This is a genomic window from Nocardia carnea, assembly GCF_029869215.1.
Taxonomy (GTDB): domain Bacteria; phylum Actinomycetota; class Actinomycetes; order Mycobacteriales; family Mycobacteriaceae; genus Nocardia; species Nocardia carnea_B.
Genome location: NZ_JARWPM010000164.1, coordinates 1 through 40,614 on the forward strand (window position 1 = coordinate 1; position 40,614 = coordinate 40,614).

Genomic DNA, 40,614 nt, shown 5'->3' on the forward strand with positions numbered 1-40,614 from the left:
CCGGGGCTGGTGGGGTGTGGGCCGGGCCCTGGGGGCCCGGGCGCGCGCCCCGGGGGGCCCGGGGGGTGGGGCGGGGGCCAACCGCTGGGACCAAGGGGGCCGAACCCCGCGGCGCGGCAGGCGCCGCCTAAAATACACACCGTGGTCCTCTTCTTCGAGATCTTGCTGATCGCCGTGTCGATCCTCATCGGATGGTTCGGCCTGTACGTCTTCTACCGACTGTTCACCGAATCATGAGTGGTCTCGCGAGCGAGGGTCCGGATCCGGCCGAGCGAGCGAGCGACACCACCAACGGAGATCCGGCGGCCGGCGCGTCCGCCCGTAACGGTAACGGCCGGTCGGCCGGCGATCAGCCGCAGCTGAGTGGAGATCGGGCGGTGGCCGATGCGGCCGAGCGGGCCAAATCGACCGCCGGGCGCAATATTCCCGTTCTGCCGGATCTTCCGCTGCCCGATGATACGGCCAATCTGCGACTCGGCCCGGATCTGAATCCGGCCATGCTGGCGCTGTTGCCGATGGTCGGGGTGTGGCGCGGTGAGGGCGAGGGCAACAATCCCGAGCGCGGCGATTACCGTTTCGGCCAGGAGATCGTGGTCTCTCATGACGGTGGCGACTATCTGAGCTGGGATGCACGGTCGTGGTTCGTCGAACCCGACGGTAGTTACGGCGGCCCGGATCTGCGCGAGCGCGGGTTCTGGCGGGTCGGCGTCGAGGGTGACGACGAGGTGCTCGAACTTCTGCTCACCCACAGCACGGGCATTGTCGAGCTCTTCTACGGCACCGCGCTCACGCAGGCGTCGTGGGAACTGGCGACCGATGTGGTGATCCGCAGCCAGACCGGCGCCGTGGTGGGCGGCGCGAAACGGCTGTACGGGATCGTCGAGGGCGGCGACCTGGCGTATGTGGAAGAGCGCGTGGTGGCAGACGGACCACTCCAGCCCCGGCTCTCCGCACGTCTGCAGCGCTATATCGGCTGAATACCGAGCCCGGCAAAAGAACGACCCCCGAGCCGTATCGGCGCGGCCCCGTTATCGGGGACTCGCGGCCGATCCCGACCGGACAGATCGGGGACTCGGGGGCCGGGTGGCTGCCTGGAATTCGCTCAGCGCACATCGGGTGAACGGAATCCGTGCACAGCCGGCTACAGCGCTAGCTGACAGCCACCTCACGCGTCCTTTGAATTTCCATTCGTCGGATCACCTCCTTCCTTGTGTACCCACGAACCTAGCCGCGAGCGGTGGGGGTCGGCAACGGAATTTCGTCCACGGCGTAACGGGTACCGTTTCCGTCCGGGAAAGCAGCCCGGACCTGGCCTGATTCGTCGACGGTGATCACCAGCCCGGCGCGGTGCCCGGCCGGGAGTTGATGGGTGACGACCACCACATCGCGGTCCGGCGCGACCAGACCGCTGTCGATATCGAGCAACGCACGTAGCAGGTCGGCGCCGGTCACCGCGTCCAGATGTTCGGTGGGTTCGTCGAGGAGCAGCGCACGCGCCGGCGAGACCAGTGCCCGGGCGAGCAGCAGCCGCCGGCGTTGCCCGCCCGAGACGGCGGCGGCACCACCGACGAGCTCGGTGTGTACGCCCGCGGGCAGGCCGTCCAGCCAGTCGCCGAGCCCGACGGTACGCAGCGCTTGCTCGGCGGCCTCCGCGTCCAGGTCGCCGCGGGCCACGCGCAGGTTCTCCAGCACACTGGTGCCGAACAGATGCGCGTCCTCGGCGAAGAATCGCACCTGCTCGTCGGGATGGTCGAAAAGCCCGGCCCAGGCCATCAGCAGGGTGGTTTTCCCGGCTCCGCTGGGCCCGACCACCGCCACGCGCGCGGCCTGTGGCCGGGGCGGGATCTGCCATTGACCGTCGCCGACCCAGCCGATCACCACGCCGTCGGCGCGGCTGTCCGCGTACGGGAACGGGTGGGGGTTGCCGCCGGTACCGAACCGTTTGCGGTTATCGGCCGGCGTGGCGGCCGCGGCGGCGTAATCGGCCGGTTCCGGCGCGGCAGGGCGGTGGTCGGGTGAGACCGCACGGAGCCGGTGCAGCGCCGACCGTGCCACGGTGAGAGCCTGGGCGGCGGCCGGCAGTGCACCGGTCGCTTCGAACGCGGAAAGGGGCAGCAGGACCAGCACGGCCAAGGCCATCGGCGTCATTGCCCCGGGTGTCCCGCCCTCGGGGCCGTACAGGGTGATCCCGATCAGCAGGGCCGCGAGCACGCTGACCCCGGTGGCGAGCGGGGTGGCGGCCGCCGCCCAGGCGGTACGGCCGGCGGCGCTGTCCTCGGCCGCGAGCACCCGGTCATCGGCCGCGGCCGCGGTGGCGAGCGCGGCGTCCAGTTTCCCGGCGACCCGTAGTTCGGCGGCATGGTCGAGAACGGTGACCGCGCGCGCGGTGAATCCGGCGCGGTCGGCGCGCGCCGCGCGTTCGGCACCGGACGCGGCGCGCGCGGACAGCCAGGGCGCGACGACGCCGGAGAAGAACAGCGCTACCGCCAGCACGCCCGCGGCCGTGGGTGAGACGAAGGCCAGCCCGGCGACGGCGGCCAGCGAGAGCACCACGGCCACCGCGATGGGCACGAAGGTACGGACGACCACGGCACCGAGATCGTCGATATCGGTACCCACCCGTACCAGCACGTCACCGCGTCGCAACCGGCCCGGCACGCCGGGACCGCCGGGGGCGGTGGGTAAGGGCGCCGCATCCGGCCCGGCCCGTCCACCGGAGGTCTCGGCCGACCCGGGGAAATCGGCCGCTCCGGAAACTCGCGACCCCCCGGCCGGACCCGGGAAATGCGCCGCCGCGCTGCGGGTGAGCCATAGCGGCGCGCGGGCGAGCGCCCGGTAGACCTCGGTACGCGCCGCGGTCATCGAACGCAGTGCCACATCGTGGGTGGCGAGGCGTTCCAGGTATCGGCACAGTCCGCGCGAAATCCCCAGCGCCCGGACGGCGACCACGGCGACGGTGAGGTCCAGGACCGGCGGCATCTGCCAGGCCCGCGCGATCAGCCAGGCCGCGAGCGCCGCCAGCCCCAGCCCGCTACCCAATGCCAGCACGCCCCAGCCGACCGCGCCCGCCAGCCGCCATCGCGGGATCTCCAGCAGTTCCCACATCTGCCGGGTATCGCGCAGCAGCAACCGGACCCGGGCCCAGCGGCGCCGGGGCCAGGACATGCCGGCGGCTACGTGTGGTCGCGGGCGGCGGGTGATCGAGGTTCGGGATTTCATCGCGCTATCCGGTGGGCGGTCGACGGTACCGCGACGATCTCGTCGGCGGCGGACAGCAGGGCGGGACGGTGCGCGACCACCACCACGGTGACGCCCGTACGCGCGAGGGTGGTGAGCGCCGCCGCCACCGCGACCTCACTGTCGGGGTCCAGGTGGGCGGTCGGTTCGTCCAGCAGCAGGATCGGACGGTCGGTGGCCAGTACCCGGGTGAGCGCCAGGCGCTGGCGTTGCCCCAGGGAGAGCCCGACCCCGCCGGACCCGACCACGGTATCCCATCCGGCGGGTAGCGTTTCGAGCACGGCGTCGAAACCGGTTACGGCGCAGGCGGCATCGAGTTCGCTGAGCACCCGGGTGGCGCCGCGGCGCGGGGAGCCGGCCACGGTGGCGCCGAGGAGTTCGAGGTTCTCCCGCAGGGTGCCCGGTACCAGCACCGGACGCTGCGGCAACCAGGCCAGCCGCTGCCACCACTGCTGCGCGGGGATCTGCCGGATATCCACGCCGTCGACCAGCACGGTCCCGCCGGTGGGTTCGATCAGCCCGAGAATCGCCTGCAGGACAGTGGATTTACCGCTGCCGTTGGGTCCGGTGAGCGCGGTGACCGCGCCGGGCCGCAGGTAAGCGGACAAACCATCCGGTGCCGCGCCGTCCCTGGATTCGACCGTCAGATCACGTAATTCGATCAACTCTCCGCCGGCGGCCGGGACGGACGGCGGGCCGGACGCACTCGGTTCGTCCGGCTCCGATTCGCGGCGCGGGGATGTGACCGACGCCGAGGACACCGGGACACCGGACTTCGGCGGCGGTTCCCCTTCCCGGCCGCTCGCTTCGCGGGGTGCGTGTTGTGCTGCGGACCCCGGTTTCCCGGCGCCGGCCGGGTCGAGAACTGCGAAAGCTTTGTCGGCGGCGGCCATTCCGTCCTGGGCCGCGTGGAAGCGCTCGCCCACGGTGCGCAGTGGCAGGTAGACCTCCGGGGCGAGCACCAGCGCCACCACCCCCGCGTACAAGCCCATATCGCCGTGCACCAGGCGCATTCCGATCGCGACGGCGACCAGCGCCACCGACAGGGTCGCCAGCAGTTCCAGCACCATCGAGGAGAGGAACGCGATCCGCAGCGCGCTCATGGTGCGCCGGTGCAGTGATTCACCGAGTTCCCGCACCCGGCCACTCATACTGCGCCGATTCGGCCGCGGCGCAGGATCTCCGGTGCCCCGCTCCGCAGCCGGCCCACTCGCGTTCCGTCCATGGGGCACGAGCGGGGACCCTCCGTAGCCACGCTCCACAACACTCTCCGGATCCGGCTCGCCCATGCCGGGCTCCGGGGTCCCGGTGCCGGTTTCCCGGCCGAGCGCGCGCAGGGTCGGCATACCGGCGAAGAGGTCGAGCAACTGGTCGGACAGCCGGGTGGTGGCGTCCAGGGTGGCCCGCGCCCGGCCCTCGGTGAGCAGGCCGATGAGCACCATGAAGATCGGGATCAGCGGTAGCGTGATGAGCACGATGACCGCCGAGGTGAGATCGTGGGCGGCGATCACCACCAACACCACCGGGGGCACCAGTACGGCCAGCAGCAGGGCGGGGACGTAGCCGGTCAGGTAGGGACGTAATCCGCTGAGCCCGCTGCTCACCACGACCGCGAGTTCGGTGCGGCGCGATTCGAGTTCGCGGGGCGGCAGTTCCGCGCCCGCGGTGAGTACCGCCTGCTCCAGTTCGGCGACGACCCGCGACCCGGCGCGGTGCGCGATCCGGGCCTGCCACCAGGCCGCCACCGCGCGCACCGCGACCGCGACCGCCAGCAGGACCAGTTCCGTACCCCAGGCCCGCACTGTCCGCTGTCCGGGGTCGGTGATGACACCGGCCAGTACCTGTCCCAGCAGCACCGCGGCGGCCACGATGGCCATCGTGGTCAGTAGCGAGAGGCCGACGCTGAGCAGCAGATAGTTCCGGGCCGAGCGTGCGTACCGCCACAGGCGTGGGTCCACGGGCGGGCGGGCCATCAGAGGTCACTCCTCGGTTGCGACGCGGGGGGAAAGTCCGATTCCGGGTGGGATGTGCTCGACACTAATGCGTTTGCGGAACACCCAGTAAGTCCAGGCCTGATATCCGAGGACCACCGGGGTCACCAGCAACGCCGCCCAGCTCATCACTTTCAACGTGTACGGGGTGGACGAGGCGTTGTCGATGGTGAGGTTGAACGCGGGGTCGATGGTGGAGGGCAGCACATCCGGGAACAGCGCGCCGAACAGCAGCGCGGAGGCGGCGAGCACGGTGAGCGCGGTTCCGGCGAACGCCCAGCCGTCGCGGCCGGCGAACAGGGCGGCGGCGCCGCCGAGGAGCCCGAATACCGCCAGACCGACGAGAATCCAGGTCCAGCCGGTTCCGTAGGCGAGTTGGGTCCAGAGCCCGAAACCACCGACCGCCGCGGCCGTGGGCACCAGCAACCAGCGAGCGATTCGGACCGCGTCCGCGCGTACCTCGCCCGCGGTCTTGAGCGACAGGAACACCGCACCGTGCAAGGCGAACAGCAATCCGGTGGTGGCGGCGCCCAGCAACGCGTACGGCCCGAACAGCTCCGCGACCGCACCGGTGAATTGCTTATCTGCGTCCAGCGGTACGCCGCGCACGATATTGGCGAAAACCCAGCCCCAGGCCAGCGCCGGGACCCAGGAACCGATGCCGATTCCGAGATCGCAGCGCGCCCGCCAGCGCGGATCATCGATCTTGCCGCGGTACTCGATGGCGCAGACCCGCAGGATCAACGCCACCAGCAACAGCAGCAGCGCGAAATAGAATCCCGAGAACATGCTCGCGTACCACTCGGGAAAGGCCGCGAACAGTGCCCCACCGGCGGTGATCAGCCAGACCTCGTTACCGTCCCAGACCGGCCCGATGGTGTTCAGCACCACCCGGCGCCGCGTATCGGAGGCTTTACCGAGGATCGGCATGAGCATGCCGACGCCGAAGTCGAAGCCTTCCAAGACGAAGTACCCGGTGAAGAGCACCCCGATGAGTACGAACCAGAATTCCTGCAGTTCCATCCCCGGCTCCTAGTAGGCGAACGAAAGCTGCTCGGTGGCAGGCTTTTCCGCGGTGGGCTGGCCGTCCGGCGATTTCTCCGCCGGCCGCTCCGGTCCCTCCCGGACATACCGGCGCATCAGATAGAACCAGACGACGGCGAGCAGCCCGTAGACCACCGTGAAGGTGATCAGCGATATCCACACAGTGACGGTCGCGTGATCGGAGACACCCTGCTGCACCATGAGGCGCAGATCCTGGTCACCGGTCGGGTTGGGGACCACGACCCAGGGCTGGCGTCCCATCTCGGTGAACACCCAGCCGGCCGCGTTGGCCAGGAACGGGGTCGGGATGGCGAGCAGGCTCAGCCACGAGTACCAGCGTTGATCGGGGACGCGGCCGCGCCGGGTCATCCAGAAGCCGGCGAACACCAGCAGCGCCGAACCGGCGGCCAGACCGATCATCGCGCGGAACGACCAGTAGGTGACGAACAGGTTCGGCCGGTAATCACCGGGGCCGAACTTCTCGTTGTAGGCCTTCTGGAGGTCGACCACACCCTCCAGCTCGACCCCGGAGAACTTCCCTTCCGCGAGCCAGGGCAGCACAAAGGGTACGTCCAGCACATGGATGACGCTGTCGCAGTTGTTGTGGGTGCCGACGGTGAGGATCGAGAAATCGGGGTCGGTCTGGGTGTGGCACAGCGATTCCGCCGAGGCCATCTTCATCGGCTGTTGCTCGAACATCAGCTTGCCCTGGACATCGCCGGTGTAGACCAGCGCGACCCCGGAGATCACCGCGATCAGCAGCGATACCCGCGCCGCCGGACGCCACATGGTGCGCGCCTCGGCCAGTTTGCCCGCGTCCCCGCTGCGGGCGTTGCGGACCATCCACCAGCCGGCGATCCCGGCCACGAAGGTCGCGGCGGTGAGGAATGAGCCCGCCACCACATGGGGAAACGCGGCCAGCGCGGTGTTGTTGGTGAGTAGTTCGACGATGCTGGTGAGTTCGGCGCGACCCGTCTCCGGGTTGTAGCGAGCACCCACCGGATGCTGCATGAACGAGTTGGCCGCGATGATGAAGTACGCCGAGGCGTTGACGCCGATCGCCACCATCCAAATGGTGGCCAGGTGCACGAGTTTGGGCAGCCGGGACCAGCCGAAGATCCACAGCCCGATGAAGGTGGATTCCATGAAGAACGCCACCAGCCCCTCCAGGGCCAGCGGTGCGCCGAAGACATCGCCGACGAAGCGCGAGTACTCGCTCCAGTTCATCCCGAACTGGAATTCCTGCACGATCCCGGTGGCGACGCCGAGCGCGAAGTTGATCAGGAAGAGTTTCCCGAAGAATTTGGTGAGCCGGTACCAGTGCTCCTTACCGGTGATCACCCATGCGGTCTGCATCCCGGCGACCAGCGGCGCCAGGCCGATCGTCAAAGGGACGAACAAGAAGTGGTAGACGGTCGTGATGCCGAACTGCCATCGCGAGACATCCAGGGCATCCACACGAGCCTCCTGTTACTACAGTGTGTCGTAGTAACAGATTACGCGTTGCCACCTCCCGATCAATGTGTCCACCGACACGGCGGCCCAACGATCCGGCAACAACTATCCCCGGGCATTACCAGTCCGCGATGGTCCCGGTGCGCTCGATGCCCCGGTCCACCATCTCGATGATCTCCGCAGCCGAATCCGAAGCCGACATCCGCACCCCGTCCAGCGAATTCACCCGTGCGGCCAGCGTCACACTGCTCAGCATCCAGATACTGTCGCAATCGAAGAGATCGGCACTGAACAACGGCTCGTACCGGCAGTCGTACCCCTTGCGCTCGGCCTCGTTGTACAGCGCGCGCTGGGTGATCCCCGGCAGCACGCCGTGCTTGGCCGGCGGCGTGATCAACTGCTTGCCGCGGACGATCACCACCGTGGACCGCGGACCCTCCAGCACCCGGTGTTCGGTACTGGTGAAGATCACATCGTCGGCCCCCATCCGGGCGGCGAAGCGTAGCGCGGCCATATTCGTCGCATAGGACAGGGTTTTCGCGCCGAGCAGCTGCCAGGGCGCGGCCTGCGCAAGGTCGACCGAGATGCCTCGGGTGAGTGTCACCACCGAGACACCGTCGGTCCGGGCCGCGGTCACCCGTTCCGGGACCGCCGTAACCATGACGTAGGTCGTCGGGACCGGAACCGCTTCGGACAGCTCGCCCGAACGCACCGCCGACTTCGGACCGCCGAGCGCACCCTCCCGGCCACGGGTCAGCACCAGCCGCATAACCCCTTCTCGCTCGGCGCCCCACTCCTTGGCGGCGGTCTCCATCGCTCCGCGCCAGCGGGACAGATCGGGCTCCGGCAGATCGAGAGCCTCCGCGGAACGGCGCAGCCTGGCGAGATGAAAATCGAGCGAGCATACCCTGCCACCGCGAACCAACACCGTCTCGAAGATTCCGTCACCGCGCAGGACGCCGAGATCATCGGCATACAAAAACGGCTGGTCCGCGTCACGAACCTCGCCGTCGAGTGTTACAAGTACTCGATCCACCATGCGCACGAGCGTAGGCCAAGGCTGTGATATTTGCGCCGCCTCCAGCAGCGCGGGTTCGGTGGTGCCGCCCAGGTCGCCACTCTCGTTAAGGTCGGAAGATGGCTCGACGGACGCAAATCGACCCGGCCGAGGTGCGCTCGGCTGTTCTCGCCGTGCGCGCGTGGCTGTTCGACGACACCGCGGCGGCGCCGGCGCGGGCGGACCTCGCCGCCGCGGTGCGTGGTACCGCCCGGGCGCTGGCGGCCGCGGCGCCGGGGCATTCCGTGGAGGTCCGGGTGCCGCCGTTCGTCGCGGTGCAGTGCATAGCGGGGCCCCGGCACACCCGCGGCACTCCGCCCAATGTCGTCGAAACCGATCCGCGTACCTGGCTACTGCTGGCGACAGGGCTGCGGGACTACGACTCCGCCGTCGCCGCGGGCACGGTCGATGCCTCCGGCAGCCGGGCACCGGAGATCGCCCGCCTGCTCCCGCTGTTGCGCATACGCCCGGACGAACGGTGACCCGGAAACCGCTGGTGGGCACCCCGGCGATGCGCGCCGGCGCCGTCAGCTCCTAGAGTGGAAGCCGTGTCCGTGGTCGTCGCACCCAGCCCTGTCCTCGCTGTATCGGGAGCCGTCGCCGCCGTGCCCGGATCCCCGGACGCCGCAGTGCCCTGGCATTACGGTGATCCACTCGGCGAACAGCGCGCCGCGAGCGAGCGGTTCGCGATCGTGGACCGGTCGCACCGGTTCGTCTTCTCCATCACCGGCGCCGAGCGGCTGACCTGGCTGCACACCGTCACCAGTCAGCACATCGCCGAGCTGGCCGACGGGCACAGCGCGGAAAATCTCGACCTCGATCTCAACGGCCGGGTACAGCATCATTTCGTGCTCACCGAACTCGCGGGCACGGTGTGGATCGACACCGAAGCCGAACGCGGTCCGGCCCTGCTGGACTTCCTCACCAAAATGGTGTTCTGGGCGGACGCAAAGCCCCGTCCGGAACCGGACTACGCGGTGCTGACCCTTCTCGGGCCCCGGTCGGACAGCGCGGCAGCCGCCCTGGGCCTGGACCGGCTGCCCGAAACCTACGAGGCACTCCCCCTGCCGGGCGGCGGGTTCCTGCGCCGGATGCCGTGGCCCACCGCCGACTCCTTCGATCTGGTCATTCCCCGCGACCAGCTGATGTCCCGCTGGAACGAACTCACCGCCGCCGGCGCGCAACCGGCCGGTTCCTGGGCGTACGAGGCGTTGCGGGTCGCCGCCTGCCGCCCCCGGATCGGCGTGGACACCGACGACCGGACCATTCCGCACGAGGTGAACTGGATCGGCAGCCCCGACGAGTACGGCGCCGTCCACCTGAACAAGGGTTGCTACCGCGGCCAGGAAACCGTGGCCCGGGTGCACAATCTCGGCAAGCCACCGCGCCGCCTGGTGCTGCTGCACCTGGACGGCTCCGCCGACGAGCGGCCCGCGCCCGGCGATTCGATCACCGCGGGCGGCCGGGCGGTCGGCGTCCTCGGCACCGTGGTCGACCACTACGAACTCGGACCCATCGCACTCGCGCTGATCAAACGCAATATCCCGGCCGATACCGAACTCACCGCGGGCTCCGCGGCGGCCGCGATCGACCCCGATTCGGTGATCGCCGACGACAGCCCGCAGCCCGGCCGCCAGGCCATCGAACGGCTGCGCGGCCGCTGATCCGCCCGGTATATCGCGAGCACAACGATCCGAGAGGGACGCCGATGCGAGTTGGGGACACCGGCCGGGTGCTGGCCGTGTGCGTCGTACACGCCGAACTGACGGTTCCGGGCCGAGTCGGCCGCAGCGCGATCGACAAACGCCCGGTCACCGGCCGGATCCGGGCCGGGCGGCTCGGCCTGGACGGCGACCACGTCTGCAATACCCGCGACCACGGCGGTGTGCACCAGGCCGTCTACGGTTACGCCGACGAAGACGCGGCCGACTGGGCCGCCGAACTCGGCCGGGAGCTGCCGGTCGGCTGGTTCGGCGAGAACCTGCGGATCACCGGGCTCCCGCTCAGCGATGCCGTCATCGGCGCGCGCTGCACCGTCGGCGAGGCGGAGTTCGAGGTGAGCGCGCCGCGCGTACCGTGTGCGACCTTCGGCCATTGGGCGGGCGAACCGCAGTGGGTGCGCCGGTTCACCCACCGCGCGAATACCGGTTGCTATTTCCGGGTGCTCACCGAGGGCAGCGTGGGCGCCGGTGACCGGGTAGAGGTGGTGTACGTCCCCGAGCACGGCGTCACCGTCCGCGATGTCTTCACCGGAGCCGACCCGGCCCGGCTGGACCTGCTGCTCGCCACCGAGCCCACCGTCTGCGACCAGGTTCGGCTCCAGATCGCCCGGCACGCGAAACGCGGTAGCGCCACCGCGGCGGAGCCGGCGTGAGCGGGCCCGGCCCGGCGGCGGCAACGCAGCCGCACGGTGCGGAGCCTCCACCGCTGTCCCTGAGCATGGGCGTCGATCTCGTGGAAGTGGTGCGTTCCGGTTTCCGGGAGTGCGTGCACCGCGGGTCGGTGGTGATCGTCGGCCCCGACGGCGCACCGACGTACGAGGCAGGGTCCGTCCACGTCCCCATCTACCCGCGGTCCACCAACAAACCGCTGCAGGTACTGACCTTGCTGAAGCTCGGTTTCGACCCGGTCGACGAGGCCGAACTCGCCATTGCCGGCGCCTCGCATTTCGGCGAGCCGGAACATATCCGGCTGGTCGAACGTCTGCTGCACCGCTACGGATTCCGTGAAGACGATCTGGCCTGCCCGCCGGATCTGCCGATGGACGAGAAGACCCGGGCCGGCGTGATCCACCGCGGCGAGGGCCCCGGCAAGCGATATATGAACTGCTCCGGCAAGCACGCCGCGATGCTGGCGACGTGCGCGGTGAACGGCTGGCCCACCGCCGGTTACACCGATCCCGGCCATCCGCTACAGCAGGCCGTCACGGCCCAGGTGACCGCGCTGACCGGCGAGCCGGAAACCGACCTCGGCATCGACGGATGCGGGTTACCCATCGTCCCGGTCGCGCTGGTGAACCTGGCCCGTGCCTTCGCGGCCCTGGCCGGCGCCGAACCGGGCACACCGGAACGCCGGATCGCCGACGCGCTGCGCGCACACCCGTGGGTGATTTCCGGCACCAACGGCCCCGACCTGCTCGCCATGCGCGCCATCCCCGGGCTGCTCTGCAAAATCGGCGCCGACGGTGTGCACGCGGGCGCACTACCCGACGGCCGTGCCTTCGCCTACAAGATCGATGACGGCGCGGATCGCGCCAGAATGCCGCTGACCATGGCAGTTCTGCGGGGTATGGGGGTCGCGTGGTCGGCGGAACTGGCCGAGCTGGCCGCCCCGGCGGTACTCGGCGGAGGCCATCGAGTGGGTGTGATACGCGCCATACCCGGGGCTGTTCCCGCGGGCGATTGAGCGGCCCGATATCGGCAAACCGGGCGGTCGATCAAGCGGATAGGTAACTCGTGGAAGCGCGACGGCCGGACACGCGCTAAAGTGTCTGTCAGGAAGATATTAATTGGAACGGGGCCGCCACCAATCCCCAGGCCGCCCCGCTGTGACGCGAGGGGGTCAGCCATGGGCCGTGGCCGGGCTAAGGCAAAACAGACCAAGGTCGCTCGCGAGCTGAAGTACAGCTCGCCGACGACCGACTTGGCGAGCCTTCAGCGCGAGCTTTCCGGTAGTGACAACGCCCGGCGTGGCGGCGTCCTGTCGGATGAGCACGACGCGGACAACTTGTCCAAATGGGACGAGGATGACGACTACGACAGCTGGCGCCGCTGATCAGATACCGCTCGGGGAGGCCATAAGCCTCCCCTTCGGCCGTAAACGCCGGTTCGCGCCGTTCCCCGCCGGATAGCCGGGCGGTGGATGACGTGAACCGGCGAGGTGGCCAAGCGACATCTGCCGGCAGCACCGGCTCGCTACACGGTGAACAGGCGGCCCGTCCACGGGTCGCCGGTTCACCGCTCATTTCTGCCTCTTTCTTCCCGACTCGTGGGCAAGTTATACCCATCCCCGTCGAATTCGGTGGCATCACTCCCCGGTGTGAAACCTGCTGGCCGGCGCGCGATATGACGCCGTACCGCGTATACGGTCGGCATCCGCCGTTCGGCCCGGGGCCGAGTATGCGGGCACGGTGACCTCCGGAACCGGCAGATCTTCCGGTCGGGTATGAAATCCAGTTCGCCGACCTCGACGTCGGTGCGTCCCGAGAACACGGTCAAGGGCGCAGGTACGCCTTGTCACCGGCGCCCGGCTTCGGGCGGGCAATGGTTGTCGCGTCGGCGGTGGGTACGGCATGTGCTGCCGACCGGCCGTCATGCGCTTCGCACTCCGGCCCGGCATCAATGGTCGAGGCCCGGGGCAGACGCCTCCGAGGGAAAGCCCTGCGGGAGGCCCGCCTGCGAAATGTGGTCTCACCAGCGGGGTGCCTGCGGGCCGGCCCTCTTCCATGATCCGCGCCGCCTCGGCAGGCCGACCAACGCCTGCCGGTCGGCACAGGACCCGGACGCCTACCTCGCGCAGCAACCGAGGAACAGTCCAGCCGCGTGCACCGGCGTCCCGCCCGGTGTCGCGCGGCGATCCGGCGCCGCACGGCGACAACTCGCTGTCCCGAAGGTTCAGAAGCGCGGATGGTCGCCGAGCAGGAGCGCGCGTGGCGAATCGGCGTCCTTCGCTTTCTTCACCGAGCCGAGCGTCCAGCATTCGATATGTCGTGCCGTGAGCACCGCCAGCGCCCGGTCGACATCCTCCGGGGCCACCACCGCGACCATTCCGACGCCCATATTGAACGTCTTCTCCATCTCGGCGCGATCCACGCGGCCACGCTGCGCGATCAGTTTGAATACCGGTGCGGGGCTCCACGATCCGCGGTCCAGCTCGGCCACCAGGCCGGGCGGCAGCACCCGCGCCAGGTTCGCCGCCAGACCGCCGCCGGTGATATGCGCGAAGGTGCGGACGTCGGTTTCGGCGATGAGCGCCAGGCAATCCTTGGCGTAGATCCGGGTCGGCTCCAGCAGTTCCTCACCGAGAGTGCGGCCGAATTCCTCCACATGCCCGGTCAGTGCCATCCGGTCGATTTCCAGCAGCACCTTGCGCGCCAGGCTGTAACCGTTGGAATGCAGCCCCGAGGAACCCATGGCGATCACCACGTCACCCGGCCGCACCCGATCGGGACCGAGCAGTTCATCGGCTTCGACCACACCGACACCGGTGGCCGACAGATCGTAATCCTGGGCACCCATCATCCCGGGATGTTCGGCGGTCTCACCGCCGAGCAGGGCGCACCCGGCGCGCACACAACCCTCGGCGATACCGGAAACCAGTTCCGCGACCCGCTCCGGCACGACTTTGCCGACCGCGATGTAATCCTGCAGGAACAGCGGTTCGGCCCCGCACACCACCAGATCGTCGACGACCATCGCCACCAGATCCAGGCCCACCGTGTCGTGCTTGTCCATGGCCTGCGCCACGGCGATCTTGGTACCGACACCGTCGGTGGAGGAGGCGAGCAGCGGCTCCCGGTAGCTCTTCTTCAGCGCGAACAGTCCGGCGAAACCACCGAGTCCGCCCTGCACCTCGGGGCGGGTGGCCTTCCGCGCCAGCGGGGCGAACAACTCGACGGCCCGATCACCGGCCTCGATATCCACGCCTGCTTCGGCATAGGAGGCACCGGCGCCGGTAGCGTTCTGCTCAGTCATTGTCGGGGGAAGCTCCAAACCGAATCCGCGGATAATTGCCTGGTCTGAGTCTATGGCGCGACTCCGGCGCGCGGGGCCGCGGCCCTCCGTTTGCTTCCGCTCGGCCGGATCCTCCTACGGACGGCTGAGCGCGCTGGCGTTGGCGTTATCGGTGAGCAGGTTCGCGGGGCGGCCACCGAACTCGAGGAGATTCTTACCGATGGACGCTTCGGTGGGCAGCGGAATCGGATAGTGGCCGTCGAAGCAGGCGGCACACAACCGGGAGCTGGGCTGTTCGGTCGCCGCGATCATGCCGTCGAGCGAGATGTAGCCGAGGGTGTCGGCGCCGATGGAGCGGCGGACGCCCTCCACCATCTCGCGCATCGCGGCCGGGTCGACCGGCATACCGGCGGGGCCGTCCGGGTCGGTGCCGGAGTTGTTGGCGATGAGTTCGGCACGCGAGGCGAAGTCGATTCCGTAGAAGCACGGCCATTTCACCGGCGGCGAGGCGATGCGGACATGAATTTCCAGGGCCCCGGCTTCGCGCAGCATCCGGATCAACGCCCGCTGGGTGTTTCCGCGGACGATCGAATCGTCGACCACGATCAGCCGCTTACCGCGGATGACCTCGCGCAGCGGGTTGAGTTTCAGGCGGATGCCGAGTTGGCGGATGGTCTGGCTGGGCTGGATGAAGGTGCGGCCCACATAGGCGTTCTTCATCAGGCCCTGGCCGTAGGGCACGCCGGAACCCTGGGCGTAACCGACGGCGGCCGGCGTACCGGATTCGGGAACCGGGATCACCAGATCGGCATCGACCGGATGCTCGGCGGCCAGCCGGCGGCCGATATCGACCCTGGTCGCATGGACGGACCGGCCGGAGATGGTGCTGTCCGGACGGGCCAGGTACACGTATTCGAAAACGCAGCCCTTGGGTTCGGGGTTGGCGAACCGCAGCGACCGCACGCCGTCGGCGTCGATGGCGAGCAGTTCACCGGGTTCGATTTCGCGGACGAAGGAGGCGCCGACGATATCGAGGGCGGCGGTTTCGCTGGCGACCACCCAACCGCGCTCGAGCCGGCCGAGCACCAGCGGCCGGACGCCGTGCGGGTCGCGGGCGGCGTAGAGGGTGTGCTCGTCCATGAAGGTGAGGCAGAAGGCGCCGCGCACGGTGGGCAGCAGCGCCATGGCCGCCTGTTCGATACTCGTATCCGCGGCCGCATGGGCGAGGAGGGCGGTCATCACATCGGAGTCGGAGGTCGCCGATACGGCACCGGGGCGGCCCGGCCCGCCGACCAGACCCAGATCACGCGCCCGGTCGGCCAATTCGGCGGTGTTCACCAGGTTGCCGTTGTGACCGAGCGCGAGACCCGATCCGACGGCCGTGGTACGGAAGATCGGCTGGGCGTTCTCCCAGGTGGTGGCACCGGTCGTCGAATACCGGCAGTGCCCGATGGCGACGTGGCCGGGCATGGCGGCCAGGGTTTGCTCGTCGAAAACCTGGCTCACCAGGCCGAGATCCTTGAACACCAGTACCTGGGAACCGTCGGAGACCGCGATACCCGCTGCCTCCTGCCCGCGGTGCTGCAGCGCATACAGACCGTAGTAGGTGAGTTTGGCCACGTCCTCCCCCGGAGCCCAGACTCCGAAGACTCCGCATTCCTCGCGAGGCGGATTCTCCGTCTCCTCGGTTGCGGTGGGATTGCTGAGGGCCGATCGGTCGGCGAGGGTCACCGTGCGCTCCCTGGTCGGGCGGGTGTGGGGGCATCCGTCATTCTACGGGTGCCCGCCCCGGGGCCGGCAGCGGATCAGCAGCGCAACAGCAAGCGCGGTCGGAGCGGAAAGATTGCGCTCACGGCAATCTCGCACCGCCGCCGAGCAAATAGATTCCAGCAAACGGTCACAGCCAGTTAACTAGCCCTTCACCTGCGAAAACAGTGCACGACAGGGGTGCGCCGCAGGCAGGCCGGACCCGTCCGACGCCCCGCTTTCCGCGCTCACCGGCAGCGCTGCCCATACGGCGCCCGGGTCGTCCGGCGCAACGTGGGCGATATCACCCGGTTCAGCACCCGCCGCGCAATCCGCCTTCGCGGCTCAGCGGACCCGGCCGAGCAGGCGACCGCCCGGCGGCAGATAGCTGTCCACTTCCGCGCCGAGATCCTTGGCCGCCGTCGCCAGATCGTCCGGGGCGAGCCGCGCCGTGACGACGGTCGGATTCCCGGCCTCGGTCCGGCGATTCCACGGTGGCGAGAATTCGAGATCCAAGCCGATCCGTAGTTCCACCGCGCCGGCGACAGGCGTCGCGGTGAAGCTCAGATTGGGCTCGGTGAACGCCAGCCGGGCCGGGCCCGCCGGCGGCTCGACGGACGGCTGCGCTTCGGCCGCGATACGCCGTAGCCATTCGGCCAGCTCGACCGCATCGTCGAGTGTCAAAGCCTGCCAGCGGAACGACCAGTGGCCTTCGGGGCAGTTCGCGGTACCGGCAATTATCAGCCAGCTGTACCGGATTCGCGGATCGATATGGTCCGGAAACTGATATCCGGCAACAGAGAGCTCCACACCGTATCCGTCGCTGTCGATCAACCTCACCGGCGAAGTGTGTCACTATCGGGACGTAATCGCATAGTGGATGCCTGAGTTGTGGGCGACGGACTTTCGCGGTTCACCCTCCTGCCACGACTGCACTGCTGGATCGAGAGAGCAGAACACCACCCGCGTTCACGGCCCAGTGCAGCATCGCGGGTGTCGTGGCGCTATCCGTCCAACGCCGCACAGTGCCGAAAACGAGCCCGGCGAACCCCGTGAAGGCCACCGTGGCGATAACGCCGTCGCCCGCGGCGCGTGCCGGATGGATATGCCAGAGACCGAAGGCGGCGGCGCCGAGTACAGTGCCGGATCCGGTACCCAATTCCTTGTCCAGCAGGGGGTCCAGGGTCGCGCGGAAGATCAGTTCCTCGGTGTAGACGGTGCCCAGCGGTATATGCACCGCGGTCCACTCCACGGTGCTCACATCCGCCGCGCGATCTCCGGCACCTGCGAGCGAGCGGCGCACGGCAGGGATCGCCGACGCCGCCGCGAAACCGGTACCCACCACCGCGGCGCAGACCAGACCGGCACGAATTCCGCGCCCGGAGAACCAGTTCGGCCGGCCGCCGAAGACTACGGCGTATCCGGTGGCCGCGAGGGCGCCGGATACGGTGCGCCCACGCCGGTTCAGTGCGAGGCGCGGAAGCAGCCAGTTGTTCCACAACAAGGGCGCGACCACCGCGGCGACGACCCGGCTTCTCATTTCACCTCACGCTCATAGGCCTCGTACGCCTCGATTTCGAGCCTGATCCGTTCCGCGAGTTCGGGGTTCCAGCCCGGCGGATGGGTGACCGCGGCCCAGCCGTCCATGACCAGGCTGCCGTATCGGTGCCCGTGCCCGTCGCGGACGCCCTGTGCATTCGTCAGATCCGCGGTGACCTGCCAGAAGGTGACCAGTGGCGCCCAGCGCATCCGCGGTGATACATCCGCGCCGCGCGGTTCGGACAACCAATCCGGCCGCGTGAGGACGAGATCCGGCGACCACCAGACGATCGGGTCGGACGGGTGTTGCAGATAGGCGATCCGCGGATCCCGCCATTCGGGCCCGGGGGCGGCGAGATCGGCGGCAACGCCGGCGAATCGGATCACCAGGCCGTCGGCGTACACGGGCCGGGTTTCCGGCGACCCCGGATCACGGCGGCTGACGAACTGCTGCCACAGCCGGTTGGAATTGGGCGGCCCCACCCACAGTGCGCCGTCCACCTTCGCCCGCAGATCGGCCAGGCCGTCGAAGGCGGCTTCCGACCCCTGGGAGCCGAGACTTTCCCCGTACACCAGCAGTTTCGGCCGGTCCTCGGGTGCGCGTGTGCGGGTGTGGGCGTACACCGCGTCGAACAGTTCGCGGCCCGCGACGGCGGCCTTGCCGCGGTCGGCCAGGAAGGACAGCGCACTGGGCAGGTACGAGTACTGGGTGGCCACGATCGCGGTATCGCCGCCGTACATGTACTCGATCGAGTTGGCCGCCATGGAATTCACCCAGCCGGTGCCGGTGGTGGTGACCACGACCAGCACTTCGCGGTCGAAGGCACCGGTGCGCTCCAGTTCCGCCACGGCGAGTTCGGCCTGGGTGCGGTCGGTGCCCGCGACCGATTCGAGCCCGACGTAGGCGCGGATGGGTTCGCGGGCCGGACGGCCGGTGACCCAGGAGATCCGCTGCGCGCTCGGGCCGTGCGAGACGAACCAGCGGCCCTCGAAGCCCAGGGTGTCCCAGGCGGCGAGGGATTCCGGGCTACCGGAACGTTCCGGTAGCCGCGGCTGCACGGCGTATTCGGAGGTGTGGTCGTTGCGGACGCTGAACGCGGAGTTGGCCACCGCGAAGAACGCGCGCGTCGCCACGCCGTTGAACAGGGTGACCACCAGCAGCACCAGCACCAGCGCTCCGGCCGCGGGGGCCAGTTCGCGCGGTATCCGCACCCAGCGGTTGAGCTGCCGCGCGAGGAACAGGATCATCTCGCGCACTGTGCGATAGCCCGCGACGACCAGGACCCCGATGGTGAGACTCAAACCGCCGGTACGCAGATACGCCGGTGTGGTGGTGCCTTCCATTCCCATCAACGCGGCGATTTCGCGCTGCCAGTGCGCCGACTGCACCAGCATGTAGCCGGCGCTCAGCGCCGCACTGAGCAGGACCGCCGATTTCAGCGCGTACCTGGTCCAGGTGGGCGGGCGGGGAATCCGGGTGAGCCGCGGCCGGATCCACAACCGGAAGAGCCATTCCAGCAGGCAGCCCACCCCGTAGCCGATGGCCGCGTTGATACCGCTGATCAGACCCTGGAACATCCAGTCGCGCGGGAGCAGCGACGGTGTGACCGACAGCGCGAAGAACACCGTCGCGACCACCAGGCCCACATAGTTCAGGTCGATGATCCGCTCGGTGCGCTCGACCGCCGCGATACAGCGCGACCGCAATCTGGTCACAGTGTCCGCGGTCTCCAGCACCCATCCAGTATGGCGGGCGGAACCGACACCGGCGGGTGGCTCGGGTCACCACCGGCGTGGCACGCCCGCCCCGGGATCAGGCGTGGCCGCCGAAAAGGGCGGGCAGTGTGCCCTCGTGCGCGGCGCGCAGCTCGGCCATGGTCACCGAGAACTGCCCCTGCACCTCGATCGAATCCGAACCCTGGTCCACCACACCGATCCGCACCCACGGCAGTTCACGCGCGGTGCACATCCGGGTGAACCGGGTCTCCTCCGACCGCGGCACCGCGACCAGCACCCGGCCCGCGGATTCGGAGAACAGCATGACGAACGGGTCGGCGTCCTCGGGCAGCAGCACCCGGCAGCCGGTTTCGCCGGCCAGCGCAGCCTCGACGACGGCCTGAGCCAGGCCGCCCTCGGACAGATCGTGGGCGGCGCTGATCATGCCGTCGCGGGAACCGGCCGTCAGCACCTCGGCCAGCAGTTTCTCGCGCGCCAGGTCGACCTGCGGCGGCAGCCCGCCGAGATGGCCGTGCGCGACCTGCGCCCACACCGAACCGCCGAATTCGTCACGGGTATCGCCCAGCAGGATGAGGGTCTCCCCCGGTTCCAGGCCGAGGCCGGTCGGGATGCGGCGGTGCACATCGTCGATCACGCCGAGCACGCCGACGACCGGGGTCGGCAGGATGGCGTTCTCCCCCGTCTGGTTGTAGAAGCTCACGTTGCCACCGGTGACCGGGATACCGAGTTCCACACAGCCGTCGGCGAGACCGCGGACGGCCTGCTGGAACTGCCACATCACAGCGGGATCCTCCGGGGACCCGAAGTTGAGGCAGTTGGTGACGGCCTTGGGAGTCGCGCCGGTGGTGGCGACATTGCGGTACGCCTCCGCCAGCGCCAGCCGCGCCCCGGTGTAGGGGTCGAGCTTGGTGTAGTGGCCGTTGGCGTCGGTGGCCAGCGCGATACCGCGGTTGGTTTCCTCGTCCACCCGGATCATGCCGGCGTCGGCGTATTCGGCGAGAACGGTGTTACCGCGCACGTAGCGGTCGTACTGTTCGGTGATCCAGCGGCGGCTGCACAGCTGCGGGCTGGACACCATCTTCAGCAGGGTGTCGCGCAGTTCCTCGGCGGTTTTCGGCCGGGGGAGGTTGTCGGGGGTGTCGGCGTTGAGCGCGTCCTGGGTGGCCGGGCGCTGGACGGGGCGCTCGTACACCGGGCCCTCGTGGGCCACGGTGCGTGGCGGAACGTCCAGCACGGTTTCCCCGTGCCAGGTGATCTCGAGCCGTTCACCGTCGGTGACCTCACCGATCACGGTGGCGAGCACATCCCATTTGGCACACACCGCCAGGAACGCCTCGACGTTCTCCGGTGTGACGACCGCGCACATCCGTTCCTGCGATTCGCTGGAAAGAATCTCGGCCGGAGTCATATCGGCGGCCCGCAGCGGTACCCGGTCGAGCTCGATCCGCATGCCGCCGTCACCGGCAGCGGCCAGCTCGGAGGTAGCACAGGCCAGTCCGGCGCCGCCGAGATCCTGGATACCCACGACCAGCCCGGCGTGATACAGCTCGAGACAGCATTCGATGAGCACCTTCTCGGTGAACGGGTCGCCCACCTGTACGCTCGGCAGCTTCTTGCGGCCGGCGCCGGATTCGTCGCCGGAGAAGGTGTCCGAGGCGAGCACCGAGACGCCGCCGATGCCGTCGAGACCGGTCCGCGCACCGAACAGAATGATCTTGTTCCCGGCGCCGGAGGCGAACGCCAGATGCAGATCCTCCACCCGCATGACACCGGCACACAGCGCGTTCACCAGTGGATTTCCCTGGTAGGAGGCATCGAAGACGGTTTCCCCGCCGATATTCGGCAGGCCCAGCGAATTGCCGTAACCGCCGATACCGCGCACCACCCCGTCGACGACCCGGCGGGTATCCGCCGCATCCGCGGCGCCGAACCGCAGCTGATCCATGACCGCGATCGGCCGCGCACCCATCGCCATGATGTCGCGGACGATCCCGCCGACACCCGTGGCCGCACCCTGATACGGCTCGACATAGGACGGATGGTTGTGACTCTCCACCTTGAAGGTGACCGCCCAGCCGTCACCGATGTCGACCACACCCGCGTTCTCGCCGATACCCGCGAGCATCGAGGCGCGCATCTCGTCCGTGGTGGTCTCCCCGAAATAGCGCAGATGCACCTTCGAGGATTTGTAGGAGCAGTGCTCGCTCCACATCACCGAGTACATGGCCAGTTCGGCGTCGGTGGGCCGGCGGCCCAGAATGTCCCGGATCCGGGCGTATTCGTCGTCCCTGAGACCGAGCTCGGCGTACGGCTGCGGCGTATCCGGGGTTGCGGCGGCGGTGGCGACGGTATCGACCTGCGCTGTCACGGGATTACCAGGATCCTTTCGTAGGTGGGCGCGCCGGCGCGCGCGGGCTCCGGTCCCGGTCGCGTACTCGCCCATCCCACGGCTGCGTTTCGTGTCGACGCCGCGGGATATCGGGTGCACGGGTGGGGCCGGAACACGAGGCCTCGACGGCGGGGCCCCGACAGGTTTGATCCAGCACAAATCTTACGTTCACCTGCGCCGCGCACGCCCCCGGCCCCGTCGCCGGCATCGATCCGCGGCAGCCGAGACTAGTCCGCGGGAGTCAGGAAGGCAGCCAAGGCGGCGGCGTATGCGGTGATATCGGCGGCGCCCATCATTTCCCGGGCCGAATGCATCGCCAGCTGCGGTGCGCCGACGTCCACGGTCGGCATACCGGTGCGGGCGGCGGTCATCGGTCCGATGGTCGACCCACACGGCAGATCGGCCCGATGGACATACCGCTGCATCGGCACACCCGCCTGTGCGCAGGCCAGCGCGAACGCCCCCGCACCGGTCGCGTCGGTGGCATACCGGAGATTCTGGTTGACCTTCAACACCGGACCACCGTTGACGGCGATACCGTGCGAAGGTTCGTGCCGCTCCGGATAGTTCGGGTGGGTGGCGTGCGCCATATCGCCGGACGCACAGACCGACCCCGCCATCGCGGCCAGGAAATCGGCGCGGCCGCCGCCGCGGGCCAGCACGATGCGCTCCAGCACCGTGGGCAGCAGTTCGGACTGGGCGCCGCGATCGGATTGGCTGCCGACCTCTTCGTGGTCGAAAACAGCCAGCACCGGAACCGCCGCGCCCGGGTTGTCCACCGCCGTCCGGAAAGCCTCGAGACCCGCGTAGCAGGTGCCCTGGTTGTCCAGGCGCGGCGCGCTGATCAGGTCCTGGCCGGCGCCGATCACCCGGCTCGCGGCCAGATCGTGGGTCATCAGTTCCCATCCGAGCACCGCCGCCGGGTCCACCCCCGCGGTCTCGGCGACAAAGTCCAGGAAGGACGCGGGTTCGCTGCCCACACCCCAGATCGCGTTCACATGCCGCTGCGGGTCCAGCGTGACCCCGCGCCGGTCCTCGGAGAGGTGGATGGCCAGCTGCGGCACCCGCAGGATCGGCTCGTCGATCCGCACCAGCCGCTCGGCCAGCCCGTTCCCCTCCCGCACGCTCAACCGCCCGGAAAGTCCCAGTTCCCGGTCCAGCCACGAGTTCAGCCAGGCCCCGCCGTACGGCTCCAGCCGCACCAGCTGCCACCCGGCGACGGCCAGATCGGGATGCTGTTTGACCCGCAGGTTGGGGCTGTCGGTATGCGCGCCGACAACTCGGAACGGCCCGGTCTGCTCCGGATCGGCCCAGGCTACGAGTGACCCACCCCGTACGACGTAATACCTGCCACCTGCTGTGGGCCAGGACTGCGTCTCGTCGAGACGAACGAACCCGTTCCGATCCAGATCCTCGGCAATGGTTCGGCAGACGTGAAATGGCGAAGGAGAAGCATCGATGAAGGCGCACAGCCCGGCGGCCGAAGCCGCGGTAGCAGAACTCGGCATACGAGTGACTTTATGCGGGTAGCAGAAGGAGCCGTCAGACCACCACCAGGCGCACGGCAGGATCGAGTGCGGTCAAGTCGTCCGGATCGGCGGTGACCACCCGGTCGGCCCGCAGGACTCGGGCGGCAACGATCACGTGCGCGTCCACCACGTCGGCGGTACCGCTCGCGGCGAGCACCGCACCGACTGCTGTGGCGGCGGTCTCGTCGAGCGCGATGGTGGTCACAGTATCTGTTTTCAACAACCGCCGAATCGGGTGCTGACGGGGATCATTGCGCCACGCCTGCGCCAGCACTGTCGCCGGGACGACGATCCGGGTTCTCCGGCGGACGGCTTCGGCGAGCAGCCCGACGGCCCGTGGCTTGCCTTTCTCGAGCCCGGTCAAGGCACCGGTATCGAGAACGATCACGCGGCACCACCGAGGGCGTCGGTGTGCTCGGCATCGATCTCATCGAACACACCGGCCGCCCATTCACGATCGGCATGGGTGACCCCCGCCTCGACGGCGAGTTCGGCGAGGATTTCCGCAGCAGCGGCCCAGTCGGGTTCGCGGCGAGCGAGCTCGGCGAACCACGCGGACACCGAGGAAGCATTGCCGGATTCGACAGCGCGGGCGGCCTTTTCGGCGATCTCGTCAGGAATACTGATCGTGATCTTCTTCATGAGGCCAGTCTACCAGTTGGTATTACCGAGTCATACCGACGCGCGGTGCAGCGACGCCTCGCGTTCCGAAACTGTCAGGAGGCAACCAACGCGTCCAGGGCCGACAGGAACAATCCCAGCCCGTCGTCGCTCGGACCCGTGAGCGCCTCGGTGGCGTGTTCGGGGTGCGGCATGAGCCCGACCACGCGTTTGTTCGCCGAGGCGATACCCGCGATCGCGCGCTGGGAGCCGTTGGGGTTGTCGCCCTCGTAGCGGAAGACCACCCGGCCCTCGCCCTCGAGTTCGTCTAGTACCGACTGCGAGGCCTGGTAGCGGCCCTCCCCCGATTTCAGCGGGACGAGGATCTGCGCGCCGGGTTCGTAGCGGGAGGTCCAGGCGGTATCGGTGGCCTCGACCCGCAGCCACTGGTCGCGGCAGATGAAATGCAGGCCCTCGTTGCGGGTGAGCGCCCCGGGCAGCAGACCGGCCTCACAGAGCACCTGGAAACCGTTGCAGATGCCGAGCACCGGCATCCCGTTACCGGCCGCCTCGATCACGGTGCCCATCACGGGGGCGAACCGGGCGATCGCGCCGCAGCGCAGGTAGTCACCGTAGGAGAAGCCGCCGGGGACCACGACCGCGTCCACGCCCTTGAGGTCGGCATCGGCGTGCCAGAGGTTCACCGCGTCGGCGCCGGCCAGCCGGACGGCGCGGACGGCGTCCACATCGTCGAGCGTGCCGGGGAAGGTGATGACCCCGATCCGGGCGGTCACGAGACGCGCACCACCTTCCAGTCCTCGATCACGGTGTTGGCCAGCAGCGATTCGGCGATCGCCGCGAGCTGGTCGTCGCTCATATCGTCGCCGACCTCGAGTTCGAACCGTTTGCCCTGCCGGACATCGGTGACACCTTCGAATCCCAGGCGCGGTAGCGCGCCGGCTATGGCCTGCCCCTGGGGATCCAGGATCTCGGCCTTCGGCATCACCTCGACCACGACACGTGCCACGGGTTGCTCCTCACGAAAAGGGGTGAGCTGCGCCCGGCGCAGCTGCGGGCCGGAACGCTGATGGGGTTACCTGAGCAGCCTAATTGCCGGTCGGCGAGGCGGTCACGGCGGGTGACGTACGGGCAGGCGGCGGCAGCCCCGAATCCGGCACGAACCTTTTTATGGACTATTTGTCCATTTCTCCGTATCGTCACAAGTGGACAAAGTGTCCATATAGTTCGGAGGTTCGGGAGATGACAAAAAACACAGGTCGCGTAGCGATCATCACCGGCGGATCCGGCGGAATCGGCACGGCGAGCGCCGAGCGGCTCGCCGCCGACGGATTCTCGGTGGTCGTGCACTACGCGGGCAACAAGGACCGCGCCGAGGAGGTTGCCGGCGCGGTGACGGCCGCCGGGGGCCGAGCCGTCGCCGTGGGCGGTGATGTGGCCGACGAGTCCGCGATGGCCGATGTATTCGACCGCGCGGAAAGCGAATTCGGCGGGGTCGACGTCGTCGTGCACACCGCCGGGATCATGCCGCTGGCTCCGCTCGCGGAACTGGACCTGGAGACTTTCGACCGCGTCCAGCGCACGAACGTCCGCGGCACATTCGTCGTCGACCGGCTCGCGGCCCGCCGCGTCCGCGCAGGCGGGGCGATCATCAACTTCTCCACCTCGGTCACCCGCCTGCAACTCCCCGGTTACGGCGCCTACGCCGCTTCCAAGGGCGCGGTCGAGGCCATCACCCTCATCCTCGCGCGGGAGTTGCGCGGTCGCGATATCACTGTCAACGCCGTCGCCCCGGGGCCCACCGCGACCCCGTTGTTCCTGGAAGGCAAAAGCCCGGAGGTGATCGAGCAGATCGCGGGCAACAACCCGTTCCAGCGTCTGGGCACCCCGCAGGACATCGCCGAGACGGTGGCCTTCCTGGCCGGTCCGGCCCGCTGGGTCAATGGTCAGGTCCTCTTCACCAACGGCGGTATGGCATGAGACGGGCACCGGGCAGGTCCGCCGTATTGATCACCGGATCGGCCACCGGCATCGGCCGCCTGACCGCGGAAACGCTGGCCGCCGCGGGGCATACCGTGTACGCGACCATGCGTGATCCGTCGGGCAGCGATGCCGATGCGGCGGCGGATCTCGAAACCCTTGCGCGATCCCGCGATTGGGAGTTGCGCGTTCTCGGCCTGGACGTCACGTCGCAGGTATCGGCGGATACCGCGGTGCGGCGCATCCTCGACGAGACCGGCGAGCTGGACGTTATCGTGCACAATGCCGCGCACCTGTTCATCGGGTACGTGGAGGCGTTCACCGACAGAGACTTGGCGCGCCTGTTCGATATCAACACCCTCGGGGCACACCGGGTGAACCGTGCGGTACTGCCGTATCTGCGCGGACGCCGGTCCGGGACACTGCTCTACGTCGGCAGCACCATCCCGGTGACAACCCCGCCGTTCCTCGGGCCCTATGCGGCATCGAAGGCCGCGTTCGACTCGCTGGCCGTGGTGACCTCCTACGAGGCCGCCCAATTCGGCATCGAGACCTCGATCGTGATGCCCGGCGTGATCACCCGGGGAACGAATCACTTCGCGGACGCCGGTCACGCCGGCGACGAGCAGGTGAAGGCGCAGTACGCAGAGCTGGACCCGCTGGTCGCACGAACACACGAGGCGCACGAGCAACTGTTCCCGCCGGGTACGACCGCCGACCCGCAGCGCGTCGCGGACGAGATCGCGCGCATTCTCGCCCTCCCCGCCGGGCGTAAACCGTTCCGTTCGGTGGTCGACGCCGCACAGGCCGGTGTCGACCACGTGATGGCGTTCAGCGATCTCACCCGCGAGGCCTTCGTACGCCGGTTGGGCTACGCCGAGACCTTGGAGCTGAAGCGCTAGGCGGCCTTGTCTGTCGCACGCACTCGACGAGCACACGATCACGCCCACCGCCCTGACCTCGAGCAGCAGAAGGAAGAAAGACCATGATGAAACAGCACAGACCGCAGCCGGAACGCTGCGTCGATCACGATCCGCCGCCACCCGGAACGGGCAGGGGCACAGCACACCACCCCGACGGTGGCCGGCGCGGCCGCACCGAAGCCCCGACCAGGGCTTCACGCCGGAACCGGGGCAGGATCGGCGTCGTCTCCGCCGTAGTCGCGCTGCTCGCCCTCACCGCGTGCACCGGCGATCCCGGCCGGATCGAACGCACCGAGGCCGGCCTCGCCCGCCTCGCCATCGATTTCAGCCCCACCGCCAACAACGCCCAGCTGACCCTCGGGGTCGAGCGTGGCATCTTCGCGCGGCACGGTATCGAGATCGACCAGCGGCCCGGTACCGGAGCCAGTGCCGGTGCCGTCGCGCTCCTGCTGAACGGCCAGATCCAACTGGCAGTCAGCGAGATCACCGCGATCCCGACCGCCGCCGCGAACGGTTTCGACGTCGACGTGGTCACCTCCCTGGCGGTCGACTACGAGACCCCGGCGGGCGACGCCTCCGCCCTCGTCGTACCGGAGACCAGCCCCATCCGGTCCTTCGCCGATCTCGAGGGCCGCACGGTGGCCGTCAACGGCCTGCGCAGCTTCTTCGACCTCACGGTGCTGGAGGCCGTGCGCCTCGACGGCGGCGATCCCGAACGGGTATCCGTAGTGGCCATACCTTTCGAGGACCAGGTCGCGGCACTACGCCAGGGCAGGGTCGACGCGATCAGTACGCTGCAGCCATTCGCCGGTGTCCTCACCCGCGACGGATTCCGCTCGGTCGGCAACCCGGCGGCCGCCGCGCTCGGCCCGCACAGTGTCACCACCGTCCTGATGGGGGCGGGCGAGTTCGTCGAGGCCAATCCCGATGTGGTCCGGCGGTTCCTGACCGCGCTGGCGGAGGCAGGCCGGTACGCCAACGAACATCCCGACGAGGTCCGGCGCACGATCATCGAAACCACCGGCGCCCCGGCGGAGGCGATCGCGCAGATGCCGGTGCCGTGGTACATCACCGGGATCCAGCGCCCTGCCGCCGAGCGCACGGTCGATCTCATGGCCCGGTACGGCCGTATCGACGACCGGCTGCCGCTCGGCGAATTCGTCTGGGCCGGCTCACCGGACGCGACCCTCACCGAACCGCCGCGCGATCTGGCGGTGACCCGATGAGCACCGCACGCACTCTCGGCCACAGTGCGATGACGATGCGCCTCTGGGCACCCGTACTCGCCACCGCCATCGTTCTGGCGCTCTGGGAAATCCTGGCAGTGACCGGGGTGTTCCCGCCCGAACTACCACCGGCCACCGATATCGCCGCATGGCTCGGACAGAACCTCGCCGGCTCCGAACTGTGGGTGGCCGTGGGCCGGACCCTCGCGCACTGGCTGCTCGCGCTCGGTATCGGTATCGCGATCGGCGCCACCGTCGGCGCGCTGATGGCCCTGGTCCCGGTGGTCCACGAACTGCTGCTCGGCGTGGTGGAGTTCTTCCGCCCCATCCCGGTGGTGGTCTACCTGCCGATCATGTTGCTGCTGTTCGGTGCGCGCCCTCAGGTGGTCGTCATCCTCGCCGCGGTCGCGGCGATCTGGCCGATGCTGTTGCAGACCCTGTACGGGATGCGCGCCATCGAACCGGTCATGCGCGATACCGCACGGGTCTACGGCCTCTCGGCCCGGCAGCGGCTCGCCTGGGTCGCCGTCCCGTCGCTGCTGCCCTATTTCGCCACCGGAGTCCGGCTCGCCTCCACCATCACGCTGCTGGCCGCCGTCAGCGTCGAACTGATCGGCGCGGTGCCCGGCCTGGGCAGCACTCTGTCCACCTACGCGGCCAACGGCATCTACGACGCCGTCTACGGAATCATCGCCGTCACCGGGCTGATCGGCGTGGCCCTCGATTCCGGGCTGGAGCGCTGGGAACGCCGGGTCCTGCGCTGGCATCCCTCGCGGCGACCGCGCAACGCCTGAGGAGGCACGCTCATGAACAAGCTCGTTCTTCGTACCGTCGTCCCGCTCATCCTGCTGATCCTGTGGTGGGTCACCCCCGCCGGCAGCACCTCACCGTTCTGGCCGCCGCTACCCGATATCCTCGCCGCGTTCCGGGAGACCTGGCTGTTCGAGCGAGCCGGAAGCGATATCGTGCCCAGCCTCGCCCGCCTACTCGCCGGGCTGGTCTGCGCCGTAGTCACCGGGATCGGTCTCGGGGCCGCGATGGGCCGGCTGCCTCTGCTCGACGCGGCACTCGCACCGCTGATCCGGTTCTGCCGAGCCGTTCCGGGCCCCGCCCTGGTACCCGTCGCCGTGGTACTGCTCGGCATCGGCGATACGTCCAAGATCGCCGTAATCGCTTTTGTCAGTATCTTTCCGGTGCTGCTCAACACCGTCGACGCCGTCCGCGGCCTCGACCCGCACTGGGACGATGTGGCCCGCTCCTACCGGCTGAGCACCCGGCAGCGGGTGACCGCGGTCTATCTACCGGCCGCCGCGCCGCAGATCGCCGTGGGTATCCGCACCGGTCTCGGGATCGCCTTCATCATGATCGTGATCACCGAGCTGTATGCCGCCACGAACGGCGTCGGTTTCGTCACCCTCACCGCCCGCAATGCCTTCGACGTTCCCCAGATGTGGGCCGGCACCGTGCTCCTGGGCTTGCTGGGCGTCGCACTCAACGGGCTCTTCCTCATTCTCGAGCGGCGCGTCCTGCGCCGCCACCTCGCTATGACCACCGAAAGGAACTGACATGCTCCGGGTACGTCAACTGCACAAGACCTACGGCACCGGCACCGATGCGGTCGAAGCCGTCCGCGATCTCACCATGGAAGTCCGGGCCGGCGAGTTCGTCTGCATCGTCGGTCCTTCCGGCGCCGGCAAGACCACGCTGCTGCGTTGCCTCAGCGGCCTGTCCACGCCGACCTCGGGCACCGTCACCCTCAACGGCGCCGAGGTGACCGAACCGCCGGCGACCATGGCCTCGGTTTTCCAGGATTACAGCCGGTCACTGATGCCGTGGTTCACGGTCGCGCGCAACGTCGGCCTGCCTCTGTACAACAAGGTCCCCGATCCGGCCGAACGGCAACGGCGGGTGGCCGATTCGCTGCGCGCGGTCGGTCTCGACGGCTTCGGCTCCCGCTACCCCTGGCAGCTCTCGGGGGGCATGCAGCAGCGGGTCGCGATCGCTCGCGGCCTGGCCTACCGGCCGGAGATCTTGTTACTCGACGAGCCCTTCGCCTCGGTCGACGCCCAGACCCGCGCCGACCTCGAAGACCTCATCCTGCGTATCCGTGCCGAAACCGGCGTGACGATGGTGCTGGTGACCCACGATATCGACGAAGCCGTCTATCTCGCCGACCGCGTTGTGGTGCTGTCACCGCGCCCGAGCGTTGTCCTCGCCACCATCGGCGTGGATCTCCCCCGCCCGCGCGACCAGCTGACGACCAAGGCGTTGCCCCGGTTCGCCGAGTTACGCACCGAGGTCATGGATCTGATCCGCACGAAAGCGGTGGCCTGATCCGAACCGTGTGGCCCGGGCCCCGCTGTCGGCGTCCGGGCTACACGCACTCGTTAAGCTATATAGACAGTCTGTCCACATGATGCGGGTGCCGGCACGTGGCCCGCTCGGAAAGGAAGGTCATGTCCGACAGCACGGCCACCCGCCGGGGACGAGGCCGCAGGCCCGCGGCCGATGTGCGCGCCGAGGTGCTCACGGCGGCGGGGCGCATCCTGCTGCAGGACGGGGTCCGCGCGGTCACTTTCGACCGAGTCGCGAAAGAAGCGGGCTCGAGCAAGACGACCCTCTACAAGTGGTGGCCTTCGCCGGGCGCGCTCGCGGCCGAAGCCTTTTTCACGCAGAGCGCGCAGGCGCTCGAATTCGCCGACAGCGGCGATCTCCGCGCGGACCTCATCGCCCAGCTCACCTCCTTCGTTCGCTTGATGACGGGGACCGGTCATCCCATTACCGAGCTCATCGGCGCCGCGCAACTCGACTCGGATCTCGCGCGGGCCTGGTCGGAGAACTATGCCCTGCCGCGCCGCGAACTCGCCCGTCTCCGTTTGCAGACCGCACAACAGCAGGGCCAGCTCCGCGAGGACGCGGACCTGCACGTCATCGTCGACCAACTGTGGGGCGCCTGCTACCACCGGCTACTCGTCCTCAAGGTCCCGCTCGAGGAATCGATGGTGGAGCGCCTGGTCGACCAGGCCTTGTACGGCGCCGCGCCGCCGCGGTCCTAACCTGGGGCCATGCATATAGCCCATTTCGGTCACTCCTGCGTACTCGTCGAACTGCACGGCAAGAAGGTCCTCTTCGATCCCGGCGCGTTCTCGCACGGTTTCGAGGGTCTCACCGGATTGGATGCCATCGCCGTCACCCACCAGCACGCCGACCATATCGACCCGAACCGTATCGAGGCGCTGATCTCGGCCAATCCCGGCGCCCGGCTGCTGTCGGACCCGCAGACCGCCGAACTGCAGGACGGCCCGTGGGAGGCCGTGCACGCCGGACATGTCATCGAACTCGGCGATCTGCGGATCACCGGTGGCGGCGGCCGGCACGCGGTGATCCACCCCGACCTCCCGGTCGTCGACAACACCGTATTCCAGCTCGGCAGCGCCGAGAACCCGACCAGTTTCGTCCACCCCGGCGATTCCCTCTGGGTGCCCTACACCCCGGTGGACGTGCTGGCGATCCCGGCCGCGGCCCCATGGATGAAGATCAGCGAAGCCGTGGACTACCTGCGCGCGGTCGCCCCGCGAGCGGCGTTCCCCATCCACTACGGGATCATCGCCGAGCCGGCCTGGGGCGTGTACTTCAGCCGCCTGGACGAAATGCGCAAGAGCAATACCGAATTCACGGTCCTGACCCCGGAAAACACCACCACGTTCTGACCCGGCCCGCAATCGCCGACATCAGGGACACGCACTGAGCCCGAACCCACCGAACACCACCTCACGACCTGAACCCGCCGCCCCCGCTATCGCCGATCAGGGGCGGCGGAGCCTCAGGCCGCGCGCACCGCGGTGAGCGGTTCCCAGCGGTACACCTCACTGTGCGCCCCGTGATAGAGCGCAAGATCAACCGCGTCCAGCATGGCCTGCCGCGGCCCCGGCCGGCCGAGCTGCGCGGCCGAGACCGCGAGCCGCAGCACGCCGCCCCGCCGGGCGGTCCGGGCCGCACCGAGTACCAGCGCCCGGCACCACCACGGTTCGGCCCGGAATCCTTCGCCGATGCCGTACACCCGCGCCTTCTGCACGGTATTGCGTTCCAGATCGTGAATGCTGGTGAGCCCCAGCGAAACCCGGAAACCCAGTTCGGGCAGCGCCGCGACGGCCCCGGCGGAGGCGTCCCAGCGCGGCGCCGCGAACAGCCGGGTACGCAAACCCACCTGCTCCATCGCCCGGTCGGCGGCGGTGAGCCGCAGCAGCGCCTCGTGTTTGGGCAGTGTCGCGAATTCGGCGCGCCGCCGCTTGGTGGCCGCCTGGTCGTAGCCGTGCAGCACGATCGCGTCGCCGCGTTCCCGGCGGCCGCGTAGCCAGGTCTGTGTGGTGGGGTCGTCGGCAAGCCGGTATTTGCCCTTCAGGCGAGGCGCCACCAGCAGCGACAACCGCACGCCACGCTGATCCATCTCCTCGGCGAATCCGATCGCCGCGTCCCGGGTGGTCTCCCGGACCCCGGACACCGATACAAGTAGCTCAGCGTTCATGTACAGATAGTGGCAGTCACAGGTGACCGCCGTATGCAATACCGATGACCTATACGTGCAGGTCCGGTGACCACCCCGTGCAGCGCATATGACCGGCGCGCGAACATCCGGACACGATCCGATTGCCACCGGCCGCTCCTCGGGACCTCTCACCCGCGACCCGGCTACCTGCTCGGCCGCACTACAGCAACTCGTCCGATTTCGGAGTTCCGTCCGAAGGTGACCGTTCTGGCACCCGAACCGGTCCGGGCTCGGTACGAACGTTCTTCGGCCCGAATACCAGGATGTAGACGAGTAATCCGGCCATGACGGCCACACCGACCCACATGGACTGCTGCCATCCTGCGACGAACGATTCCTGGGCGGCCCGGATCAGTAGCGGCCCCTGATCGCCCGCGGTGTGGGCGATATCGACGGCATTGGCGACACCAACGCGTGCGATCTCGGCCGTCTCGGGCGCGATACCGTCGAGCTTGCCGTCGACGGAGTTCCGGTAGCCGGTGGCCACGAGCGCCCCGAGCAGGGCCATGCCCAGCGCGGCGCCGAATTCCCGGGTGACATCGTTGAGTGCCGAGGCCACACCCTGTTCGCCCGGCGGCAGGGAGCCGGTGATGGCATGGGTGGCGGGGGCCATGGCGAATCCCATGCCGATACCCATGGCGACGAGTCCGGGCAGGATGGACAGATAGCCGCCGTCGACGGTGGCGAAGACGGCCATCTGCGCCAGCCCCGCCCCGCTGAGCGCGATACCGATCGCCATGGTGGCGCGGGTCCCGATCCGCTCGACCAGCCCGGGCGCCAGCCCGGAGACGATCATCATCGCCAGGGCCATGGGCAGCTGGGCCAGCGTCGCGCCCAGCCCCGACCAGCCGAGCACGGCCTGGAAGAACGGGAACAACACCACCGCGATACCGGCCTGCACGCCGAAGGCGACCAGCAGAGTGAGCGAACCGCCGGCCAGACCACGCTGCCCGAAAAGCCGGACGTCGAGCAGCGCACCGTCTCGGCGCCGCAACTCCCAGGCCACGAATCCGAACGTGCCCAGCAGACCCGCGGCCAGGCCGAACAGGGTCGCGGGTGCGGTCCAGCCGCGTTCGGGGCCTTCCTGGAGCACGAAGATCAGACCGGCAACAGCCGGCACCGACAGCAACGCACCGGCGGTATCGAAGCCGTGGCGGGGGAGCTCTCGCGAGTTGGGTACCGCCGGGAGCGCGGTGGCCAGGGCGGCCAGCACCAACACGATCGGAAGGACGAACAACCACCGCCAGTCGGCGATATCGACCAGCAACGCGGACAAGAACATTCCCAAGATGCCACCGCCGCCGGCGACGCCGGTCCAGATACCGATGGCCTTACCGCGCTGCTCTTCGGGGAAGGTCGAGGTGATCACGGCCAGGGTGATCGGCATGATCATGGCCGCGCCGATACCGGCCGCCACGCGCGAACCGATCATCACCTCGGCGCCGGGGGCGAACCCGGCCACGATATTGGCGATACCGAAAACCCCGAGCCCCGCGATGAGCATGGGTTTGCGGCCCAGCCGGTCGCCGATGGCGCCCAACGGCAGCAGCAAGGCGGCCAAGGTCATGGTGTAGATATTGATGATCCACAGGATTGTGTGCTGCGAGGCGCCGAACTCGACGGCCATCTGGGTCTGGGCCACATTGAGCCCCGTCATCGACGCGATGACCGCCATCAGCGCAAGGGAGACCGCGATCAAGATGGCGCGCAGCTGAGCGGCATCCGGTGTGGGGCCGGCGGCGGCTGTAACCGCGCGGGTGGGTGGAGTGGTGTTCATGGATTCCTCCGGTAAGCGGGCACGCCGGAACAGACGCCCGGGTCGATGCCCGGGCGCCGCGGCTGGTCAGGGTTGGTGCACGGGCCCGCGCAGGAGAGCGCGGGCCTTTCGATCAGGTGGTCGCCCGGGCGGCGGCGAGGGCCGCGTCGGTGTCGGCGGTGGCGAGCACGGCGTTGATATGCGCGCCGGCCAATGCCCCCGCGGCCGCGGCGGCGCCGACCTGAGCCGCGAGGTCGGCGGCGTTGCCCGCCACCCACACGCCCGGGATATCGGTGGTGCCGGCCATTCCGGAAGCGAACCGGCGGCCCATGTTCTCGAGGTCTTCGGCCGGCAGCCCGAGCCCTTCCAATCCCGCGGTGCGGGCCTGCATGTAGGTGGCGACCGCGAGAACACGGCGGGCGACGACCCGGCCGTCTGCCATCCGGACACCGGCGAGGGTGCCGTCCGCGGCGGTGACAACCTCGTCTACCGCGCCCTCGACGACGGTGATATCGCGGGCGGCGAAGCGCGCGCGGGTCTCGGCGTCGAGTTCGGTCGCGCCGGTGAAATAGCTCAGGTCATCGCTCAGCTGCCGGAACAGCAACGCGTGGTGGATCGAATTGGGACCGGTGGCGATGACACCGATGGGTTCGTCGCGAACCTCCCAGCCGTGGCAGTAGGGACAGTGGACGACGCTGCGCCCCCAGTGGGCGGCCAGGCCGGGAATCTCGGGCAGCACATCGCGCAGCCCGGTGGCCACCAGTACGCGGCGCGCGCTGAGCCGGCGGCCGTCGCTCGTGGTGACGGTGAACCGCAGGTCACCGTCCGCGGACGGGGTGGCGGGTTCGGCGGCGGCGACCGTCGCGTGCACCACGCGGCCACCGTAATTGCGCACTTGCTCGCGGCCACGTTCGAGCAGTTGCGCGGGCGGGGTGCCGTCGAGCACGAGGAATCCGTGCATGGCTTCGGCGGGGGCGTTGCGCGGGTCCGCGCTGTCGATCACCACGACCGAACGCCGTGAGCGGGCCAGTATCAGCGCCCCGTTGAGGCCCGCGGCGCCGCCGCCGATCACCACGACATCGACGGTGTGGTCGGGTAGCGGGTCGGACAGGTAGGTGAAAGCGGTCTCGGCCATATCGGTACCTTTCGGGCTGGTCCAGGAGTTCCGGTTTCCGGAACGACCCTAACCACGGTTTGCCGATGAGGCATACACTGTTGCTTATGACGCAAGAAGATGGCGATCTGGACAGCCTCGTACGCAAACGCATCCGCGCCCTGCGAGTGGCGCAGGGGTGGTCGCTGGAGGAACTGGCGAGCCGTGCGCACCTGAGCCAGTCCAGCCTGTCCCGGATCGAGAACGGACAGCGCCGCCTGGCACTCGACCAGCTGGTCACCCTCGCCCGCGCGCTGGACACCAGCCTCGACCAACTGGTCGAGACCTCCGCCGACGACGTGATCATCAACCCCACGATCAACGCCGCGCACGGCATCCTGCGCTGGTCGATCCAGAGCCGGCCCGATGTCAGCGTGGTGCGCCGGCGTCTGACCCAGCCACCGCCGGACAACCCGGCGCGTATGCGCGCACACCCCGGCCGCGAATGGCTGCTCGTACTCTCGGGCACCGCGGTCCTGATGCTCGGACACCGGCGCTTCCGGGTCGAGACCAACCAGGCCGCGGAGTTCCCCACCATGCTGCCGCACGAAATCGGCGCCGAAGGCGGGCCGTGCGAAATACTCGGCATCTTCGATCGCGACGCCCGGCGCGGTCACCAGCGTGACGGCCAGGACGATCCGGACACCGAAGGCCCGGCGGGCGGCACCGCCGACTGACTTGCCCCTTATGCGCAGACGGCACCCATCGCGACACTATTCTTGCGCGTCCCGGGATGATGCTTGCCATCCGAGCATGACGGCTTAGCGTGGAGGTCATGCCGCACACCCACCCGGCCCACACCCACCACACCACGGACCACCCCGCGGACTCCGCCGCCCTGGCCGAAATCCTCGAACTGGACGCCCAGGCCCTCGCCGAGCACACCGCCGCCGTCATCGCGTGGTTGCCCGTCCGGGCAACGCCACGCGCGATCGTCGACCTGGGTGCCGGCACGGGCGCCGGTACCTTCGCCCTACTCGGGCAGTTTCCCGACGCATATGTGCGGGCGGTCGATTCCTCGGTCGATCATCTCGCCCGGCTGCGCGGGAAAGCCTGCGCCACCGGGCTCACCGGACGTATCGACACCATCGCCGCCGACCTCGACGCCGGCACCTGGCCCGACCTGGGCACACCGGATCTGGTCTGGGCTTCGGCGTCCCTGCACCACCTGGCGGACCCGGTCGGCGCGCTGGGCAAGGTCGGCACCGCGCTCGATCCCGACGGGCTGCTGGCCGTCGTGGAACTGGCCGGCCTCCCCCGGTTCCTGCCACCGGCCGCGCCGGCCGAACGACCCGGACTCGAGGACCGCTGTCACGACGCCGCCGACGCGCTGCACGCCGGACATCTCCCGCACCGGGGCGCGGATTGGGCGCCCCTGCTGTCGGCGGCCGGGCTCACCGTCGAAGATGTGCGCACCTTCGTCATCGAAGTGCCCGCGGCGGAAAACCCGGCCGTGGGCCGCTACGCGCTCGCGACGCTACGACAGCTACGCGAGCGCGTAGCGGCGATGATCCCGGCCGAAGACCACACCGCCCTCGATCGGCTCCTCGACACCACCGGCCCCCACAGCATCCTGGACCGCACCGACCTGGCGCTGCGGACCGAGCGCACCGTCTGGGCTGCCCGGCGTACCGCCTAGTTGTCCCCTGCCCCGACCGTATCCAGCACCCAGGCGTACTCGAACGCGACCTCGCGCCACTTCTCGTAGCGGCCGCTGACTCCGCCGTGCCCGGCGCTCATTTCGGTTTTCAGCAGTAGCGGAGCGTCACCGGTTTTGGTGGCGCGCAGTTTCGCGACCCATTTCGCCGGTTCCACGTACAGCACGCGGGTGTCGTTGATGCTGGTGATCGCGAGAATGGCCGGATAGTCCTGCGCCACGACGTTCTCGTAGGGCGAATACGATTTCATGTATTCGTAGACATCTTTGTCCGCCAACGGATTTCCCCACTCGTCCCATTCGATCACGGTGAGTGGCAGTGACGGGTCGAGAATGGAGGTCAGCGGGTCGACGAACGGGACGTTGGCCAGGATCCCGGCGAACAGCTCAGGCGCCATATTCGCCACGGCGCCCACCAGCAGACCGCCCGCGCTGCCGCCGTCGGCGATCATCCTGTCGGCAGCGGTGGTGCCGTTGTCGATGAGATGCCGGGCGCAGGCGATGAAATCGGTGAAGGTGTTCTTCTTGGTGAGGGTTTTGCCGTTCTCGTACCACAGCCGGCCCATTTCGCCGCCGCCGCGCACATGGGCGATGGCGAAGACCATCCCGCGATCCAGCAGCGATAACCGCGATACCGAGAATCCGGGATCCATACTGGCCTCGTACGAGCCGTAACCGTAGAGCAGCAACGGTTTCGGGCCGGTGGCCAGGTCGGTATCGCGGCGCGCGACGACGGAGATCGGGATCCGGGTGCCGTCCGCGGCCACCGCCCAATCCCGGTGCTGCACATAGTCGGCGGCGTCGTAGCCACCGAGCACCGGCTGTTCCTTGCGCAGCAGCAGTTCGCCGGTCTGCACGACATAGTCGAATACCTGCGTCGGAGTGATGAACGAGGTCAGCCCGACCCGCAGCGTGGGCTGATCCCATTCCGGGCACGAGCCGAGGCCGGCGCTGTAGAGCTCCAGATCGAATTCGATTTCGCGCAGTTCGCCGTACCCGTCCGGGCCGAGCGGCCATACCGCGACCCGCGGCAGCGCCTCCCGCCGATAACTGAGCACCAGTTGTCCGGCGAACGCGTCGATATCCTCGAGCCGCACATCGTCGCGGTGGCCGATGAGGGTGCGCAATTGCGCGGGATCCGCGGCGGGTGCCTCGGCCAGCACGAAGTTCTCCGCCTTCACGCCGTCGACCACATCGTTGTGCAGGATCAGGAACCGGTCCTGCCCCGCGATCACCGCGTGCTCGGCCGCGTACTCCACCCCTTCGCGGCGGGGCAGCAGCACCCGGAACTCGCCCGTCGGGTTATCGGATTCCAGTACCCAGCCCTCGGTGGTGATCTTGGAGCCGACCCAGATCATCAGGTACTTCTCCGACCGGGTGCCGCCGATACTCACCCAGTACCGCTCGTCCGGCTCGTGGAAGACCTTGACGTCGTCCGCGGTCGGGGTGCCCAGGCGGTGCCGCCACACGGTATCGGGCCGCCACGATTCGTCGACCGTCTGATAGAAGACGTGGCTGCCGTCGAGCGACCAGGTGGCGCCGGGCGCGGTCCGCGCGATCTCGTCGCCGAGCAGTTCGCCGGTGCGCAGATCCTTGAAGCGCAGCGTGTAGCGCTCGTCGCCGGCCGTATCCACCGAGAAGGCCAGCAGGTTGCCGTCGTGGCTCACCGAGAACGCGCCGAGGGCGAAGAAATCGTGCCCTTCGGCCAGTTCGTTGCTGTCCAGCAGTACCTGCTCACCGGGGATCTCGGTATCGGCCTCCAGTTGCGGCGGGGTCCAGGCATCGATACCGGCCGCGTTCGCGTCGATCGGGCAGCGGCACTGCACGCCGTACTGTTTGCCCTCGTAGCTACGCGAGTAGTACCAGTACTCGCCCAGCCGGGTGGGCACCGACAGATCGGTCTCCTGGGTGCGGGATTTGATCTCGTCGAAGATCTTCTCCCGTAGCGGGGCGAGATGGGCTGTCTGCGCCTCGGTGTAGGCGTTCTCGGCCTCGAGGTAGGCGATGACCTCGGGGTTCTCCTTGTCCCGCAACCATTCGTAGTCGTCGACGAAACGATCGCCGTGGTGCACCCGCTCCTGCGGCACCGTCTTCGCCGCCGGCGCCGTCACCGCCTCGGTCATCGGACCCGCACTGTCAGCCATGGCCCCCACCGTAGCGGCCCCGCCCGACACCCGGACAAGCCACCGACACTCCGCGCCTACGCCCCGATCGCGCGGCCGACCACCGGCCAGGACGCCTTGAGGTGGTCGTTCCAGTACGACCAGGAATGCGTGCCGACCGGGCTGTAATCCACCCGGATGGGCAATCCCGCCGCCCGCGCCCGCCGCTCGAAGCCGATCACACAGGTATCGACCGCGAACTCGATCGGCCCGCCCAGCACGATGTTCTCCGGCAGCTGCGGTTTCAGTTCCAGCTCGTGCGGACCCGGCAGACCGGTGCCGGTGGACAGGTACAGGGTCTTGCCCCGCAACCGGTCCAGCATCAGCGCCGGATCGTGGGCCGCCCATTCCGGGCTGCCACCGGGACCCCACATATTGTCGGGGTTACCACCGCGAGTGAGGATCGAGAACTGCACCGCGCCGGTGGCCATCCCCGTATCGGGGCAGGCGCTGTACCCGGCGACCGCGGTGTAGAGGGCCGGATGCCGCGCCGCGAGGATATAGGCCGCATGCCCGCCCATCGACAGCCCGCCGATCGCGTTCACCCCGTTGCCGGCGAAATTGGCGTCGATGATCGGCGGCAGTTCCTGGGTGAGGAAGGTTTCCCACTTGTAGTGGCCGAGGTTCGGATCGGGACGGCGCCAGTCGGTGAAATAGCTGGCCTTCCCGCCGACCGGCAGCACCACGTTCACGTTCTTGCCCAGGAAGAACGGTTCGGCGTCGGTGGCGTTGGTCCAGGTGCTCTGGCCTATTCCGGGGTCGAGCCCGTCGAGCAGGTAATAGCTGGGCCGCGAGCCGCCGCCCGCGGGATGCAGCACCTGCACCTGGACGACCTGATTCATCGCGGGCGAGGCGATGAACACGGCGGACCTGGTGGGGCTGAGCGCGTCGATCCCGACGATCTCGGCCGCGGCCGCTGGGACAGGTCGCGCGACGGTGAGTCCGGCAGCCAAGCCGACCACCCCCAGCATGAGTACAGCTAATCGATGAAACCGCACGTCCACACCTCCGTATCCCCACCCAGAACTCGGCGTAGGCCAACGCACACCATCATGCCCCGGTCATGACATCGGCATTCAGCATTCGAACAGCAAACAGCGGAAAGTTATTGAGACACGATCTTACGTGTCCCCGGCCGCCGCCCCCGCGAAACCGCTCCGCGACTGGGAATCCCACCCAGCGAACCCGCCCGGCCGC

General features: G+C 68.8%; 37 protein-coding genes. 16 read left to right on the top strand and 21 right to left on the bottom strand.

The genetic code is table 11. The annotated features are described in order from the left end of the window. The first annotated feature begins 233 nt into the window (after window positions 1–233). A complete protein-coding gene (locus tag QH276_RS11045; RefSeq protein WP_280402350.1) occupies window positions 234–977 on the top strand; it encodes an FABP family protein in 744 nt (247 codons plus the stop codon). A gap of 247 nt (window positions 978–1,224) precedes the next feature. Here QH276_RS11045 and cydC read toward each other — a convergent pair whose 3' ends face one another. From cydC to QH276_RS11070, 5 genes are all read right to left on the bottom strand, one after another. Further along, window positions 1,225–3,105: a thiol reductant ABC exporter subunit CydC gene (gene cydC, locus QH276_RS11050; RefSeq protein WP_280402379.1), complete on the bottom strand. Its 1,881-nt coding sequence runs from the start codon at window positions 3,103–3,105 to the stop codon at window positions 1,225–1,227. A gap of 110 nt (window positions 3,106–3,215) precedes the next feature. Continuing rightward, window positions 3,216–5,210 carry an ABC transporter ATP-binding protein/permease gene (locus tag QH276_RS11055; protein WP_280402351.1) on the bottom strand — a complete coding sequence of 665 codons (1,995 nt, stop codon included), beginning with the start codon at window positions 5,208–5,210 and terminating at the stop codon, window positions 3,216–3,218. A 6-nt stretch (window positions 5,211–5,216) separates the two neighbouring features. Beyond that, a complete protein-coding gene (gene cydB / locus QH276_RS11060) occupies window positions 5,217–6,251 on the bottom strand; it encodes a cytochrome d ubiquinol oxidase subunit II (protein ID WP_280402352.1) in 1,035 nt (344 codons plus the stop codon). A gap of 9 nt (window positions 6,252–6,260) precedes the next feature. Further along, window positions 6,261–7,730, bottom strand: a complete 1,470-nt coding sequence (locus QH276_RS11065) for a cytochrome ubiquinol oxidase subunit I (protein ID WP_280402353.1) — start codon at window positions 7,728–7,730, stop codon at window positions 6,261–6,263. A gap of 115 nt (window positions 7,731–7,845) precedes the next feature. Further along, window positions 7,846–8,766, bottom strand: coding sequence for an aminodeoxychorismate lyase (locus tag QH276_RS11070; RefSeq protein ID WP_280402354.1), 921 nt, complete (start codon window positions 8,764–8,766; stop codon window positions 7,846–7,848). 98 nt (window positions 8,767–8,864) lie between these two features. Between QH276_RS11070 and QH276_RS11075 the strand changes: the two genes are divergently transcribed. The 5 genes from QH276_RS11075 to QH276_RS11095 all read left to right on the top strand — a co-directional run bounded on the left by QH276_RS11075 (window position 8,865) and on the right by QH276_RS11095 (window position 12,558). Further along, on the top strand, window positions 8,865–9,266 hold the full coding sequence (locus tag QH276_RS11075) for a sterol carrier family protein (RefSeq protein WP_280402355.1): 402 nt from the start codon (window positions 8,865–8,867) through the stop codon (window positions 9,264–9,266). A 66-nt stretch (window positions 9,267–9,332) separates the two neighbouring features. Continuing rightward, entirely contained in the window at window positions 9,333–10,448 is a 1,116-nt protein-coding gene (locus QH276_RS11080) for a YgfZ/GcvT domain-containing protein (protein ID WP_280402356.1), read from the top strand. 44 nt (window positions 10,449–10,492) lie between these two features. Beyond that, a complete protein-coding gene (locus QH276_RS11085; protein ID WP_280402357.1) occupies window positions 10,493–11,158 on the top strand; it encodes an MOSC domain-containing protein in 666 nt (221 codons plus the stop codon). Window positions 11,159–11,223: 65 nt separating this feature from the next. Further along, on the top strand, window positions 11,224–12,189 hold the full coding sequence (locus QH276_RS11090; protein ID WP_280402380.1) for an asparaginase: 966 nt from the start codon (window positions 11,224–11,226) through the stop codon (window positions 12,187–12,189). A 162-nt stretch (window positions 12,190–12,351) separates the two neighbouring features. Continuing rightward, window positions 12,352–12,558, top strand: a complete 207-nt coding sequence (locus QH276_RS11095; protein WP_280402358.1) for a DUF3073 domain-containing protein — start codon at window positions 12,352–12,354, stop codon at window positions 12,556–12,558. 839 nt (window positions 12,559–13,397) lie between these two features. On the opposite strand, the gene purM is transcribed toward QH276_RS11095, so the two are convergent. From purM to purS, 11 genes are all read right to left on the bottom strand, one after another. Further along, window positions 13,398–14,477: a phosphoribosylformylglycinamidine cyclo-ligase gene (purM, locus tag QH276_RS11100; RefSeq protein WP_280402359.1), complete on the bottom strand. Its 1,080-nt coding sequence runs from the start codon at window positions 14,475–14,477 to the stop codon at window positions 13,398–13,400. A 114-nt stretch (window positions 14,478–14,591) separates the two neighbouring features. After that, the gene (gene purF, locus QH276_RS11105; protein WP_280402360.1) at window positions 14,592–16,187 is read right to left on the bottom strand and encodes an amidophosphoribosyltransferase; all 1,596 of its coding nucleotides are present in this window, start codon (window positions 16,185–16,187) and stop codon (window positions 14,592–14,594) included. 360 nt (window positions 16,188–16,547) lie between these two features. Next, window positions 16,548–17,042, bottom strand: coding sequence for a WapI family immunity protein (locus QH276_RS11110; protein ID WP_280402361.1), 495 nt, complete (start codon window positions 17,040–17,042; stop codon window positions 16,548–16,550). Between the two features lie 73 nt (window positions 17,043–17,115). Next, window positions 17,116–17,742: a CPBP family intramembrane glutamic endopeptidase gene (locus QH276_RS11115; protein WP_280402362.1), complete on the bottom strand. Its 627-nt coding sequence runs from the start codon at window positions 17,740–17,742 to the stop codon at window positions 17,116–17,118. Continuing rightward, window positions 17,739–19,478 carry an alpha/beta hydrolase gene (locus QH276_RS11120; protein ID WP_280402363.1) on the bottom strand — a complete coding sequence of 580 codons (1,740 nt, stop codon included), beginning with the start codon at window positions 19,476–19,478 and terminating at the stop codon, window positions 17,739–17,741. Before QH276_RS11120 ends, QH276_RS11115 begins: the two co-directional genes overlap by 4 nt. A 76-nt stretch (window positions 19,479–19,554) precedes the next feature. Continuing rightward, window positions 19,555–21,846 carry a phosphoribosylformylglycinamidine synthase subunit PurL gene (gene purL / locus QH276_RS11125; RefSeq protein WP_280402364.1) on the bottom strand — a complete coding sequence of 764 codons (2,292 nt, stop codon included), beginning with the start codon at window positions 21,844–21,846 and terminating at the stop codon, window positions 19,555–19,557. A gap of 248 nt (window positions 21,847–22,094) precedes the next feature. Continuing rightward, the gene (locus QH276_RS11130) at window positions 22,095–23,375 is read right to left on the bottom strand and encodes a M18 family aminopeptidase (protein WP_280402365.1); all 1,281 of its coding nucleotides are present in this window, start codon (window positions 23,373–23,375) and stop codon (window positions 22,095–22,097) included. 34 nt (window positions 23,376–23,409) lie between these two features. Continuing rightward, window positions 23,410–23,784 carry a PIN domain-containing protein gene (locus tag QH276_RS11135; protein ID WP_280402366.1) on the bottom strand — a complete coding sequence of 125 codons (375 nt, stop codon included), beginning with the start codon at window positions 23,782–23,784 and terminating at the stop codon, window positions 23,410–23,412. Further along, complete coding sequence (locus tag QH276_RS11140; protein WP_280402367.1) at window positions 23,781–24,038, bottom strand: hypothetical protein; 258 nt, start codon at window positions 24,036–24,038, stop codon at window positions 23,781–23,783. Before QH276_RS11140 ends, QH276_RS11135 begins: the two co-directional genes overlap by 4 nt. 74 nt (window positions 24,039–24,112) lie before the next feature. Continuing rightward, the gene (gene purQ / locus QH276_RS11145; protein WP_280402368.1) at window positions 24,113–24,790 is read right to left on the bottom strand and encodes a phosphoribosylformylglycinamidine synthase subunit PurQ; all 678 of its coding nucleotides are present in this window, start codon (window positions 24,788–24,790) and stop codon (window positions 24,113–24,115) included. Further along, entirely contained in the window at window positions 24,787–25,023 is a 237-nt protein-coding gene (gene purS / locus QH276_RS11150; RefSeq protein ID WP_280402369.1) for a phosphoribosylformylglycinamidine synthase subunit PurS, read from the bottom strand. Before purS ends, purQ begins: the two co-directional genes overlap by 4 nt. A 233-nt stretch (window positions 25,024–25,256) precedes the next feature. Between purS and QH276_RS11155 the strand changes: the two genes are divergently transcribed. The 8 genes from QH276_RS11155 (at window position 25,257) to QH276_RS11190 (ending at window position 31,853) form a co-directional block, all read left to right on the top strand. Beyond that, the gene (locus QH276_RS11155; RefSeq protein WP_280402370.1) at window positions 25,257–25,994 is read left to right on the top strand and encodes an SDR family oxidoreductase; all 738 of its coding nucleotides are present in this window, start codon (window positions 25,257–25,259) and stop codon (window positions 25,992–25,994) included. Then, on the top strand, window positions 25,991–26,896 hold the full coding sequence (locus QH276_RS11160; protein ID WP_280402371.1) for an SDR family NAD(P)-dependent oxidoreductase: 906 nt from the start codon (window positions 25,991–25,993) through the stop codon (window positions 26,894–26,896). Before QH276_RS11155 ends, QH276_RS11160 begins: the two co-directional genes overlap by 4 nt. 83 nt (window positions 26,897–26,979) lie before the next feature. Next, complete coding sequence (locus QH276_RS11165) at window positions 26,980–28,143, top strand: ABC transporter substrate-binding protein (RefSeq protein WP_280402372.1); 1,164 nt, start codon at window positions 26,980–26,982, stop codon at window positions 28,141–28,143. Then, a complete protein-coding gene (locus QH276_RS11170) occupies window positions 28,140–28,937 on the top strand; it encodes an ABC transporter permease (protein ID WP_280402373.1) in 798 nt (265 codons plus the stop codon). The genes QH276_RS11165 and QH276_RS11170 overlap by 4 nt, the downstream gene beginning before the upstream one ends. Window positions 28,938–28,949: 12 nt before the next feature. After that, window positions 28,950–29,708: an ABC transporter permease gene (locus QH276_RS11175; RefSeq protein ID WP_280402374.1), complete on the top strand. Its 759-nt coding sequence runs from the start codon at window positions 28,950–28,952 to the stop codon at window positions 29,706–29,708. A 1-nt stretch (window position 29,709) separates the two neighbouring features. Next, window positions 29,710–30,477, top strand: a complete 768-nt coding sequence (locus QH276_RS11180) for an ABC transporter ATP-binding protein (RefSeq protein WP_280402375.1) — start codon at window positions 29,710–29,712, stop codon at window positions 30,475–30,477. Window positions 30,478–30,599: 122 nt separating this feature from the next. Beyond that, window positions 30,600–31,199: a TetR/AcrR family transcriptional regulator gene (locus QH276_RS11185; RefSeq protein ID WP_280402376.1), complete on the top strand. Its 600-nt coding sequence runs from the start codon at window positions 30,600–30,602 to the stop codon at window positions 31,197–31,199. Between the two features lie 9 nt (window positions 31,200–31,208). After that, complete coding sequence (locus QH276_RS11190) at window positions 31,209–31,853, top strand: MBL fold metallo-hydrolase (protein WP_280402377.1); 645 nt, start codon at window positions 31,209–31,211, stop codon at window positions 31,851–31,853. A gap of 113 nt (window positions 31,854–31,966) precedes the next feature. Here QH276_RS11190 and QH276_RS11195 read toward each other — a convergent pair whose 3' ends face one another. The 3 genes from QH276_RS11195 to QH276_RS11205 form a co-directional block, all read right to left on the bottom strand. Next, window positions 31,967–32,668 (bottom strand): DUF2334 domain-containing protein, encoded by a 702-nt coding sequence (locus QH276_RS11195; RefSeq protein ID WP_280402378.1) that lies wholly within the window; start codon window positions 32,666–32,668, stop codon window positions 31,967–31,969. Between the two features lie 181 nt (window positions 32,669–32,849). Then, window positions 32,850–34,466, bottom strand: a complete 1,617-nt coding sequence (locus QH276_RS11200; protein WP_280401085.1) for an MFS transporter — start codon at window positions 34,464–34,466, stop codon at window positions 32,850–32,852. A 112-nt stretch (window positions 34,467–34,578) separates the two neighbouring features. Next, complete coding sequence (locus tag QH276_RS11205; protein ID WP_280401084.1) at window positions 34,579–35,580, bottom strand: NAD(P)/FAD-dependent oxidoreductase; 1,002 nt, start codon at window positions 35,578–35,580, stop codon at window positions 34,579–34,581. 86 nt (window positions 35,581–35,666) lie between these two features. Between QH276_RS11205 and QH276_RS11210 the strand changes: the two genes are divergently transcribed. Next, a complete protein-coding gene (locus tag QH276_RS11210; RefSeq protein WP_280401083.1) occupies window positions 35,667–36,275 on the top strand; it encodes a helix-turn-helix domain-containing protein in 609 nt (202 codons plus the stop codon). Between the two features lie 98 nt (window positions 36,276–36,373). After that, entirely contained in the window at window positions 36,374–37,237 is an 864-nt protein-coding gene (locus tag QH276_RS11215; RefSeq protein ID WP_280401082.1) for a class I SAM-dependent methyltransferase, read from the top strand. Here QH276_RS11215 and QH276_RS11220 read toward each other — a convergent pair. Both QH276_RS11220 and QH276_RS11225 read right to left on the bottom strand, forming a co-directional pair. Beyond that, window positions 37,234–39,399: a S9 family peptidase gene (locus tag QH276_RS11220; RefSeq protein WP_280401081.1), complete on the bottom strand. Its 2,166-nt coding sequence runs from the start codon at window positions 39,397–39,399 to the stop codon at window positions 37,234–37,236. The two genes, QH276_RS11215 and QH276_RS11220, sit on opposite strands and share 4 nt — an antisense overlap. Before the next feature lie 56 nt (window positions 39,400–39,455). Continuing rightward, window positions 39,456–40,388, bottom strand: coding sequence for an alpha/beta hydrolase (locus QH276_RS11225; protein WP_280401086.1), 933 nt, complete (start codon window positions 40,386–40,388; stop codon window positions 39,456–39,458). Window positions 40,389–40,614: the final 226 nt, after the last annotated feature.

Coding starts and splice junctions, on each gene's coding strand:
- QH276_RS11045 (WP_280402350.1), top strand. CDS start 234: ATGAGTGGTCTCGCGAGCGAGGGTCCGGATCCGGCCGAGCGAGCGAGC.
- cydC (WP_280402379.1), bottom strand. CDS start 3,105: ATGTGGGAACTGCTGGAGATCCCGCGATGGCGGCTGGCGGGCGCGGTC.
- QH276_RS11055 (WP_280402351.1), bottom strand. CDS start 5,210: ATGGCCCGCCCGCCCGTGGACCCACGCCTGTGGCGGTACGCACGCTCG.
- cydB (WP_280402352.1), bottom strand. CDS start 6,251: ATGGAACTGCAGGAATTCTGGTTCGTACTCATCGGGGTGCTCTTCACC.
- QH276_RS11070 (WP_280402354.1), bottom strand. CDS start 8,766: ATGGTGGATCGAGTACTTGTAACACTCGACGGCGAGGTTCGTGACGCG.
- QH276_RS11075 (WP_280402355.1), top strand. CDS start 8,865: ATGGCTCGACGGACGCAAATCGACCCGGCCGAGGTGCGCTCGGCTGTT.
- QH276_RS11085 (WP_280402357.1), top strand. CDS start 10,493: ATGCGAGTTGGGGACACCGGCCGGGTGCTGGCCGTGTGCGTCGTACAC.
- QH276_RS11090 (WP_280402380.1), top strand. CDS start 11,224: ATGGGCGTCGATCTCGTGGAAGTGGTGCGTTCCGGTTTCCGGGAGTGC.
- QH276_RS11095 (WP_280402358.1), top strand. CDS start 12,352: ATGGGCCGTGGCCGGGCTAAGGCAAAACAGACCAAGGTCGCTCGCGAG.
- purM (WP_280402359.1), bottom strand. CDS start 14,477: ATGACTGAGCAGAACGCTACCGGCGCCGGTGCCTCCTATGCCGAAGCA.
- QH276_RS11115 (WP_280402362.1), bottom strand. CDS start 17,742: ATGAGAAGCCGGGTCGTCGCCGCGGTGGTCGCGCCCTTGTTGTGGAAC.
- QH276_RS11130 (WP_280402365.1), bottom strand. CDS start 23,375: ATGCCGAGTTCTGCTACCGCGGCTTCGGCCGCCGGGCTGTGCGCCTTC.
- QH276_RS11140 (WP_280402367.1), bottom strand. CDS start 24,038: ATGAAGAAGATCACGATCAGTATTCCTGACGAGATCGCCGAAAAGGCC.
- QH276_RS11155 (WP_280402370.1), top strand. CDS start 25,257: ATGACAAAAAACACAGGTCGCGTAGCGATCATCACCGGCGGATCCGGC.
- QH276_RS11160 (WP_280402371.1), top strand. CDS start 25,991: ATGAGACGGGCACCGGGCAGGTCCGCCGTATTGATCACCGGATCGGCC.
- QH276_RS11165 (WP_280402372.1), top strand. CDS start 26,980: ATGATGAAACAGCACAGACCGCAGCCGGAACGCTGCGTCGATCACGAT.
- QH276_RS11170 (WP_280402373.1), top strand. CDS start 28,140: ATGAGCACCGCACGCACTCTCGGCCACAGTGCGATGACGATGCGCCTC.
- QH276_RS11175 (WP_280402374.1), top strand. CDS start 28,950: ATGAACAAGCTCGTTCTTCGTACCGTCGTCCCGCTCATCCTGCTGATC.
- QH276_RS11180 (WP_280402375.1), top strand. CDS start 29,710: ATGCTCCGGGTACGTCAACTGCACAAGACCTACGGCACCGGCACCGAT.
- QH276_RS11185 (WP_280402376.1), top strand. CDS start 30,600: ATGTCCGACAGCACGGCCACCCGCCGGGGACGAGGCCGCAGGCCCGCG.
- QH276_RS11190 (WP_280402377.1), top strand. CDS start 31,209: ATGCATATAGCCCATTTCGGTCACTCCTGCGTACTCGTCGAACTGCAC.
- QH276_RS11195 (WP_280402378.1), bottom strand. CDS start 32,668: ATGAACGCTGAGCTACTTGTATCGGTGTCCGGGGTCCGGGAGACCACC.
- QH276_RS11200 (WP_280401085.1), bottom strand. CDS start 34,466: ATGAACACCACTCCACCCACCCGCGCGGTTACAGCCGCCGCCGGCCCC.
- QH276_RS11205 (WP_280401084.1), bottom strand. CDS start 35,580: ATGGCCGAGACCGCTTTCACCTACCTGTCCGACCCGCTACCCGACCAC.
- QH276_RS11210 (WP_280401083.1), top strand. CDS start 35,667: ATGACGCAAGAAGATGGCGATCTGGACAGCCTCGTACGCAAACGCATC.
- QH276_RS11215 (WP_280401082.1), top strand. CDS start 36,374: ATGCCGCACACCCACCCGGCCCACACCCACCACACCACGGACCACCCC.
- QH276_RS11220 (WP_280401081.1), bottom strand. CDS start 39,399: ATGGCTGACAGTGCGGGTCCGATGACCGAGGCGGTGACGGCGCCGGCG.
- QH276_RS11225 (WP_280401086.1), bottom strand. CDS start 40,388: ATGCTGGGGGTGGTCGGCTTGGCTGCCGGACTCACCGTCGCGCGACCT.